This is a genomic window from Collinsella aerofaciens, from assembly GCF_039758815.1.
In the GTDB taxonomy this organism is placed as follows: domain Bacteria; phylum Actinomycetota; class Coriobacteriia; order Coriobacteriales; family Coriobacteriaceae; genus Collinsella; species Collinsella aerofaciens_BP.
Genome location: NZ_JBDMSK010000002.1, coordinates 114867 through 155709, shown reverse-complemented (window position 1 = coordinate 155709; position 40843 = coordinate 114867). Strand labels below are relative to the sequence as shown.

Genomic DNA, 40843 nt, shown 5'->3' with positions numbered 1-40843 from the left:
CCTCTTCCAGACTCGATTCTTTTCTGCGATTTATCAGACAGAATGATAGCAATCATTCATCCGATCCAAACAAGAAGAATTCACTTATATATGAGTGAGGAGCATCTGATCGCGAGCACAGTCAACTACTGTGCCGCGGTATGAGATACCCGAATTGCGACATACGAGCGCTATTCATGATATCGATTAATTGACTTAATTAGCGACACGTGGATATCCCGCGGGCCCGATGCGGTCCCGCAAGATACCACGGGCGCACGGCGGATGCCTTGGCACAGGGAGCCGATGAAGGACGCGGCAAGCTGCGATAATCCCCGGCGAGGAGCACACATCCTTCGACCCGGGGGTCTCCGAATGGGCGAACCCATGCACAGCAGTGTGCATATCCCCGGCCCGAACACATAGGGCCGGGGAGGACAACCCGGGGAACTGAAACATCTAAGTACCCGGAGGAGAGGAAATCAATCTCGAGACTCCCCGAGTAGCGGCGAGCGAAAGGGGACCGATGGCCAAACCGTCGAGCGGGCATACCCGGCAGGGGTTCCGCCGACGGGGTTGCAGGGCCGCGCATCCGGGGGCTGCCGCCCCCGGGCGCAGGTCCGGCTGGGGAGCGGAACGGCATGGGAGGGCCGGCCGCAGCGGGTGACAGCCCCGTACGCGAACCCAGACCGGACGGCGCGACGCGGTCCCTGAGTAGGGCCGGGCACGTGAAACCCGGTCCGAACCTGGGTGGACCACCATCCAAGCCTGAGTACTACCCTGTGACCGATAGCGCACCAGTACCGTGAGGGAAAGGTGAAAAGCACCCCGGGAGGGGAGTGAAACAGTACCTGAAACCGTGCGCCCACGAGCAGTCGGAGCAACTTTCAGTTGTGACGGCGTGCCTTTTGTAGAATGAGCCAGCGAGTCGCTGGCGCGGGGCGAGGTTAACCGAAAGGGAGCCGGAGCGAAAGCGAGCCTTAACAGGGCGACTTGAGTCCCGCGCCGCGGACGCGAAGCCGGGTGAGCTATCCGTGGGCAGGCTGAAGCGGGGGTAAGACCCCGTGGAGGGCCGAACGCACGTCGGTTGAAAACGGCGGCGATGACCTGCGGATAGGGGTGAAAGGCCAATCAAACCCGGAGATATCTCGTTCTCCCCGAAATAGCTTTAGGGCTAGCGTCGCGCGTTCACCGCCGGAGGTAGAGCACCGGATGGACGAGGGGGCTTCGCCGCCTACCGAATCCAACCGAACTCCGAATGCCGGCGGCCCAGAGCGCGGCAGTCAGAGCATGTGGGCTAAGCTGTGTGCTCGAGAGGGAAACAGCCCGGACCGCCCGCTAAGGTCCCCAAGTTCCAGCCGAGTGGCAAAGGATGTGCGTCCGCCCAGACAACCAGGATGTTGGCTTAGAAGCAGCCATCCATTCAAAGAGTGCGTAACAGCTCACTGGTCGAGTGGACATGCGCCGACAATACACGGGGCTAAGCTGGACACCGAAGCGGCGGGATTTTGATTTACAGAATCGGTAGGGGAGCTTCCCATGGGCGGAGAAGCCGGAGGGCGACCGACGGTGGAGCGCATGGGAGTGAGAATGCTGGCATGAGTAGCGAGAGACGAGAGAGTAACTCGTCCGCCGTGAACCCGAGGTTTCCTGGGCAAGGCTAATCCTCCCAGGGTCAGTCGGGGGCTAAGGCGAGGCCGGTAGGCGTAGCCGACGCGCAGCAGGCAGACATTCCTGCACCGCGCACGCGGCGCTACGACCGACGGGGCGACGGATGGGGGTGGCTCGGCGGGGTTCTGGACGTCCCCGTGATGGAGCGCGGCCCGCGGACCAGGGAAATCCGGTCCGCAGGAGGGCGAGGCTCCGGACGAAGCGACTGAGCGAAGCGAGTGAGCCCGAGGTCCCTAGAAAAACCCCTAGGCAGGCGCGTGCGCGCCCGTACCGCAAACCGACACAGGTGGGTGGGTAGAACATACCGAGGCGATCGGGTCAACCATGGTCAAGGAACTCGGCACAATGGCCCCGTAACTTCGGGAGAAGGGGTGCCCGCGCGTACGTGAACCGGCTTGCCCGGGGAGCGGAGGCGGGCCGCAGTGGAGAGGCCCAAGCGACTGTTTACCAAAAACACAGGACTCTGCAGAAGCCGCAAGGCGACGTATAGGGTCTGACGCCTGCCCGGTGCCGGAAGGTCACGCGGAGGAGTTAGCGCATCGCGCGAAGCCCCGAAGCCAAGCCCCGGTAAACGGCGGCCGTAACTATAACGGTCCTAAGGTAGCGAAATTCCTTGTCGGGTAAGTTCCGACCTGCACGAAAGGCGCAACGACTTGGGCGCTGTCTCGACCATGGACCCGGTGAAATTGCACTGGTCGTGAAGATGCGACTTACCCGCGGAAGGACGGAAAGACCCCGTGAACCTTCACTGCAGCTTGGCATTGGCCGCTGGTCCCGCGTGTAGAGGATAGGCAGGAGGCTGAGATCCGGAGGCGCCAGCCCCCGGGGAGCCGCCCTTGGAATACTGCCCTCGCGCGACCGGCGTCCTAACCCGAGGCCGTCAACCGGCTCGGGGACCGTGCCAGGCGGGCAGTTTGACTGGGGCGGTCGCCTCCTAAAGGGTAACGGAGGCGCGCGAAGGTCCGCTCGGGACGGTCGGCAACCGTCCTTTTGAATGCAAGAGTACAAGCGGGCTTGACTGCGAGGCCCACAAGCCGAGCAGGTGCGAAAGCAGGCTCTAGTGATCCGGCGGCCCCGAGTGGGTGGGCCGTCGCTCAACGGATAAAAGGTACTCCGGGGATAACAGGCTGATCTTGCCCAAGAGTCCACATCGACGGCAAGGTTTGGCACCTCGATGTCGGCTCATCGCATCCTGGGGCTGGAGCAGGTCCCAAGGGTACGGCTGTTCGCCGTTTAAAGCGGTACGCGAGCTGGGTTCAGAACGTCGTGAGACAGTTCGGTCCCTATCCTCCGTGGGCGCAGGAGAATCGATGGAGGCTGCCCCCAGTACGAGAGGACCGGGGTGGACGCACCTCCGGTGAACCGGTTGTCGACCAACGGCACGGCCGGGTAGCCGCGTGCGGCGCGGATAACCGCTGAAGGCATCTAAGCGGGAAGCCGTTCCAGGGATTAGTTCTCCTTCCGGTAAGGGCCCAGGTAGACTACCTGGTCGATAGACGGCAGGTGCAAGGACGGCGACGTCCTCAGCCGAGCCGCACTAATCGCCCGAGCTCTTCCGGAACCGCACCTCGCGGCCCGCGGGACTGAGCGCTCACGCGCGGTCCGGGCACGAGGATGCCCCCGAGTCAGACCTTTCCTATACGCCATGCGGCCCCCAGGGCACGTGTAGAGTGAGACACCGGACACCGTAACGGTGGGCGCCGCCCACCGGTCAGCGGCCAGAGCATGGGGGGCACGCCCGGTCCCGTTCCGAACCCGGAAGCTAAGCCCCATCGCGCCGAGAGTACTGCGGGGTCAGCCCGTGGGAGGCCAGGGCGCCGCTGACCGGTGGACGGCACCGAGCCGTACGCTTGAGCTTAGAAGGGGGAGGCCTCGCGGCCTCCCCCTTTTTTGCGTTATATACATGTTGTGCTTTGGGACCTAGCTTCCCCGTATGCGCTCTTACTGTTTGGCTGTTTTTTGAGTCCATCTAGTTTATTTGAGCGATAATTACTCGCATTGGCGTTAGGGAGGGCTTGATGTTTACCGTATTTGTCTTGGGCAATATTGCTTCGGGTAAGTCGACTGCCTGCCGCTATTTCGAATCTCGTGGCGCTATGCTTATCGATCTGGATGAGCTTGCAAAATCGCTGTATGTGCCGGGCTCTGATATCGTCAATGCTCTCGCGGATGAATTCGGTTGGGACATTTTGGATGAGGAAGGCGGCATTCGCCGCAGTATCCTCGCTTCTCGAGCTTTCGCTTCTCCTGATTCGGTCGCACGGCTCAATGGCATCGTGCATCCCGTTCTGATTGAACAGCTTTCTCTTAGGATTCTCGATCCGGTTTGTTGTACGGTTTCATCTCCCCGTTATCCCTTTGCGGTGGTCGAGGTTTCAGCTCCGACTGGTTTTGAGGATGCATTTTGCTTGGCTGATGAAATTCTGGTCATTAGCGCCCCTTTGTCAGTTCGTCGCGAGCGCGCTATTCAACGTGGCATGGAGCCATCTGATTTCGATGCCCGTTCTGCTTGCCAGCCCGATGAGTCTGCGCTGTGCAATCTCGCTACAACGGTGATTGATAATTCGGCAGCCGATAATTCGCTCTTTGAGCAGCTTGACTCATGGCTTGCATGCCACGGGTTTATAGATACTCCGGATAAGGAGGAGGCCGATGCCTAAGGCACGTTTCTTTACGTGGTATCGCGTGGCGCCACTTGCCGTTGTGTTCGTCTTCGGCCTTATTTCGCTCGTCTACTCGTGTGCTCCTGCCGCTTTCTTTAAGCCGCTGTATCCGATTGACTACGAGGCGTATGTAAAGCAATCCAGTATTTCGCATAATCTGGATCCGTATCTGGTGTGCGCTGTCATTAAGTCGGAATCGAATTGGGATTCCGAGGCCGAGTCGAATCAGGGTGCTCAGGGATTGATGCAGCTGATGCCCGAGACTGCCCAGGACATGATCGCCAAGGGCCTTGTCGACGGAGGGGAGTATTCGGTCGACAATCTTAACGATCCGGCTACGAATATCGAGTTTGGCTGCGCATACCTCTCGTATCTTCTCGCCTATTTCAACGGGTCGACGGATAGTGCCATCGCCGCCTATAACGCCGGTATGGGCAATGTCGACGGATGGGCGCAGCAGAACACGTCACTCCATAATGCGATTACCTTCCCTGAAACTCAGGCTTATCTGATTCGCGTCAATAATGCCTGGGTTCGATATAAGACTCTCTATCCCGATCGGTTCGTATAGGACTAAGCCCACCGCCTGCGTATACTGCAGATGTACGAGTTAGGAGTATCCATGGCGGAATTTGAAGTAGAACGCGTTGGTGGTGAACTTAAGCGCTTTGGCGTTGAGGGCGCTGATGTGCCGTTTAAGGTCGTGTCTCCATACGAGCCCGCTGGTTCCCAGCCTAAGGCCATTGAGTCACTTGTGCGGGGCGTGAGGGACGGAGACCGCTATCAGGTTTTGCTGGGCGTGACTGGTTCGGGCAAGACCTTCACGATGGCAAAGACTATTGAGGCCCTGGGAAAGCCGACGCTGGTCATGGCCCCCAATAAAACGCTCGCTGCTCAGCTTGCGAGCGAGCTCAAAGAGTTCTTTCCCAACAACGCTGTGGTCTACTTCGTCTCGTACTACGACTACTATCAGCCCGAGGCGTATGTGCCGCAAAGCGATACATATATCGAGAAAGACTCCTCGATTAACGAAGAGGTCGAGATGCTGCGCCATCAGGCGACCGCGTCACTGCTCTCTCGACGTGATGTGATCGTTGTCGCATCGGTCTCGTGTATCTATGGCATTGGCTCTCCTGAGGACTATGCGGGTCTGGCTCCAAACGTCGACAAGAAGGTGCCGCTCGAGCGCGATGACTTTATCCATGCACTTATCGACATTCAATATGATCGCAATGACTATGACCTGGCACGTGGCACGTTCCGCGTGCGCGGCGATGTTGTTGACGTGTATCCGCCTTATGCCGAGCATCCGTTGCGGTTTGAGTTCTTTGGCGACGAGGTCGAGCTGATTGCCGAGATCGATGAGGTCACCGGTGAGATGCTTCGTGAGTACGAGGCCATTCCCGTATGGCCGGCATCGCACTACGTGACCGAGAAGCCGAAGGTCAAGGCGGCTCTGAAATCGATCAGCGAAGAGTGCGAGAAGCGCGTGGCGGAGCTCAAGGCGACCGACAAGTTGCTCGAGGCGCAGCGTCTGCAGCAGCGTACCGATTATGATCTTGAGATGCTCGAGACGATGGGCTTTTGCAACGGCATCGAGAACTACTCGCGTCATCTGGACGGTCGCAAGCCGGGTGAGCCGCCGTTTACCCTAATCGATTACTTTCCCAAGGATATGCTCTGCATCATCGATGAGAGCCATGTGACGGTGCCGCAGATTCGCGGCATGCACGAAGGTGACCGCTCGCGTAAGGTGACGCTGGTGGAACACGGTTTTCGCCTGCCCTCGGCGCTCGATAACCGCCCGCTTCGTTTCGATGAGTTTGAGGCAAGGATCCCCCAGTTTATCTATGTTTCGGCCACGCCGGGCGACTACGAGCTGCGGGTGAGCCAAAACGACGTGGAGCAGATTATTCGTCCGACCGGCCTGCTCGACCCCAAGATTGACGTGCGTCCAGTTCGCGGTCAGATTGACGATCTTGAGGACGAGATTCGCGAGCGCGTTGCCCGCAAGGAGCGCGTGCTGGTGACCACGTTGACCAAACGCATGGCCGAGGACCTGACCGACCATCTACTTGATGCGGGCATTAAGGTCAATTACATGCACTCTGATACGGCGACAATGGACCGTGTCGAGATCCTGCGAACGCTGCGCGAGGGCAAGATCGATGTTCTCGTTGGCATCAACCTGCTTCGCGAGGGCTTGGATCTTCCCGAGGTCTCACTGGTGGCAATTCTCGATGCCGATAAGGAAGGCTTCTTGCGCAACCGCCGTTCGCTGATTCAGACGATTGGCCGTGCGGCCCGTAACGCCGATGGCGAAGTCATCATGTATGCAGACGTTGTGACCGATTCGATGAAAGAGGCCATCGAGGAGACGCAGCGCCGTCGCGAGATTCAGATGGCATATAACGAAGAACATGGCATTGTGCCCAAGACAGTGCGCAAGGCCATCAACGACATCTCAAGTTTTATTGCCGAGGCCGAAAAAACCGTGGGTTCCAAGGGGCGCTCGAAGGGCGACTCTCTTGGCCATGGCGCATTCTATACGCCCGATGAGTCGGGCGAGGGCGGCGTGCCGGAAACGGTGGCGCCCGAGCAGACACTTGCGGAGCAGTTGGAAGAACTGCCGCATGACGAGCTTGTGCGGATTGTCGAATCCATGGAAGAGGATATGCGTAACGCTTCTGCCGCCATGGACTTTGAGGAGGCGGCGCGCCTGCGCGATGCCGTCGTTCAGATTCGGGCGATGCTCGAGGGCGCGTCTGAGGACGAGACGATCGAGCGCTTACGCTCGCAGGCCCGCAAGGGTTCCACTTTCGCATCGGGCAGAAAACGCCAGGGCGCACGGTTTAAGAAATAGCGAACAGGCCCCGAGTTCCCTGTGGAGCTCGGGGCCTGTGTCTTTTGCGCACTGGAATTCGTGCGTTAGAGGTCTGCAATCAGGGCTTCGGCACAACGGATGCCGTCGGTGGCCGCGCTCATGATGCCGCCAGCATATCCAGCTCCCTCACCACAAGGGTAGAGACCCGGGGTCGACACGGCATGGCACGTTCGGTCTCGGGTGACAGTGACAGGTGAGCTCGAACGAGTCTCCACGCCGGTAAGAACGGCATCGGGGCGGTCGTAGCCTCGTAGCTTTTTTCCGAGTAGGGGAAGTCCCAGGCGGAGCGACTCGACGATATACTGCGGCAGGGCTTCGTCAATTGCCGTCCAGGTCACACCGAGCGGATAGGTGGGCTTTACCTTTCCGGGCGCCTTGCTGGCGCGTCCTGCGAGGAAATCTCCGACGAGTTGTGCCGGTGCGTTCCAGTTGGAACCGCCTAGGCGATAGGCGGCCGCCTCGCAGGCGCGCTGGAGCTCGATGCCGGCGAGCGGGTCATCGTTGGGAAGGTCCTCAGGCGTGACGTTAACGAGCAGGGCGGCGTTTGCGTTGCGTCCGTCGCGGGCATTGAGGCTGGCGCCGTTGACGCACAGGTGGCCCTGCTCGGAAGAGGCGGCGACAACCTGCCCGCCGGGGCACATGCAAAACGAGAACACGCTGCGGCCGTTGGGAAGATGGGCGACGAGCTTGTAGGGGGCTGCTCCGAGGGCAGGATGTCCCGCCAAGGCTCCATATTGGGCTCGGTCGATGTCGCGCTGCGGATGCTCGATGCGAACGCCCATGGCAAAGGTCTTTTGTGCGAGGGCCACGTTGTGGTCCTTAAGGAGCTCAAAAATATCGCGAGCAGAATGCCCGCAGGCGAGGATGAGGTGCTTTGTCTCGATTGGCTCGTAAGCGGCGTCTTGGGACGATTGGACATCAATACCGGTGATGGCGCCAGACGCGTCGATGTGAATGTCGACGAGCTTTGTTCGATAACGGACGATACCTCCGAGCTGCTCGATGCGCTGGGATATAGCGGTGACAACCGTGGGAAGGATGTCGGAGCCAATGTGCGGCTTGGCATCCCACAGAATATCGCGGGGAGCACCCGCCTCGACGAAGGTTTCGAGGATAAGGCGATGGGCGGGATTTTTTGTTCCCGTATTGAGCTTGCCGTCCGAGAAGGTCCCCGCGCCGCCCAGACCAAACTGGATATTACTCTCGGGGTCGAGGATGCGCTCCTTTAGAAAGAGGTCGATCGCATGCGAGCGGCGAAATGCCGGGTCGCCGCGCTCGATGAGCAAGGGCTTAAGACCTGCTTCGGCGAGCGTGAGCGCAGAGAAAAGGCCAGCGCATCCGGCGCCGACAACGACAGGGCGTTCTTGAGGTGCGTCGGAGACGGGGGAGGGGAATGAAGGCTCATCGTCTTCTATCGCGCGTACGCGCGAGCGGTCACGCTCGGCAACGCTGTCGACCGCTTCTCGCTCGAGGTGGGGACTAGTCAGCTCAACACGAAAACTCAGGATAAAATGGACGTCTCGTTTTTTGCGAGCGTCGATTGACTTGCGGTGGAGTTCGATGGACTTGATCTCGGAGTCCTTGCAACGTAGGATGCGCTTGGCGACTCGCTTGCCAACAATGAGGCAGGCATTTTCATCGCGGGCTTCATCGAGCGACGCGTTGACTTGGGTGATTTCGATCATCGAGGTCTCCTTAGAGGCAAGAAAGAGGCCGTCCGGTATCCCAGACGGCCCGAATGCGTTTTTGATTATAGACTGCGCGGCTACAAGCTGCTTGCAGCGCGAATGCCCGAGAGCCAGGCCCACGCAAGGTTAAAGCCTCCGCAATCGGCGTCGATGTCGAGCGCTTCGCCGCAGACGTAAAGCGGGGCGTCGACAACGCAGCGCGTGCGTAGACTGGGTGTTGAGATGCTCTCGACAGATACACCACCACGCGTGACCTGCGCCGAGCGCTCCTCGGCTGTACCCTCGACGAGCAACTTAAAGTGCTTGAGAATCGAGACCAGGTGGATGACATCGTTGGAGCCTGGATGGCACTGCTCAAACGCTGTGCAGACGACGCAGGAGAGTTGCGGGGCGAGCATGCCGTCGAGCCAACGGGGATCGCGGGGCGAAAAGCCGCCGAGCAGCTTAACGCGCTGGTTAAGCATATCGAGCAGCTCGTCTTTAGAGAGGTCGGGGAAAACGTCGAGCAGGATCGTATCGCCGCGCTGGATACGACGGGAGAGGTTGAAGACAGCGACGCCCGAGATGCCGAAGGTTCGAAACAGTACTTCACCGTCTTCGTGCCAGAGCTCACTATGGTTACGGGTGAGCGTCAAGCGGGCGCGGACGCGCAGACCATCCAACGTCTTGAGTGCTGCCCGATCGCCAACGACCGTTGCCGATACGGGGCAGAGGATGGGGCGCAGCGAAGTGAGGGGGAGGCTAAACGTATCGGCGATACCGGTGGGGTTGCCGCCCGTGGCGATAATTACGGCATGTGCCTGCAGGGCCTCGTTCTTGCGAGGGACATCGGCGAGCGCTTTCCGAAGCGAGCGGAGCTCCGATTTTCGGTCGTCGTGCTTTTTTGCCTTGAGCACCCGCGCTGGACGGTCTATTTGGAGTGCCCAGCCTTCGGAAGCTTTGTGCGCCGAGGCAACGTTGGCTCCGCAGATTAAGGTGATACCTAGGCGGTCGCAAACGTTGAGAAGCGCGTCGCGCACCGATTCGGCGCGAAGGGAGCGCGGGTACAGCCGGTCTTCCTCGGAGGTTGTCATGATGCCCAGCGAGGAGAAGAAACCCATAAGCTCTTGTTCGGGCCGGGGGCCCATAACGGATTCAACGAATGCGGGGTGGTTATACCGCTGTGGATCAATCGATTCGTTGGAGAGGTTGCAGCGGCCGTTGCCGGTCGCAAGGAGCTTAAGGCCGCAGGCGACATCGCGCTCAACGATGCAGACGCTTTTGCCAGCGCGTGCGGCCGTAATGGCGGCGGCGAGGCCTGAAGCCCCGCCGCCGATTACCAGGACGTCATAGAAGGCGCTCGCGTTCACTTAGGCCTCGTCGGTCTCGTGCGGGGTAATGGCCTCGACGGCAGAGACTGCCTTGGGCAACATGCCATCGGGCAGTGCGGTCTCGACCTCGCCCTTATCGCAGGCCTCGGCGAGTGCCGGATTAATGGGAAGCTGGCCCAAGATGTCGAGGTTATAGCGCTCTGCGACCTCGGGGAGCTTGCTCTTGCCAAAGACCTCGATCTTCTTGCCGCAGTCGGGACACTCAATATAGCTCATGTTCTCGACAATGCCCAGAATGGGGACGTTCATCTTCTCGGCCATGTTGACCGCCTTGGCGACGATCATCGAGACCAGATCCTGCGGGCTCGTGACGATGACGATGCCGTCGACGGGCAGCGACTGGAAGACGGTGAGCGCGACGTCGCCTGTTCCCGGAGGCATGTCGACCAGCAGGTAGTCGATGGGGCCCCACGAGGTCTCGCTCCAGAACTGCCTAATGGCGCCTGCGATGACCGGACCGCGCCAAAGGACGGGGTCGGTCTCGTTTTGGAGCAGCAGGTTGGAGCTCATGACCTTGACGCCGTGCTCGGAGATTTCGGGCAGCATAAGGTTGCCAAGGGCATGGACGTGGCGTCCGCTCATACCGAACATCTTGGGGATGGAGGGACCGGTGATGTCGGCATCGAGGACGCCGACCTTGTGGCCGTGACGGGCAAGCTCGGTGGCGATGGCACCGGTGACAAACGACTTGCCGACACCGCCCTTGCCGGAAAGCACGGCGATGACGCGTTTGACCTCGGACAGCGTGTTCTCCTCAAATTGCGACGGCGACGTTTGTCCGCCGGCGGCCTGTGCGTGCTCGCAACCCATGTATGACTCCTTTGTATATGTTGGGGCCGGGGCCCCGTGATGTGACACGAGCGTCATTGTACCCTCGTTTGCGAGCGGGAGTCATTTGCGATGCATTTGGGCCGAGCGTGCTTGCAATACGATGGGTCCAAGCGAATGGGCGGGCTTACTGAACTTTGCTGGCAAACTCGAGGTATTGCATGCGCTGCAGCTTGTCGATCGTCGAGGCGTATGGGCTGCCTTCAGATTCCAAGTCGTAGCGCAGCCCGTCGGCACCAAGGTAGCCGGCGACATTGATGGTGGGCACATCTGACCTTGTTGCAAGCAGGGCCTTTTGATAGTCGGTGAGCGGGGCGCCGATCTTATTAAGGGTAATGGCTGCAATCTCGTTTGCCCCGACGGTGTCGTAGACGTTGAGCTCGGTATTGCCGGCGATTTCATAGTTAGCCCAGACGAAATAGGTCGACTGATAGATACGGAAAGCGTGGCTTGCCGTATCTTCCTGAGGGTACAGCTCATCGTTGAGAGTCGTTGCGGCGCTCGGCTGATGGTCGCCAAAAAAGACAAGGACAACCGGTCTGCTGATATTGCGGAGCTCGTTGATAAAATACTCGAGGTCCCGGTCGGACGCGTTGATGCAGGTAAGATAGGTGTTGAGCGCGCTATTGGCGCCCTCGCTGGCTCCCTCGACCCAATAGTTTGTCAGCTCTTCGGCGGGAACGGTGCCATAGTCGTAGCCGCCGTGATTTTGCATCGTGACGTCAAAGATGAACTGCGGCGCTTCGTCGGTTCTAAGCAGGTCGAGTATCTTGTCGTAGGTGGCGTAGTCGCATACGCCGGCATGGTAACAGGGCGCACCTTCGAAATCGCCGATTGAAAGAAAGTCTCCAAAGCCCAGCTGCTGATAGATCTTATCTCGATGGTAGTTGACGGGGTTTTGCGGGTGCATAGCGGTAGCGGTATACCCAAGCTCCTTAAGGTCCTTTGCCAGGCTGTTGACACCATTCATCTGATATAGCTGATAGGGGATTTTGCCTAATCCGACAAAGGCCGTTGTCGCTCCGGTCAAAAATTCGAATTCGGAGTTCGCCGTTCCGCCACCGGCGACCGAAGCGAGCATGGTGCCGCGAACAAGTGTGTCGGGAAGCGAGTTGTAGAATGCGGGGCCGGTGTACCCGGCCGCCTGGAGCTGCTCAAAGCACGAAAGGTCGCTAAAACTCTCGTTCATGACGGCAACAATCGTCGGCTTGATTTCATTGAACTGGGCAACGGCCGCCGCGCGCTGCTCGCTCGAGCCATACGTGCTGTCGTAGGTGGCGGCGAGCTCCTGCTCGATGCTCTGCGCCTCATCGGGCGTATAGTCTTCGGGCCTCTCAATAGGCAACTCGTTGACCATTTCGGTGAACGAAGTGATAAAACCCTGAGACGCATACGTGGTGATGGGCTGCCAACGGTCAAATCCAAAATCCAGCGCCTGCTCCAAGTCGATGCTGGAAAAGCCCGAGAGCCCCACAACGGTCACTAGCAGAAAAGCGCAGAGGTTAGCGGCGATTGCGGGGAAGACATGGGTGGGCGTACGGAGCTTTCGCGGTCGGATAAGCGAAAGAAGCCCCAGGGAAATCTCCAGCAGGGCGAGAGAGGTTACGATTCCGGCGGTAAAGGTAAACTCGTATCCCTCGCTCACTTCCATTGCAGTGCCAAGGGCCAAGATATCGCTTGGCAGGATGGCTTCGCCTTTAAACGTTATGACGAAGTGCTCGGCAATGCCAAGGATGCAACAGACGACGGGCACGAGGGCCATGACGCCCCCATGACGCTGTCCCAGCAGATAAAGGGAGAGCAGAACCGTCGCGAGCAGCCCGACGGAAAACCCGAATGAGTTGGCGGGAATGTGATAGAACGTTTCGTTGCAGGCAATTTCGAGTGAAACGAACGAGAGCGCTGAAACAGCGGCGATGACAAGGATGTCACGGCAAATACAGGCAACCGTTCCCGTCTCAAGATCGGTTTGGTCAATAAGTCCCGAAACCAAGGGCTCGACAAGAAGTATGACGGCGGCAGCACCGAGCGCCGAATAAGAAAGGACCCATAGGGAACTGTCCTCATTTACGTGCAATTGATTCGTAATCCATGCAGCTACCACGCCGAGCGGGATGAGGAGCGTCGCGCACCAAAAGACGCGGGCAATGGGCGGCTTTTCATTGTGTTTGATTGAAAAATACACGCGCACGACGACGGTGGCCACGATAAGGACGGCGATGAATATGGGCAGATTGGCCATGTCGCTCGAAGTGATTTCAAGGGGGATATCTTCGGTCATGGACGTTCCTCTGTTACAGCAAATTAAGTTCAGTAGTAGATTACTGTAACCTTTCCACGGCATTTCGAGAAACAAAGCACCCGATACGCAAAGCTAAAGGTCTGCGAATCTTGTATTACGAACATCTGTGCGCGTCGAGTGCGCTAAACTCATCGAGAGTATGATTCGATGCAATAGGAGGCAAGGAGCTTCCATGTCTGATTCTTCTATCGTTATTCGCGGCGCGCGCGAGCATAACCTGCGCGATATTGATGTTTCCATTCCGCGTGACCAGCTCGTGGTCATAACCGGTCTTTCCGGATCGGGCAAGAGCTCACTGGCGTTCGATACCATCTATGCCGAGGGCCAGCGCCGTTACGTCGAGAGCCTTTCGAGCTATGCGCGTCAGTTTTTGGGCCAGATGGACAAGCCCGATCTGGACTCGATTGACGGCCTGTCGCCGGCTGTGTCGATCGATCAGAAGACGACGTCCAAAAACCCACGCTCGACGGTGGGAACCGTAACCGAGATTTACGACTATCTGCGTCTGTTGTTTGCTCGCGTGGGAACGCCGCACTGTCCTGAGTGCGGTCGTGTCATTGAGCGTCAGACGACCGATCAGGTCGCCGATAAGGTGCTGGCGGCGGGGGAGGGCCGTCGCGCGTTTGTGTTGGCGCCGGTGGTTCGTGGACGCAAGGGCGAATATACCAAGCTGTTTGAGGACCTGCGTGCGGAGGGCTTTAGCCGTGTGCGCGTCGACGGCGAGGTGCGCTCGCTTGACGACCCTATTGACCTGGACAAGAAGTTCAAACACGACATTGAGGTCGTGGTCGACCGTATCGTGATTCGAGAGAACTCCCTGGGTCGCATTGCCGAGTCCGTTGAGCAGGCGACGGCACTGGCACACGGTAACGTGAACGTGTACATGCTGCCCGACCGCGACGCTCCCGAGGGAACCGAGGGCGAGCTTCTGGAGTATTCGCTGGCACTGGCGTGCCCGGAGCACGGGCATTCCATCGACGACCTGCAGCCGCGCGATTTTTCGTTCAACGCGCCCTATGGTGCATGTCCCGAGTGCGATGGCCTGGGCTTTAAAAAGACAGTCGATGCCGAGGCGCTGATTGAAGACCCCTCAAAGTCGATTGCCGACGGAGTCTTTGGCAGCCTGTTCGGCAATTCCAACTATTATCCGCAGATTTTTGCTGCGGTCTGCAAACACTTTAAGGTGAGTGCCGATACGCCATGGGAGGACCTGCCCCCGCGGGTGCGTCGTGCGTTTTTGGATGGCATGGGCGACACGAAGATTTCGGTCGACTATCAAAAGCTCGATGGGCGTCGCAGCCAGTGGGACACTAAGTTCTCGGGTGTGCGCAACATCCTGTACGAGCGCTACAACGAGACGACGAACGAGAACACCAGGGCTCGCTTGGAGAAATACATTCGCGAAGAGCCATGCTCGAGCTGTCACGGTGCTCGCCTGCGTCCCGAGATGCTTGCCGTCACCGTGGGCGGCAAGTCCATTTACGATGTCTGCTGCCTGTCGTGTCGCGAGTCGCTCGATTTTTTTGAGGGCCTGGAGCTTACCGAGCGTCAGCAGTTTATCGGCGGGCGCATCGTCAAGGAAATCCTGGAGCGCCTGCGTTTTCTGGTCGATGTCGGACTCGACTATCTGACGCTCGATCGCGCCTCGGCGACGCTTTCCGGTGGTGAGGCCCAGCGCATTCGCCTCGCAACGCAGATCGGCGCCGGCCTCATGGGTGTTCTGTACATTCTGGACGAGCCGTCGATCGGCCTTCACCAACGCGATAACGAGCGCCTGATCAAGACGCTCGAGCGCTTGCGCGATATCGGTAATACCGTTATCGTCGTCGAACACGACGAAGATACGATTCGCGCTGCCGACTACGTGATCGATATGGGTCCCGGCGCGGGCGTTAACGGCGGACACGTGGTCGCCGCGGGAACGCCTGCCGATATCATGGCGTGCCCCGATTCCATGACGGGTGCTTATTTGACCGGCAAGCGGATGATTCGCGTGCCCGATGAGCGCCGCAAGCCCGGCCGCGGCTGTCTTAAGATCACGGGTGCCCGCGCTAACAACCTCAAAAACGTTACCGCCAAGATTGAGTTCGGTACGCTCACAGTCGTTACCGGTGTTTCGGGATCGGGCAAGAGCTCCCTGGTCACCGATACGATTGCGCCCGCGCTTACGAATGCCATCCATCGTTCGACGCGTCCCGTGGGGCCGTACAAGAAGATTGAGGGTATCGAGTGCATCGATAAGGTAATCGATATCGACCAGTCACCGATCGGTCGCACGCCGCGCTCGAACCCTGCGACCTATATTGGCCTGTGGGATGATCTGCGTGCGCTATTTGCAAGCACGCCTGAGTCGAAGGCGCGCGGCTACTCGCCGGGACGTTTCTCCTTTAACGTAAGCGGCGGTCGCTGCGAGGCGTGCAAGGGCGATGGCCAGATCAAGATCGAGATGCACTTCCTTCCCGATATCTATGTCCCCTGTGAGGTATGCGGCGGCAAGCGTTATAACCGCGAGACACTCGAGGTTACCTACCGCGGCAAGACGATCTCGGACGTGCTCGACATGAGTGTCACCGAAGCACTGGCTTTCTTTGGGAATATCCCGCAGATTAAGCGCAAACTGCAGACCCTATATGACGTGGGTCTGGGCTACGTGAGCTTGGGCCAGCCCGCTACGACGCTTTCGGGCGGCGAGGCGCAGCGCGTGAAGCTCGCCAAGGAGCTTCATCGTCGTCAGACAGGTAAGACGTTCTACATTTTGGACGAGCCTACAACCGGCCTTCATTTTGAGGATGTTCGCCAGCTGCTCGACGTTTTGCAGCGCCTGGTCGATGCGGGCAACACGGTTCTGGTGATCGAGCACAACCTTGATGTCATCAAGGTTGCTGACCGCCTGATCGATATGGGCCCCGAAGGCGGCAATGGCGGCGGAACCGTCGTGGTCTCAGGCACGCCGGAGCAAGTCGCGGCATGTTCGCAGAGCTACACGGGCAAGTTCTTGGCGCCGCTGCTCAAGCGTGACCGTGAGCGTCAGGCGCAGCTCGACGCACAGTAAAGAGACGTTGTAGTACCGAAGCGCCACCGATTCCTTCTGATTCGGTGGCGCTTCTGTGTGTCGAGATGGCATATGCGGCGGAATTGGCCCTATACTTAATCCTTGCGTCGCTCTGCGAGGGAAAGGATGTGCCATGGCAAAGGCTGTTAAGACGCCAAAAACCAATGCGATGCGCGAGCTGGAAAGCGCCGGCATCTCCTATGTTCTCCACACGTACGAAGACGATGGCGATGAATCGTCAGGTCTGGGCGTCGCGATTTCCGAGCAGCTTGGCGAGGAGCCCGGTCAGGGATTTAAGACCCTGGTCTGCACGACGCCGTCCAACGACCATGTCGTGTGCTGCATTCCCGTTGCCGATGAGCTCGACCTCAAGGCCGCCGCGCGCGCCGCAGGCGAAAAGACGCTGACCATGATGCATGTCAAAGATTTGCTTGCCGCGACGGGATATGTCCGCGGCGGCTGCAGCCCGGTCGGTATGAAGAAACGCTTCCGGACGCTGATCGATGAGACATGTGTCCTTTGGGATACCATTTTTATCTCGGGTGGCAAACGCGGCTACCAGCTTGAGCTTGCTCCCGATGACTTAGTTGCATTTTGCGGGGCGACGGTTGCCCCGATCACGAGAGAGGACTGAGCGATGCCTCAGGAAGAATCAAAGCGCGGAGCTCACTTTGCAAAAGGGTCGGCTCCTCAGGCGCCCGCGCCCGAGGCCGCTTCGTTCGATAACGAGATTCGAAACGCCTGGTCCGCTGCCGCTGACCCGGGCGAGACGGCCGTGTACTTGCGTGCCGCCGGTGCCGGCACGGCGCTTCCCCGTACGGTTCTTTCTTCGGCTCGTCCCGATGAGACGGCGGTCTTTTTGGCCGCCGCTCAATCGAGCGCCAGCGTGATGCCGACCGCCTCCGAGGCTCCTCGTGTGCCGCGTCCCGATGAGACGGCGGTGTTTTTGATGGCGGCCCAGGGAAAGAGCACACCGCAGAGCGCTCCTGTCGCTCGTTCCGCCAAGCCCGCGGCTCATGATGATGGCGAACCGCTTCTGTCGGATGACGAATGGTCGCCGCTTGGTTCGACAGATCCCGTCGAGGGCGTGGCCATCGACAGTGATGACGACTGGGACCCTCTGTCGTTTTCTGCCCGAACCGTCGCCGCCAAAGAAGTTGACACGGTGTTTGGCGACCATGCCATATTCGATGATGATGCCGTATCCGGTAACAACATGCCGAACAGCGATGACGCCGCACCTGCTGATGACGCCGTTTTGGTTGACGATCCCTTTGCGATGACCGGCTCCTTTGCCGTCGTGGACGATTTGCTGCCACAAGATGAGGTTCATGAGGACTCTCAGGACGACGTAGACGATATGGGTTCTTCGGACTACTCCACGGTTGGTCGTTCTGCTGGCCTCATGACCGTGCTGACCATCGTGTCGCGCGTCACCGGGTTTATCCGCACGTGGGCCATGGCGGCCGCCATCGGCATGTCGCTGCTCTCGTCCTCCTATCAGGTTGCCAACAACCTGCCCAACATGCTCTACGAGCTCGTGATGGGCGGCATGCTCGTTACGGCGTTTTTGCCGGTGTATATGGGCGTGAGGCGCGAGCAGGGCCGCGAGGCATCGAACGAGTATGTCGGCAACCTGCTCGGTATTCTGCTTCTGGTGCTTGGCGGCATCTCGCTGCTGGGCACCGTGTTTGCTCCCGGCTTTATTTGGACGCAGTCGTTCCTTTCGGGTAATGGCGACAGCATGGATACCGCTGCGTTCATGTTCCGCTTCTTTGCTATCCAAATTCTGTTTTATGGCTTGGGCTCGGTGTTCTCGGGTGTTCTCAACGCACACCGCGACTACTTCTGGTCGACGTTTGCCCCGGTTCTCAACAATGTCATCGTCATCGTCAGCTTTATGGGCTTTGCTCCCGTGTCTGCACAATTTGGCGAGCGGGTCGGCATTATCTTGATCGCAGCCGGTACGACCCTCGGCGTCTTTGTCCAGATGGCCTGCCAGATTCCCGCGCTCGGCAAGCATGGCGTGCATCCTCATATCCATATCGACTTTAAGGACCCCGCGCTGCGACAGACGATTGCGCTTGGTATCCCGACGCTGCTCGCCACGGTGTGCATGTTTGTCTCGACTTCCATTACCAATGCCGCCGCGCTGGTGGTGCAGCCCGAGACCGGCCCTTCCGTCATCGCATATGCGCGCCTGTGGTACACGCTGCCCTATGCGCTGATCGCCGCCTCGCTTTCGACGGCACTCTATACCGAACTCTCTCACGATGCACAGGAGAAGGATTACGACAGCGTCCGCACGGGCATTTCGCGCGGTGTCGCCCAGATGCTCTTCTTCCTGATTCCGTTTGCGATGTACCTGATCGTCTTCGCCCGTCCACTCAACATGATCTACTGCGCCGGCAAGTTCGATGAATCCGGCGTGGCGCTGGTGTCGGAGTTCCTTATCTATCTGGCACTTTCCCTGCCGCTCTACGGCGTGGTCGTGCTGATGCAGAAGAGCTTCTCGGCCCTACTCGATATGAAACCTTATAGCCGCTATTGCCTGTACTCCGCTATCGGTCAGGCCGGTTCGGTGCTGCTGTTTGGCGTGGTGCTGGGCTACGGTATGCCGGCAATTGCGCTTTCGTACGTCGTTGACTACGTGGTCTTGGTCGGATGCTCACTGTGGTGGCTGCGCCGTCGTCTGCATGGCCTTCAGGTCAAGTCTATCCTACATGGCGGTTTCTTCGGCCTGTTGTTCGGTGGCTTGGGCGCTGCCGCGGGCGCCGGCGTCATGTGGGCACTTGAGCATTTTGTCGGGGCGCTTGGCGGCTCGATCCTGATCACCCTGGGCTACGTTTGCGTTGCAGGCGTCGTCTCGCTCGCTGTGACTTTTGGCCTTGCCGTCGTCTTTAAGATGCCCGAGGTCTCGGCGCTGCTTCGTCGCAAGTAGGTACGCGTGGCCGGTCACGACAACATTCCAACACTTGCCGAACAGGTTTCGCGCGTTCCCACACAGCCCGGCTGCTACCTTTGGAAAGATGCCAAGGGCGACGTCATCTATGTGGGCAAGGCGAAAAACCTGCGTGCCCGTATGCGTCAATACGTGACGCTACAGGACGAGCGCCAGAAGATTCCGCTCATGATGCAGCTGGTGGCGAGTTTCGACTATATCGTGGTGGAGACCGAGCACGAGGCATTGGTGCTCGAGCGCAATCTGATTGGCCAGTACCATCCGTACTTTAACGTCGATCTCAAAGACGATAAAAGCTATCCCTTTATCGCCATTACCAAGAGCGACTTGTTTCCGGCTATTAAATACACGCGAGAGCGTCATAAACCGGGGACACGCTATTTTGGCCCCTATACCGATAGCCGTGCGGCGCGTGAGACCATCGATACGCTACGCAAGGTTATTCCTATTTGCTCGGCATCCTGTGCGGAATGGCGCCGCTGCCGCCGTATCGTCGAGTCCCATAAGGGCGAAGAAGACATCGTCAATATGATTTGTGCGCAAAACGGGCGGCCGTGCTTTGACTATCATGTCGGTCGTGGCCCGGGGGCGTGTGTCGGCGCGGTATCTCCTGCGGACTATGCCAAGAACGTCAAGCGTGTCGAACGTTTCTTATCGGGCCATCGCAAGGATGTCGTCGACGAGCTTGCGTCCGAGATGACGGAGGCAGCCGAGACGCTCGATTTTGAGCGTGCGGCGCGCGTCAAGCGTCGCCTGGAAGTCATTAGGGGTCTGGACGATCGCCAACAGGTCGTTTTTCCATCAAGCGTCGATATCGACGTCATCGGCTTCTATCGCGAAGAGACTATCTCTGCCGCCTGTGTCTTTGTCGTTCGCGAGGGCCGAACGGTTCGAACTTGTGAGTTCATCCTCGATAAAGGCCTGGATGTCGACGAGGAAGAGCTTCAATCGGGCTTTCTTAAGCGCTATTACGACGAGACGGCTGATATTCCAGCCGAGATCAATCTCTCTGTCGAGCTTGAGGATGCCGAAGCGTTGGGGGAGTGGCTTGCGGGCAAGCGCGAACGCTCTTGCCATCTCCATAGGCCGCAGCGCGGCGAAAAGCACCGCCTGCTCGATATGGCTTCCAAAAACGCCCGCCATGCCCTCATGCGCTACATGATGCGCACGGGGTATGCTGACGATCGCACCAATCAGGCGCTCCTGGAGCTCGAAAGCGCGCTGGCGCTGCCTGCGCCGCCGTTGCGCATCGAGTGCTTCGATATCTCGACGTTGCACGGCACCTTTACCGTCGCTTCGATGGTGGTATTTACCAACGGTCGTGCCGACAAGGGCCAGTATCGTCGCTTTAAAATTCAGGCCGAATTGGACGAGGCGAACGACTTCGTATCGATGTCCGAGGTTCTGGGGCGTCGCTATGCTCCCGAGCGCATGGCGGACGAGCGCTTTGGCTCGCGCCCCGATTTGCTCGTTGTCGATGGCGGCAAGCCGCAATTGACCGCTGCAATTAAGCAACTTGAGGCGCTCGGCCTCGATATACCAGTTTGTGGCTTGGCAAAGGCCGATGAGGAGGTTTTCGTGCCGTGGGACGAGACTCCCGTCGTGCTGCCGACCGGCTCCGCATCGCTTTATCTGATCAAGCAGGTTCGCGATGAATCCCACCGATTTGCGATTACGTTCCACCGCGAGTTGCGCGATAAGGCTATGACGGTTTCGGTGCTTGACGACGTTCCGGGCGTGGGACCCACCAGAAAACGTGCCATTATGCGCCATTTTGGCTCGATGAAGCGTTTGCGCGCAGCAAGCGAGCAGGAGATTGCAGAAGTTCGAGGCGTTCCGGCCGATGTCGCCAAAGCGGTCCACGAGGCACTTGTTGCATGGAATGCCGAGCGCGCCCAGGCATCGGCCAACCGATCCGAAAACTAAACGCGCCTCTAAACAACTGATATACATGATTGGCTGATTTTCAATCATGTATTTCGCGGCGATTACCTGCTGATTTCGGGTTTTATTAACGCTAAAACGTTTGACTAGCCATGGTGAATAACCCTGCTATCCTGCGGGTTGACGAAGACTGATATCTCACCTCGTCGATACATACTGTCTGTCGAATCATTTGTCAATGAATTCGGTGAACGGTAGTAAATACCGTTCAAGCGTATGTATGTATCGGTCGCCGAGCGCGGCACCTCAGTTGGGTTCGTCGGTAGGTAAGGTATATATCGTCCGCAAGTTGCGCGGGGGCAAGTCTAGGTGCTCCCGGGTAAGATTCTCTATTGATAGGAGAAGACATGGCCATCATCAACAAGGGTATGTCCAGGCGTTCGTTCCTCGGCCTCACCGGCAGCGTCGCTGCTGTCGCAGGGCTTGGTCTCACTGGCTGCGGTGGCAGCTCTAGCGACGAAGGTTCCGCTTCCGGTTCCACTGATTCCGCCAACCGTGGCGGCGGCGTGATCACCGCTGGTTCCGCTTACGCTCCGTCCAGCTTCGACCCCGCCAGCACCGGCTCCGCTGTGGGCCTGGGTGCTAACTGGCACGTCATCGAGGGCCTCTACGGCATCGATTACCACGACTACAGCACCTTCAACGAGCTCGCCACCGACGATCCCAAGTCCGTGGACGACACTACCTTCGAGGTCACCATCCGCAAGGGTGCCAAGTTCTCCGATGGTACCGAGGTCACCGCTGACGACGTCGTTGCCTCCTACACCGCTTGCGCCGCTTCTGCTACCTATGCTCCGTTCTTCCAGCCCTTCGAGTCCATCGAGGCCAAGGACGCCAGCACTGTAACGGTCAAGACCAAGGTTCCCAACTTCTCCCTGCTCAAGGATCGTCTGGCCATCATCCGTGTTACCCCGGCCACCCAGGCCGAGGAGGATCGCGCCAAGCAGCCGATCGGTTCCGGCCCCTGGATGTACGACTCTATCTCCGATACCGAGATCACCCTGGTTCCCAACCCCGAGTACAACGGTGAGTATGCTGCCGAGGATAAGAAGATCCAGTACAGCATCCTGACCGACCCCACCGCTCGCGTTACCGCTCAGCAGGAGGGCTCCACGCTCGTTATGGAGCTCGTCACCGCTGACGCCGTCGACCAGCTCGAGAGCGCTGGCTGCAAGATCGACAACGTCCAGGGCTTCGGCACCCGCTTCATCATGTTCAACGTCGCCAAGGAGCCTTGGAACAACGTCAAGGTCCGTCAGGCCGTCATGTACGCGCTCGACACCGAGAAGATGATCACCAACACCTTCGCCGGCCTTGCCACCGCTGCCAGCTGCTACCTGCCCAAGAGCTTCACCAACTATCATGAGGCTTCCACGGTGTACAAGACTGACGCCAAGAAGGCCAAGAAGCTCATCGAAGAGTCTGGCATCACCCCGGGCGCCATCACCCTGCGCACCACCGACAACGAGCAGATCAAGGGCATGGCCGCTCAGGTCAAGAACGACCTCGACGCCCTCGGCTTCGATGTGACCATCCAGACCGATACCTCGCCGGCCACCTACGCTGCCATCGACGGCGGCGAGGCCTACGATATCCTTCTCGCTCCTGGCGATCCGTCCTGCTTCGGCGCCGACCCCGACCTGCTGCTCAACTGGTGGTATGGCGACAACGTCTGGATGCAGACCCGTTGCCCGTGGAAGGATTCCGCTGAGTGGGCGAAGCTCCACGGTCTCATGGACGAGGCTCTTGCCGCCGAGGGCGACGAGCAGCAGAAGAAGTGGAACGAGTGCTTCGACATCATCGCCGACAACGCTGTTCTGTACCCCGTTGTCCACGTCAAGACCGTTTCCGCTTCCTGGGGCGATCCGTCCACCGCGCCCAACGGCGAGGCCCTCGATGGCTTCAAGGGCATCGGCACGACGAGCATGTCCTTCAGGGGCGTCGCGACCGTCAAGGCCTAAGACTCGCTTGAGTCATATGTGGGGCGTCGGTCGTAAGGCAACGTCCTCATAGTTGAAACAAAGACCCGGGCGGCCTCGATGTCGCTCGGGTCTTGTAATGAGTATCCATACTCATATACCAGTTGGTCCTACCGACAAAAGAAAGGGGAGAGAACGTGAACAACTTTCTACGTTTGATTGGAAGGCGTCTCGTGGCGCTGCCGATCATGGCATTGGGCGTCACCGTCCTGGTGTTCTTCCTTATGTCGTTCTCCAAGACCGACCCCGCCTATACGGCGTTGGGTGACGGTGCCTCGCCCGAGGCGGTTGCCGAGTACCATGAGAAGTATGGTCTGGACGACCCCTGGCCCGTGCGCTACGTGCGCTACATGGGCGATTTGATCCATGGTGACATGGGCACCTATGGTGCTGCTCGCAACTCCGTTGCCAAGCGCATCTCCACGGCCCTGCCCGTCACGATGCAGCTGACCTTTATCGGTCTTGCCATCGGCGCGGTCGTCTCGTTTTTACTCGGCGTCATCGCGGCACTGTATCGCGATAAATGGCCGGACCAAGTGATCCGCGTCTTTTCCATCGCCGGCCTGGCAACCCCGTCGTTCTGGCTTGCCGTCCTGTTGATTCTGCTGTTCTCTTCCTACCTTAAGGTGCTCCCGGCGTCCGGTGCTCTGCCTCACTTCACCACCAACCCGGCTGGCTATCTGGGACGTATGATCATGCCCGCTATCGCCCTGGCATTTCCGCTGACGGGTCAGATGACTCGTATCGTGCGTACCGCCATGGTCGAGGAGCTCGACAAGGACTACGTCCGCATGGCCCGTGGCGCCGGCGTTCCCGAGAAGGTCGTCGTCGGCATCAACGTTTTGCGCAACGCGCTGATCACCCCGGTCACCACCCTCGGTCTTAAGATCGGTTACCTTATGGGCGGCGCCGTCGTCATCGAGGTCATCTTCAACCTCCCCGGCATGGGTACTGCGATTCTGCAGGGCGTTCAGGGCAACGAGGCGAACCTGGTTCAGGGCGTCGTCATCGTCGTTGCTCTTGCCTTCATCATCATCAACATCGTGGTTGACATGCTCTACCTGCTCATCAACCCGCGCATCAGGACGGTGTAGATTATGGTAAAGATTCGAGAGAAGCAAACCGAGCAGCTCGAGAAAGCTGCCTCCAAGGGGCTCAAGCTCGGTGGCTGGAAGAAGATGACGCTGTCTTCTAAGATTGCCGCCGTCGTGCTGGTGCTGGTCGCCCTGACCGCGATTCTGGCGCCCCTTCTTGCCCCCTATAGCCCGGTCGAGATTTTCACTGCTCGTCAGGCTCCCGGCAATGGATTTATTTTCGGTACCGACGATAAGGGCCGCGACATCCTGTCGCGTATGCTTTACGGTGGCCGTTACTCGCTGATCATCGGCTTCGGTGCTACTGCCATGGCTCTGGTCTGCGGTTCGGTCGTGGGCGCCCTCGCGGCGGTTTCGCGCAAGTCCGTTTCCGAGGCGATCATGCGCATCCTGGATATCATCATGTCCATCCCGGGCATCGCCCTCGCTGCCGTCTTCGTCTCCATCCTGGGCAATTCCGTGCCGTCGATCATCTTCGCCATCGGCTTTATGTACACTCCGCAGATTGCCCGTATCGTGCGCGCCAACATCGTGTCCGAGTACGGCGAGGACTATGTCCGCGCGGTCATCGTTTCCGGCGCCAAGGCTCCGTGGATTTTGATCAAGCACGTCCTGCGCAACTGCATCGCCCCGATCATGGTCTTCACCGTTACCCTGGTCGCCGACGCCATCATCTTCGAGGCCTCGCTGACCTTCATCGGCGCTGGTATCCAGGAGCCCACCGCTACCTGGGGCAACATCCTCGCCGACGCTCGCGGTGGCGTGCTCGCTGGCCGTTGGTGGCAAGCGCTGTTCCCGGGCCTGGCCATTATGATCACCTGCCTGGCGCTCAACATCCTCTCCGAGGGCATTACCGACGCCATGGCCGCAGCTCCCTCTGCCGCCCTGGATCCGACCGATTCCTCCAAGCGCCGCGAGGCCGACCTGCTGGTCTCCGACCCCGTTCGTGCCTACAAGGAGCAGGCTCAGTCCCTGTCCGCCCGTCTTGGCGCCCTGCGCGATGTCGAGCTCAAGCGTAACGACCGCCATGTGCCCGATGAGTCCGTTGAGCCGATCCTTTCGGTCCGCGATTTCTGCATCCAGTTTGAGCACCACGGTGATATCAACGTCGTCGACCACGTCAACTTTGACGTCCGTCCTGGCCAGACCATGGGCCTGGTAGGCGAGTCCGGCTGCGGTAAGTCCATCACCACGCTGGCCATCATGGGCCTGACCGACGATGACGAGCATCTTTCCGGCGAGGTTCTCTGGGAGGGTCGCGACCTGCTCAAGATGAGCAAGAAAGAGTGGTTTGGCCTGCGCGGTACCGATATCGCCATGGTCTATCAGGACGCCCTGTCCTCGCTCAACCCCTCCATGCTCATTTCCGCCCAGATGAAGCAGCTCACCAAGCGCGGCGGCACCCGTAGCGCCGAGGAGCTCCTGGAGCTCGTGGGCCTCGATCCCAAGCGTACGCTCGAGAGCTATCCGCATGAGCTTTCCGGTGGTCAGCGTCAGCGCGTTCTGATTGCTATGGCCCTTACCCGTGACCCCAAGCTGGTCATCTGCGACGAGCCCACGACCGCTCTGGACGTTACCGTCCAGAAGCAGGTCATCAAGCTGCTTAACGACCTTCAGGCCAAGCTCGGCTTTGCCATGATCTTCGTTTCGCACGACCTTGCACTGGTCGCTGAGGTCGCCCATAACATCACGGTTATGTACGCTGGCCAGGTTATCGAGCAGGCGCCCACCAAGGAGCTGCTCACCAATCCGATCCACGAGTACACTCGCGGTCTTCTGGGTTCCGTCCTGTCCATCGAGAGCGGTTCGGGCCGCCTGCACCAGGTGCCCGGCGCCGTTCCGAGCCCGCGCGATTTCCCCAAGGGCGATCGCTTCGCACCTCGCTCGAGCCATCCGCGCATTGGCCTGGACACCCGTCCGGTCTTCAAGCGCGTGCCCGGCACCGAGCACTTCTATTCCGAGCTCCCCGATGAGGTGCTCAAGGCAAATGGTTTGACCCCTCACGCGGAGGTGATGTAGATGAGCGAGACCGCAGTCAACGGCGTCGAGCCGATCATCTTCCTTGATGACGTCCACGTCACCTTTAGGACCCGTACCGGCTCGATTCTGCACCCCAACCTGGTTCACGCCGTCCAGGGTGTAACGATTAAGCTCATGCCCGGACAGACCATCGGCATCGTCGGCGAGTCCGGTTGCGGAAAGTCCACCACCGCCAACGTCATGTGCGGCCTGCAGGCCCCCACGAGCGGCAAGGTCTACTTTAAGGGCAAGGACGTTACCAAGCGTACCGCCGAGGACCGTCGCCACATGGGTCGCGTCATCTCGGTCGTGTTCCAGAACCCGGCCACGGCGCTCAACCCCCGCATGGTCGTTCGTGAGCAACTGCTCGACCCCATGCGCGTCCACAACCTGGGTACCGAGGCCGAGCAGGAGAAGCGCGTCAAGGAGCTCTTGGAGCTCACCGGTCTGCCCAGCTCTGCCGCCGAGGTTCTTCCCGGCCAGCTTTCGGGCGGCCAGCGCCAGCGCGTCGCAATTGCCCGTGCCCTGTCGCTGAACCCCGATGCCATCATCGCCGACGAGCCCACCTCGGCTCTGGACGTTTCGGTCCGCGCGCAGATTCTGAACCTGTTGACCGACCTTAAAAAGGAGCTCGGCCTGGCCATGGTGTTCATCAGCCATGACATCCAGACGGTCCGCTATATCTCTGACGACATCATCGTTATGAATGGCGGCAAGATCGTCGAGCAGGGCGAGGCCAAGCAGGTCTTCCAGCACCCTCAGGACCCCTACACCAAGATGCTGCTCGGTGCTGCGCCGTCGCTGCTGCATCCCAAGCTCGGCGAGTAGCCTCGCTTTCCCTCCCGTGCGCCCGGTTCCCTTGCCGGGCGCACCTCCGTTGCGATTTCGAAAGGTTGGGTTCACGAGCCATGCCAAGTGCTCAGGAGCTACAACAGCAATTTGGTGGGTATCGGGGCGCCATGCCCCGTCCATCAGATTTCGATCTCTTTTGGAAGGACCGCATGGCCGAGGCCGACGCCGTCGGACTTGACTATGCGATCGAGACGGCATCGGTCACCGATGCCGTGACCTGCCAGCTTTTCGACCTCTGGTATACCGGCATGTGTGGCGCTCGCCTGCATGCCAAGTACCTTAAACCCGTCTCGGACGAGCCCGTGCCATTGGTACTTCAGTTCCATGGGTATCCGGGTGCAAGCCGCAGCTGGTTTGAGCAGGCGTCGTTTGCGGGCATGGGCATGGCACTCATCGCCCTCGACTGCCCCGGCCAAGGAGGTCCCTCCGAGGACATTGGTGGATTTGAGGGCACAACGGTCGCGGGCCATATCGTCGCCGGTATCGACGGCGATCCGGCCAACCTCTACTATGTCCGCTTGCACCAAGATATTCGCATCCTGTGCCGCATCGTTCGCGAGCTCGAGGGCATCGATCTTGCCCGTGTGTTTGTGAACGGCGCGTCGCAGGGCGGCGGTTTGGGCATTGCGACCTGTGCACTTAACAGCGAGCTTATCAATCGCGCCGCCATCCTCTATCCCTTTCTGTCGGATTTCCGCCTGGTCTGGGATTTGGATGCCGACGACATTGCCTACGAGGGCCTGCGCTATTGGTCTCGCTGGTTTGACGAGGACTCGACTCGTATCGACGAAGCCTATGCCAAGCTGGCGTACTTCGATTCCAAGAACTTTGCCCCTATGGTCAAATGCCCCGTGCTGTTTGGCACCGGCACAGCCGATACCGTCTGTCCGCCAGCGACGCAGTTTGCGGTCTATAACAACCTGACCTGTGAAAAGCGTCATGAGTTCTTTGAAGGCTTTGGCCACGAGGAGATTCAGGATTTTGACGATCTGATCATTCCGTTTTTCTGCAAGGGAGGGGAGGCTCATGTCTAAGTGCGAGAGCAATGTCAATGAGCTGATTGTCTCCGACCTTGTGGGGATTCCCGGAACGGTCTCGTCAAGGCTCGCTGATTTCCGGGATTGGCGCGGTGATGCTTCTGCGGATGTTTCCGAATTAGAGATAGCCGCTTCGGACCTTGAGGTTTGCGGGCCGAGTATTACGGCGATCGATTTCGCCAATCCGTATGCCCGCTACTCCGAGGTTTCCTTTGAGCTTAGTGGCGATGTGGTCCACGCGCGTTTGATCGAGCCTGCCGGTCGCGCCCGAGCATCCGAGCTTGTGCCGCTATGTCTGATGTTTCACGACATCGACCGACCCGTGCGGGGATGGCATCACATGACGAGGTTTGCGGCCATGGGATATGCCGTGCTTGCGCTGGACGATGAGGCGATTGGATCCAGCGAGCTGCAGCAGGGGATTGCCTCTCCTGCTTTTGTCAAGCGCGTCCGTTGGGGTTGCGCGATGGCGAAGGTGGCGCGCAATCTTGATGGCGTGGACCCCGACCGCATCTTTGCATGGGGCGAGGGCCTTGGCGGCGGAGTCGCGCTGGCGGTTTCTGCTCTGGACGAGCGGGGCCTCGCCTGCACGGCGGTTGCCAATCCAATTCCCAGTGGCCTCGAGGCGTTGTCGTCTCGGGTGCGCGGATCGGTGCTCATGGGCACATCGCTCATGGATGTCGTGAGCGATCCCAAGGGCCAGTTTGCCGTATTCAACGGTCTTGAGTGTGACCGGAGGCATGTCATCTATGCCAAATACGCTCATGAGCGCATCAATGCGTTCGAAAACGAAGTCATCGACTTTTTTAACCAAACGTTCTACCCGTGTTCTTTGGCCTAGACGGCCTGGACACTGCCAACAAGAGTGGGTGGCATAGGGCCGCCCGCCAGACAACTAAGGAGATTCTTGTGGCAACTCAGAAATTCACCGGCGTTATCCCTCCCGTCGTTGTTCCCGATACCGAAGATCACCAGCTCGATGTTGTCTCCTTTGAGCGCAGCATCAACCGCATGATCGATGCCGGCGTCGATGGCCTGTTCTTCCTGGGATCCTCGGGCGAGGTCGTCTTCTCCACCGACGAGCGCCGTCGCCAGATTATCGCCGAGGCCGTGCGCATCGTCGATCACCGCGTGCCTGTTCTGGTCGGCATCATCGATACCGAGACCGAGCGCATGATCGAGCACGGTAAGGTCGCTCAGGAGCTGGGCGCCGATGCGCTTGTCGCCACCTGCCCGTTCTATGCCCTGCAGGGCATGACCGAGGTCGAGGAGCACTTCCGCATCCTGCACGAGGAGCTCGACCTGCCCATCTTTGCCTATGACATTCCCGTCTGCGTTCACACCAAGCTCCCCTGGAAGCTCCTTGCCAAGCTCGGCGCCGAGGGCGTCCTTGCTGGCGTCAAGGATTCCTCGGGTGATGACATCTCGTTCCGCTACCTCGTTCAGGAGAACGAGAAGAACGGCCATCCGATGAGTATCCTCACCGGTCACGAGGTTGTCGTCGACGGCGCTTACCTCGGTGGCGCCGACGGTTCTGTCCCGGGCCTTGCCAACGTTGAGCCCGAGGGCTACGTGCGCCAGTGGAAGGCCGCTCAGGCCGGTGACTGGGCTACCGTCAAGGCCGAGCAGGATCGCCTCAACGAGATCTCCCACATCTGGGATGTCACCTCGGGCGTCCAGGGCTATGCCGGTGGCGTCGGCGCCTTCAAGACCGCTATGAACCTCATGGGCATCTTCGACAGCCCGACCATGCCGCGCCCGGTGAAGGCCATGACCGGCGAGAACGTCGAGGCGATTAGGAAGGTCCTTCAGGACAACGGTCTCCTGTAAAGCTTCCCAGGCACCCGACCTCGCCGTTCAACCGTGTGGCCATGACCCATTAGGTCAATGGCCACACGGTTTCTCGGCGATCTCGGACACCTGGAAAACCTTTACTGCGCTGTGACGGCTAGCCTGACGGCGCATTTCCTGTAGTTGTTTTTATCTCCGAAGGAGAGCGACATGGAGAACAAGTACGTCTGCTCTGTCGACATCGGCGGAACTAAAATTGCGACTGCCATCATGGAGTACCCGGCTGACGGTAGTGTGCCCCATCCCGTTTTTGAGGCCGAGGTTCCCACAGAGGCCCAAGAGGGCGGCGAGGCCGTTTTCCAGCGTATCGAGGCGTCTATCAAGGCCGCTCTTGAGGCGAATCCCGATGTCGAGGTTCTCGGTGTCGGTATCGGTGCCGCAGGCGTCGTCGATCCCAAGACGGGCGCCATTGCGTATGCCAATGAGATCATGCCCGGCTGGTCCGGCGTTCAGTTGGGGCCGCGTCTGCGCGAGGACCTTGGTCTTCCCGTTGCCGTTGTGGGCGACGTGCAGGCTCATGCTCTGGGCGAGGCCCACTGGGGTGTCGGCAAGGGCAAGTTCTCCGTCTTGTGTCTTGGCATCGGTACGGGTATCGGCGGCGCATATGTCGAGAACGGCCGCGTGATGCAGGGCTTCCATGGTGCTGCTGGCCATATGGGCCACATCGAGTGCTCGGCTGCCGCCGGCATTCCCTGCGCCTGCGGGCGTTCCGGCCATCTGGAGTCGGTTGCTTCGGGCACTTCCATTGGTCGTATGTACGATGAGCGCTTTGGCCGCGTCGACCCCAGCCGTCCTTCGGTCGGTCGCGATGTGAACGACCTGTGCCGTGCAGGCGACGCAAAGGCGACCGAGGTCATCCATGATGCCGGCTTTGCGCTGGGTGCCAGCTTGGGCTCGCTCGCTAACATCCTGGACCCTGAGGTCATCGTGCTTTCGGGCGGCGTGATTCACCAAGGTCCCGATTGGCGTTCGCAGACGTGGAAGGATTCGGTGCACGAGGGCTATGCCAGCCAGGCGCTCGATCCGCTTCAGGACACGCCGATTCTCATCGGGTCTCTGGAGGGCGACGCGCCGCTCATCGGTGCCGCCGAACACCTTCTTGCTTCGTTGAAGTAAACATAACTACCAAGTGTGCCTTCTGAGGTGCCGCAGATTGACGTGAAAGAGGAGCGAAGCGTACTTCGGTACGTGAGCGACGGTTTGAACGTCAAGGTGCGGCGTCTCAGAAGGCTGTTTTGAGAAAGGTTGAGTCGAACATGACCGTTGATCCTTTGATCCAGTCCCTGAAGGGCAAGCTCGTCGTGAGCGTTCAGGCGTATATGGGCGAGCCGCTTCGTACGCCCGAGACCATGGCTCAAATGTCTCGCGCTTGCGAGCTTGGCGGCGCCGCCGCCATTCGCTGTCAGGGCCTTGCCGACATTGCCGCTATTAAGGGTCGCTGTGAGGTTCCCGTCATCGGCCTGTGGAAGGATGGACACGAGGGCGTTTACATCACGCCGACGCTGCGTCACGCTCGCGCCTGCGTTGCTGCCGGTGCCGATATCGTGGCGATCGACGCCACCGATCGTCCGCGTCCCGATGGCAAGACCGTCGAGGATACCTTCCGCCCGCTGCACGAGGAGGGCGTGCTCCTGATGGCGGATTGTGCCACCATCGAGGACATTCGCCGTGCGGTTGATATGGGCTTTGACCTGGTATCCACCACGCTTTCTCACGGCGTCGCCGCCATCGACTGCACCATGGCCGATGGCCCCGACCTGCCACTCCTGCGTCAGGCGACCGAGGAATTCCCCGGTCTTCCCATCATCTGCGAGGGCCGCGTGCACACGCCCGAGGAGGCTCGCGCTGCGATCGATGCTGGCGCCTGGGCCGTTGTCGTCGGCACCGCCATCACGCACCCCACGAGTATTACGAGTTGGTTCAAGGCTGCGCTTGAGGCGTAAGACAGGCCTCGTATCCGCTCGGGGCGGTATACTCAATATAGGCAATTGACCGCGCGGGATCCGGGTTGCTGGGTCCCGCGCTTGTTTTTGGGAGGCAGCACATGCAAAAGGGAGATGCCATGGATGCGGCGGAGCGCTCGGAGCGCATCCCCGATATCGTCATCATCACCGGAATGTCCGGATCGGGCCGCACACAGGCCATGCACGTGTTCGAGGACATGGGCTATTTTTGCATTGATAACCTACCTCCGCGTCTCATCGCCCAGCTTGCCGAGCTCGTCGGCATCAATACGGGCGTGGGCAGGCATCTCGCCGTCACCTGCGATTTGCGTAGCCAGGGACTGTTTGACGAGTTGCTCGATGCGGTCGCCGCGCTCGAAGAGCGCGAGATGAGCTGCGACATCGTGTTCCTGGAGGCTTCTGACGAGGTGCTGATTCGTCGCTACAGCGAAAATCGCCGCCGTCATCCCATTGCCAAGCCGGGGGAGACTACGGCCGATGCCATTCAGCGCGAGCGCCTTCAGCTGCAGGGCGTGCGCGATCGAGCCGATATGATTATCGACACGAGCCGCCTGCGCACCTCTGCCCTGCGCAACAAATTGCGCATGGCGTTCTCCGAGTTGTCCGACCAGCAGCTCATGGACGTTCACGTGTTCTCGTTTGGCTTTAAGCACGGTATGCCCGTCGAGGCGGACATTATGATCGACGTTCGCTTCCTGCCCAATCCGTTTTACGATCCCGAGATGCGTACCATGACCGGTCTCGATAAGAAAGTCTCTGACTTTGTTCTGGACCATCCCAAGACCCAGGAGTTCTGGAAGGCCTGGACGCAGCTGCTCGATACGGTGATGCCGGGCTATATCGCGGAGGGTAAGCCGCAGCTTTCTATTGCCATCGGCTGCACGGGCGGACAGCACCGTAGCGTCGCCATTGCCGAGGCCACGGCCCGTTACCTGGAAGGCGCCCAGTATCACGTGAGCATCTCCCACCGCGACCTGTCGCGCGCCAACACGAAGGCATAGGCCTGCATGTCGTTTACCGCTGAGGTGCGCGACGAGCTTGCGCGCTGCGAACCCGAATGTGAATACTGCGATTTGTCGACGCTTGCCGCCCTGACGCGTGTGAGCGGTACACTTTCGCTGGCCGGCTCCGGGCGGTATCGTTTGACGGTCGCGACCGAGACGGGCGCCGTCGCGCGCACGATGATTACACTGACGCATCGCATCCTTAAGCTCAAAACGGAATTCACCGTTCGTAAATCGGTCTTGCATAAGGTTCGAAACTACCTCATCACCTTGCCTGATCAGCCAGACCTGGATAAGGCTCTGGTGCTGCTGGGTATCCTCGACCGTAGGGGAGGACTTGTCGCCGGCGTGCCCCGACATATCGTTGCCCGTCCCTGCTGTAGACTTGCCTATATCCGCGGCGCGCTCATCGCGGGCGGCTTCGTGGCCGATCCACGCGGCGATTTTCATTTGGAGATCGCGGTGCAGGGAGAGCAATATGCCAAGGGGCTTTGCGATCTGTTGGAGCAGATTGGGGTCCATGCTCGTGTTAATGCACGGCGGGGGTCATATGCCGTGTACATTAAGAGCGCCGAGGAGATCGAGCAGCTCCTAAAGCTGGTCGGTGCCAAGCGCAGCGTTGCCGAGATCGAGGAAGCGCGCGCGGTCAAATTGGTTAAGAACGACGTAAACCGTCGCGTGAACGCCGAGCTCGCCAACCAGACCAGAAGCGCCGGTGCTGCCCAACATCAGCTTGCGCTTATCGATGAGCTCGAACAGCGGGGTTTGCGCGACACGCTTCCGGATGCCTTGGCGGTCTTTTGCGACCTGCGCGAGCGCTATCCCGATCTTTCGCTGCGTGATTTAGGGGAGATGGCTGACCCTCCCTTGTCGAAGTCTGCCCTCTACCATCGTGTTTTGAGGCTTGAAAAGCTCATTGAAGCAAACAAGTAGTTTAAAGTATCGACTTATATACGGATTTAGCTGCTACTTTATTCTTTAAAGCGTTTTAACGCAAATTTGCTTTTCAATTTCGAGCATTCTCGTGAAATTCAAGTCAAAAAAAAGGTATATTAGGCGAGTGGTTAGTTTGTGGGCCTCAACGGCAGGCGCTGTAGCTTGCGGGGGCCTTACGAAAGGAGACACAATGGCAGTAAAGGTTGCTATTAACGGCTTCGGTCGCATCGGTCGTCTGGCCTTCCGTCAGATGTTCGGTCATGAGGGCTCCGAGATCGTCGCTATCAACGACCTCACCTCTCCCGATATGCTCGCTTACCTGCTGAAGTACGACTCCACGCAGGGCAACTACGCTCGCGATCACGAGGTCGTTGCTGGCGAGGATTCCATCACCGTTGACGGCAAGGAGATTAAGATCTACAAGGAGGCCGACGCCAACAACCTGCCTTGGGGCGACCTCGACGTCGACGTCGTTCTCGAGTGCACCGGCTTCTACACCAGCAAGGCTAAGGCTCAGGCCCACATTAACGCTGGCGCCAAGAAGGTCGTCATCTCCGCTCCGGCCGGCAGCGATCTGCCCACCATCGTGTACAACGTCAACCATGAGACGCTGACCGCTGAGGACAACATCATCTCCGCTGCTTCCTGCACCACCAACTGCCTCGCCCCGATGGCCAAGGGTCTGAACGACTTCGCTCCCATCGTGTCCGGCATCATGACCACCATTCACGCCTGGACTGGCGACCAGATGCCGCTCGACGGCCCGCAGCGCAAGGGCAACAAGCGTCGTAGCCGCGCCTGCGCCGTCAACATCGTCCCCAACACCACCGGTGCTGCCAAGGCTATCGGCCTGGTTCTCCCCGAGCTCAACGGTAAGCTCATCGGTGCCGCCCAGCGCGTCCCGACGCCGACCGGCTCCATCACCAACCTCTACGCTGTCGTTGACAAGAAGGTCACCGTCGACGAGGTCAACGCTGCTATGAAGGCCTACGCTGCCACCATCTCCGAGACCTTCGGTTACAACGAGGACGACATCGTCTCCACCGACATCATCGGCGAGACCCACGGCTCCATCTTCGACGCCACTCAGACCATGTGCTCTGACCTCGGCAACGGCCAGACCCTCGTTCAGGTCACCTCTTGGTACGACAACGAGAACTCCTACACCTCTCAGATGGTCCGCACCATCAAGTACTTCGAGAAGTTCGTTGCTTAATTTAGCTTTTAACGAATAGCTCGTTGAGCGTCTAAAGAAGGGCGCGGCCTTATAGGGCTTACACCCTAGGGTCGCGCCCTTTTTATAAGAAATCGTCTGCCGTAATGGGAGGCAGACACGTACGAAAGGTAGAAGCAAACATGGCCTTTACCAAGAAGACCGTCCGCGACATCGATGTCGACGGCAAGCGCGTTCTCGTCCGCGTTGACTTTAACGTGCCTATCAAGGATGGCGTCGTTGGCGACACCACCCGTATCAAGGCTGCCCTGCCCACCATCAACTATCTCGTTGAGCACAATGCTCGCGTCATCCTCATGAGCCACCTCGGCCGTCCCGATGGCACCGGCTTCCAGCCCGAGCTGTCCCTCGAGCCCGTCGCCAAGAAGCTCGCTGAGCTCTCTGGTCTCGACGTTGCCTTTGTCGCCGACACCTACGGCGAGAAGGCTGCTGAGGCTGTCGCTGCCGTCGAGCCGGGCAAGGTCCTCGTTCTCGAGAACGTCCGTTTTGACAAGCGTGAGAAGAAGAACGATCCCGAGATCGCCAAGAAGCTCGCTTCCTATGGTGATGTCTTCGTTCTCGATGCCTTCGGTACCGCTCATCGCGCCCAGGGTTCCGTCGTGGGCCCCGCCGCTTACCTGCCCGCAGTCGCTGGCTTCCTGCTCGAGAAGGAGGTCGACACGCTGACCGGCATCTTCGCCGAGCCCGAGCGTCCCTTCGTCGCTATCGTCGGCGGTTCCAAGGTTTCCTCCAAGATCGGTGTTCTCGATCACCTCATCGACTCTGCTGATACCCTGATCATCGGTGGCGGCATGGCCTACACCTTCTTCCTGGCTCAGGGCCTGTCCGTTGGTCAGTCCCTCAAGGAAGAGGACTGGGTCGAGCGCGCTGGCGAGATGCTCAAGAAGGCCGAGGAGAAGGGCGTCAAGATCCTGCTCCCCATCGACAACCGTGTTGCCGATCACTTTGGCGAGGACGCTGTCCCCGAGGTTGTCGCTTCCGACGCTATCCCCGACGATCGTGAGGGTATGGACATCGGCCCCAAGACCGAGGAACTCTACGCCGAGGCCGTCAAGGGCGCCAAGACCGTGTTCTGGAATGGCCCCATGGGCGTCTTCGAGTTCGATAACTTCGCTCACGGCACCCAGGCTATCGCCGAGGCTGTCGCCGAGGCCGACTGCACCTCGATCATCGGTGGTGGCGACTCTGTCGCAGCTGTCAACAAGTTCAACCTGGCCGACAAGATGAGCTGGATCTCCACCGGTGGCGGCGCTTCCATGGAGCTCGTCGAGGGTAAGGCCCTGCCCGGAGTGGAGGCGCTTCTCGATGCCTAATCGCACCCTTCTTATCGCTGGTAACTGGAAGATGAACAACGACGTCGCCGTGGCTGCCAAGCTCGCCGACGAGCTGGCTCAGGCTCTGCCCGAGGTTCCGGCTGGCGTCGAGGTGCTCGTCTGCCCTCCGACCATCGACATCACCACGGTTCATGACCGCATTCAGGCTGCCCCCATCGCCCTCGGTGCACAGAACGTGTACTGGGAGGCCAAGGGTGCCTTCACCGGTGAGTCCTCTTGCGACATGCTCAAGTCCGCTGGCTGCACCTACTGCATCATCGGTCACTCCGAGCGTCGCGACTACTTCCACGAGACCGACGAGGACCAGAACAAGAAGGCCAAGGCTCTCGTTGCCGCCGGCCTTGTTCCCGTCTTCTGCTGCGGCGAGTCCCTCGAGGTCCGCGAGGCCGGCACCTATGTCGAGCACGTCGTGAACCAGGTCAAGGCTGGCCTTGCTGGTCTTGAGATCACCTGCCCCAAGCAGGTCGTCGTCGCCTATGAGCCCATCTGGGCCATCGGCACCGGCAAGACCGCTACCGCCGAGGACGCTCAGGAGGTCTGCGGCGCTATCCGTGAGACCCTCAAGGAGATGTTCGGCGAGGAGCTCGCCAACGGCATCCGCGTTCTCTACGGTGGTTCCGCCAAGCCCGGTAACATCGCCGAGCTCGTCGCCAAGCCCGACGTTGACGGCGCCCTCGTGGGCGGCGCTTCGCTCAAGGCTGCCGACTTCGCCTCTATGGTCGTCAAGGCAGGCGAGTAGGACATATGGCACAACGTCATCTTCCTGCGCTCCTGATTATCATGGACGGCTGCGGCCTGGCTCCGGCTGATGGCGAGAACGCCGTCGCCGCTGCCAAGACGCCCTTCCTTGATGGCCTGTACGAGAAGTATCCTCACACCACGCTCGGTGCTTCGGGCGAGGACGTGGGCCTTCCCGACGGCCAGATGGGCAACTCCGAGGTGGGTCACCTCAACATCGGTGCCGGTCGCATCGTGTTCCAGGAGCTTTCGCGCATCAACAATGCCATCAAGGACGGCTCCATCGCCAAGAACGAGGTTTTCGTCAAGGCCATGGACGATGTCAAGGCTGACGGCAAGACTCTCCACCTCATGGGCCTTATGAGCCCTGGCGGCGTTCACTCCCACATGAACCACGTCGAGGCTCTGGTCAAGATGGCTGCCGAGCATGGTGTCAAGACCGTTCGCGTCCACGCCTTCATGGATGGCCGCGACGTTGACCCGCAGTCCGGTGCCGGTTACATGAGTGAGTTCTGCGCCTTCCTGGCCAAGATTTCCGAGGAGACCGGTTGCGACGCTCGCGTTGCCACCGTCTCGGGCCGTTATTGGGCGATGGACCGCGACAACCGTTGGGAGCGCATCCAGCGCGCCTACGACGTCATGGTCAACGCGTCCGATGCTGATACCGACCCCGTTGCCGGTATCAAGGCCTACTACGAGAAGGACCCGCGCGGCGACGAGTTCGTCGAGCCCTTCGCTGCCCACAACGAGGGCATCCACGAGGGCGACGCGGCTATTTTCTTCAACTTCCGTCCCGACCGCGCACGTCAGATGACCCGCGTGTTCACGGACAAGGAGTTCGACGGCTTTGAGCGCGAGCAGATCAAGCTCTCGCACTTTGTGACGATGACCGAGTACGATCCGACGTTTGACGTCGAGGTCGCCTTCCCCAAGACGTTCCCCGAGAACGTCCTGGCCGACGTTATCGCCGCCAATGGCCTGAAGCAGCTGCACACCGCCGAGACCGAGAAGTACGCCCACGTGACGTTCTTCCTCAACGGTGGCATCGAGGAGCCCAAGGAGGGCGAGGAGCGTGTGCTCGTCGCTTCCCCCAAGGTCGCTACCTACGATTTGCAGCCCGAGATGAGCGCTCCCGAGGTTACCGAGAAGCTTGTCGCCGCCATCAACGAGGATTGCGCTGATTTCTACATCGTGAACTTCGCGAACTGCGACATGGTTGGTCACACCGGTGTCTTCGACGCTGCCGTTAAGGCCGTTGAGGCTGTTGACGATGCCCTGTCCAAGGTTGTCCCGGCGATTCTCGCCAAGGGCGGCTTTGCACTGATTACCGCCGATCACGGCAACGCCGATCACATGTTTGACGTTGCTTCCGACGGTTCCAAGCATCCGTTTACGGCGCACACCACCAACCGCGTGCCGTTCATCATCGTTGATGAGAAGGCACAGCTCACCGGTATCGAGGACGGTCGTCTTTCCGATATCGCCCCGACTATGCTCACCATGGCTGGTCTGGAGCCTTCCGCCGAGATGACGGGCCGCGTGCTCGCCACCGAGGCCTAAGAGAAAACAAATACCGTTTTCTAGCAAGGGGGTTGTCCACAATCGGACAATCCCCTTTTTGGTATTTCTGCCATTTCCGCCCCGTCCCCGAGTGGCAGGTAGGGGAGAACGGGGGATTGTGGTACAGTACTGGAGTTTGAATTGTTCTATTAAGGAGCTTATCTATGGGTCCGTTCCAGATTCTTCTGTTTGTCGTTTGGGCTGTTTCTGCCGTGGCGCTGACGATTCTCGTCCTGATGCATTCCGGTAAGGGTACCGGCGTTTCGGATATGATTGCCAGCTCGCTGTATAACTCCAGCTCAGCCACAGGCGTTATGGAGCAGAACCTTGACCGCCTGACCGTCATCATGGCTGTCGTGTTTGCTGCGTGCGTCGTGCTGTGCATGTTCTTCTTCCCGCAGGGCATCGTGGGCTACTAAGCATCGGCGTATATACGTTTGCAATGGGTCTCGCATGTGCGGGACCCTTTTTGTTTACATATTTGTAACAGAGTCAAAATATCCCCACATACTTCGCCAAACTAAAGAAATTCTCGACCGTTAACCGGAATTAGCCTCAAATCGTGCATAAAATGCGCTACTGTATTGCAATACGTTGGTCCGCTTTGTATAACCAGCCAAAACGGCGGACCGCGTTTGAATGGTTCGATTGGGCTGTCTTGACGTTGCCCGACCGAACTTACTTTGTCCTATCTCATAAGGAGGATGGCATGGCTGATTCTATGTTCCACCAGCCCGTTATGGGTCGTCGCGCCTTTGTCGGCGGTACCCTTGCTGCGAGCTCCATGGCTTTTCTTGCCGCATGCGGCAAGAAGGGCGGCGACGCTTCCGGTTCTGAGTCCGGTTCGACGCTGAACTTCTACATCAACAACCCGGTCTGCATCGACCCCTATAACGTCCAGGAGGACCAGGGCACTCAGGTCGAGTACCAGCTCTTTGATGCTCTGACCTCTTATGACGCCGAGAAGGGCGAGATCGTTCCGCTGGCTTGCGAGTCCTTTGAGGCCAACGACGACGCCACCGAGTTCACCTTCAAGATCAAGAAGGCCAAGTTCCACAACGGTGACGACGTTACCTCCAAGTCCTTCAAGCTCGGTTGGGAGCGTCTGGTCAACACCAAGTCGGCCATCGCTACCGAGTACGGCCCTTCCGAGGTCTCCTATCACCTTTCTATGGTCGAGGGCTATGACGACCTGCTTGCCGGTAACGCTACCGAGCTCAGCGGTGTTACTTGCCCCGACGATGAGACCCTCGTCGTCAAGCTGTCTTCCGCTTACGCCGACTTCCCCTTCGTCGCCTCTCACCCGGCTCTGGCCCCGGTTCCCGAGTGCGCCGAGTCCGATGTCAAGAGCTTCTATCTTGCACCGGTCGGTAACGGCCCGTTCATGATGGACGGCAAGTGGGAGGATGGTCAGGAGATCAACCTCAAGAAGTTCGACGATTACTATGGCGACAAGGCCAAGATCGATGGCATCCACTTCCAGGTCATCAAGGACATGGAGACTGCTTACAAGGAGTTCCAGGCCGGTAACCTCGATGTCTGCGACGTTCCCGTTGCTCAGATCGATGCCGCCAAGAAGGATCGCGGCGTGTCCAAGGACGGCTACACCATGGGTGACGGCGAGCGCATGCTGCTCGGCGCCGAGCCTTCCACGTACTATCTGACCTGCAACACCACGGCCGAGCCGTTCAACAACGCCGACCTGCGTAGGGGCATCTCCCTGGCCATCAACCGTGAGGCCATCTGCAAGACCATCTTCAAGGGTACCCGTACCCCTGCCGACGGCATTGTTCCTCCGGGCATCGATGGCTACAAGGAGGGCGCATGGGAGTTCTGCGCCTACGATGTCGACAAGGCTAACGAGTACCTCGACAAGGTTGCTCCCGCTGGCGCTAACG

At 59.4% G+C, this 40843-nt stretch carries 28 protein-coding genes, 2 rRNA genes and 1 other annotated feature (2 of these 31 only partly in view); of the genes, 26 read left to right on the top strand and 4 right to left on the bottom strand.

The genetic code is table 11. The features are described 5' to 3' along the window. Positions 1-5 (top strand) — a sequence feature (mutual gap in cmsearch alignment for this rRNA model is longer than 100) (it extends 1511 nt beyond the left edge of the window). A 232-nt stretch (positions 6-237) separates the two neighbouring features. From ABHT90_RS02265 to uvrB, 5 genes are all read left to right on the top strand, one after another. Further along, a 23S ribosomal RNA gene (locus ABHT90_RS02265) occupies positions 238-3211 on the top strand. Between the two features lie 149 nt (positions 3212-3360). Continuing rightward, positions 3361-3476 (top strand): 5S ribosomal RNA (gene rrf / locus ABHT90_RS02260). 192 nt (positions 3477-3668) lie between these two features. Continuing rightward, positions 3669-4310, top strand: a complete 642-nt coding sequence (gene coaE / locus ABHT90_RS02255; protein ID WP_346981431.1) for a dephospho-CoA kinase — start codon at positions 3669-3671, stop codon at positions 4308-4310. After that, positions 4303-4884, top strand: coding sequence for a lytic transglycosylase domain-containing protein (locus tag ABHT90_RS02250; protein WP_346981430.1), 582 nt, complete (start codon positions 4303-4305; stop codon positions 4882-4884). The genes coaE and ABHT90_RS02250 overlap by 8 nt, the downstream gene beginning before the upstream one ends. Before the next feature lie 51 nt (positions 4885-4935). Continuing rightward, positions 4936-7176: an excinuclease ABC subunit UvrB gene (gene uvrB, locus ABHT90_RS02245; protein WP_346981429.1), complete on the top strand. Its 2241-nt coding sequence runs from the start codon at positions 4936-4938 to the stop codon at positions 7174-7176. 65 nt (positions 7177-7241) lie between these two features. On the opposite strand, the gene ABHT90_RS02240 is transcribed toward uvrB, so the two are convergent. The 4 genes from ABHT90_RS02240 to ABHT90_RS02225 form a co-directional block, all read right to left on the bottom strand. After that, positions 7242-8882 carry an NAD(P)/FAD-dependent oxidoreductase gene (locus ABHT90_RS02240; RefSeq protein ID WP_346981428.1) on the bottom strand — a complete coding sequence of 547 codons (1641 nt, stop codon included), beginning with the start codon at positions 8880-8882 and terminating at the stop codon, positions 7242-7244. Between the two features lie 80 nt (positions 8883-8962). Then, the gene (locus ABHT90_RS02235) at positions 8963-10234 is read right to left on the bottom strand and encodes an NAD(P)/FAD-dependent oxidoreductase (protein ID WP_346981427.1); all 1272 of its coding nucleotides are present in this window, start codon (positions 10232-10234) and stop codon (positions 8963-8965) included. Continuing rightward, positions 10235-11065 (bottom strand): Mrp/NBP35 family ATP-binding protein, encoded by an 831-nt coding sequence (locus tag ABHT90_RS02230; RefSeq protein WP_022094864.1) that lies wholly within the window; start codon positions 11063-11065, stop codon positions 10235-10237. A gap of 145 nt (positions 11066-11210) precedes the next feature. Continuing rightward, positions 11211-13364: an LTA synthase family protein gene (locus ABHT90_RS02225; RefSeq protein WP_346981426.1), complete on the bottom strand. Its 2154-nt coding sequence runs from the start codon at positions 13362-13364 to the stop codon at positions 11211-11213. A 193-nt stretch (positions 13365-13557) separates the two neighbouring features. Between ABHT90_RS02225 and uvrA the strand changes: the two genes are divergently transcribed. From uvrA to ABHT90_RS02120, 21 genes are all read left to right on the top strand, one after another. Then, on the top strand, positions 13558-16437 hold the full coding sequence (gene uvrA, locus ABHT90_RS02220; RefSeq protein ID WP_346981425.1) for an excinuclease ABC subunit UvrA: 2880 nt from the start codon (positions 13558-13560) through the stop codon (positions 16435-16437). Between the two features lie 133 nt (positions 16438-16570). Further along, positions 16571-17071 carry a Cys-tRNA(Pro) deacylase gene (gene ybaK / locus ABHT90_RS02215; RefSeq protein ID WP_343007547.1) on the top strand — a complete coding sequence of 167 codons (501 nt, stop codon included), beginning with the start codon at positions 16571-16573 and terminating at the stop codon, positions 17069-17071. A 3-nt stretch (positions 17072-17074) separates the two neighbouring features. Beyond that, entirely contained in the window at positions 17075-19378 is a 2304-nt protein-coding gene (murJ, locus tag ABHT90_RS02210) for a murein biosynthesis integral membrane protein MurJ (RefSeq protein WP_346981424.1), read from the top strand. Between the two features lie 6 nt (positions 19379-19384). Beyond that, positions 19385-21325 (top strand): excinuclease ABC subunit UvrC, encoded by a 1941-nt coding sequence (uvrC, locus tag ABHT90_RS02205; protein ID WP_346981423.1) that lies wholly within the window; start codon positions 19385-19387, stop codon positions 21323-21325. 365 nt (positions 21326-21690) lie between these two features. After that, entirely contained in the window at positions 21691-23304 is a 1614-nt protein-coding gene (locus ABHT90_RS02200; protein WP_346981422.1) for an ABC transporter substrate-binding protein, read from the top strand. Between the two features lie 155 nt (positions 23305-23459). Further along, positions 23460-24416, top strand: a complete 957-nt coding sequence (locus ABHT90_RS02195; protein ID WP_022094871.1) for an ABC transporter permease — start codon at positions 23460-23462, stop codon at positions 24414-24416. 3 nt (positions 24417-24419) lie between these two features. Beyond that, positions 24420-26435 (top strand): dipeptide/oligopeptide/nickel ABC transporter permease/ATP-binding protein, encoded by a 2016-nt coding sequence (locus tag ABHT90_RS02190; RefSeq protein WP_022094872.1) that lies wholly within the window; start codon positions 24420-24422, stop codon positions 26433-26435. Continuing rightward, positions 26436-27263, top strand: coding sequence for an ABC transporter ATP-binding protein (locus ABHT90_RS02185; RefSeq protein WP_006236159.1), 828 nt, complete (start codon positions 26436-26438; stop codon positions 27261-27263). Between the two features lie 80 nt (positions 27264-27343). After that, positions 27344-28321 carry an acetylxylan esterase gene (locus ABHT90_RS02180; protein ID WP_117647499.1) on the top strand — a complete coding sequence of 326 codons (978 nt, stop codon included), beginning with the start codon at positions 27344-27346 and terminating at the stop codon, positions 28319-28321. Continuing rightward, positions 28314-29165: an acetylxylan esterase gene (locus ABHT90_RS02175; protein ID WP_346981421.1), complete on the top strand. Its 852-nt coding sequence runs from the start codon at positions 28314-28316 to the stop codon at positions 29163-29165. Before ABHT90_RS02180 ends, ABHT90_RS02175 begins: the two co-directional genes overlap by 8 nt. Before the next feature lie 68 nt (positions 29166-29233). After that, entirely contained in the window at positions 29234-30154 is a 921-nt protein-coding gene (locus tag ABHT90_RS02170) for a dihydrodipicolinate synthase family protein (protein WP_117647503.1), read from the top strand. Positions 30155-30325: 171 nt separating this feature from the next. Next, positions 30326-31291, top strand: a complete 966-nt coding sequence (locus tag ABHT90_RS02165) for an ROK family protein (RefSeq protein WP_022094876.1) — start codon at positions 30326-30328, stop codon at positions 31289-31291. 140 nt (positions 31292-31431) lie between these two features. Then, positions 31432-32118, top strand: coding sequence for an N-acetylmannosamine-6-phosphate 2-epimerase (locus ABHT90_RS02160; RefSeq protein WP_022094877.1), 687 nt, complete (start codon positions 31432-31434; stop codon positions 32116-32118). 101 nt (positions 32119-32219) lie between these two features. Beyond that, positions 32220-33140, top strand: coding sequence for an RNase adapter RapZ (gene rapZ / locus ABHT90_RS02155; protein ID WP_022094878.1), 921 nt, complete (start codon positions 32220-32222; stop codon positions 33138-33140). Between the two features lie 6 nt (positions 33141-33146). Then, entirely contained in the window at positions 33147-34076 is a 930-nt protein-coding gene (gene whiA, locus ABHT90_RS02150) for a DNA-binding protein WhiA (RefSeq protein WP_346981420.1), read from the top strand. A gap of 193 nt (positions 34077-34269) precedes the next feature. Then, on the top strand, positions 34270-35295 hold the full coding sequence (gene gap, locus ABHT90_RS02145; protein WP_022094880.1) for a type I glyceraldehyde-3-phosphate dehydrogenase: 1026 nt from the start codon (positions 34270-34272) through the stop codon (positions 35293-35295). A 140-nt stretch (positions 35296-35435) separates the two neighbouring features. After that, positions 35436-36626, top strand: coding sequence for a phosphoglycerate kinase (locus ABHT90_RS02140; RefSeq protein ID WP_022094881.1), 1191 nt, complete (start codon positions 35436-35438; stop codon positions 36624-36626). Next, positions 36619-37386: a triose-phosphate isomerase gene (gene tpiA / locus ABHT90_RS02135; RefSeq protein ID WP_346981419.1), complete on the top strand. Its 768-nt coding sequence runs from the start codon at positions 36619-36621 to the stop codon at positions 37384-37386. Before ABHT90_RS02140 ends, tpiA begins: the two co-directional genes overlap by 8 nt. Before the next feature lie 5 nt (positions 37387-37391). Continuing rightward, positions 37392-38945 carry a 2,3-bisphosphoglycerate-independent phosphoglycerate mutase gene (gene gpmI, locus ABHT90_RS02130; protein ID WP_346981418.1) on the top strand — a complete coding sequence of 518 codons (1554 nt, stop codon included), beginning with the start codon at positions 37392-37394 and terminating at the stop codon, positions 38943-38945. 164 nt (positions 38946-39109) lie between these two features. Continuing rightward, entirely contained in the window at positions 39110-39364 is a 255-nt protein-coding gene (secG, locus tag ABHT90_RS02125) for a preprotein translocase subunit SecG (RefSeq protein ID WP_343001464.1), read from the top strand. A 290-nt stretch (positions 39365-39654) separates the two neighbouring features. Next, positions 39655-40843 carry the 5' portion of a peptide ABC transporter substrate-binding protein gene (locus tag ABHT90_RS02120; RefSeq protein WP_117770485.1) on the top strand. It continues 488 nt past the right edge of the window, so the window shows 1189 of its 1677 coding nt (coding positions 1-1189); its start codon is at positions 39655-39657; its stop codon lies beyond the right edge, outside the window.

Bases quoted from the DNA above. Each gene is read 5' to 3' on its own strand.
- coaE (WP_346981431.1), top strand. From the start codon at position 3,669: ATGTTTACCGTATTTGTCTTGGGCAATATTGCTTCGGGTAAGTCGACT.
- ABHT90_RS02250 (WP_346981430.1), top strand. From the start codon at position 4,303: ATGCCTAAGGCACGTTTCTTTACGTGGTATCGCGTGGCGCCACTTGCC.
- uvrB (WP_346981429.1), top strand. From the start codon at position 4,936: ATGGCGGAATTTGAAGTAGAACGCGTTGGTGGTGAACTTAAGCGCTTT.
- ABHT90_RS02240 (WP_346981428.1), bottom strand. From the start codon at position 8,882: ATGATCGAAATCACCCAAGTCAACGCGTCGCTCGATGAAGCCCGCGAT.
- ABHT90_RS02230 (WP_022094864.1), bottom strand. From the start codon at position 11,065: ATGGGTTGCGAGCACGCACAGGCCGCCGGCGGACAAACGTCGCCGTCG.
- ABHT90_RS02225 (WP_346981426.1), bottom strand. From the start codon at position 13,364: ATGACCGAAGATATCCCCCTTGAAATCACTTCGAGCGACATGGCCAAT.
- uvrA (WP_346981425.1), top strand. From the start codon at position 13,558: ATGTCTGATTCTTCTATCGTTATTCGCGGCGCGCGCGAGCATAACCTG.
- ybaK (WP_343007547.1), top strand. From the start codon at position 16,571: ATGGCAAAGGCTGTTAAGACGCCAAAAACCAATGCGATGCGCGAGCTG.
- murJ (WP_346981424.1), top strand. From the start codon at position 17,075: ATGCCTCAGGAAGAATCAAAGCGCGGAGCTCACTTTGCAAAAGGGTCG.
- ABHT90_RS02200 (WP_346981422.1), top strand. From the start codon at position 21,691: ATGGCCATCATCAACAAGGGTATGTCCAGGCGTTCGTTCCTCGGCCTC.
- ABHT90_RS02190 (WP_022094872.1), top strand. From the start codon at position 24,420: ATGGTAAAGATTCGAGAGAAGCAAACCGAGCAGCTCGAGAAAGCTGCC.
- ABHT90_RS02185 (WP_006236159.1), top strand. From the start codon at position 26,436: ATGAGCGAGACCGCAGTCAACGGCGTCGAGCCGATCATCTTCCTTGAT.
- ABHT90_RS02180 (WP_117647499.1), top strand. From the start codon at position 27,344: ATGCCAAGTGCTCAGGAGCTACAACAGCAATTTGGTGGGTATCGGGGC.
- ABHT90_RS02175 (WP_346981421.1), top strand. From the start codon at position 28,314: ATGTCTAAGTGCGAGAGCAATGTCAATGAGCTGATTGTCTCCGACCTT.
- ABHT90_RS02165 (WP_022094876.1), top strand. From the start codon at position 30,326: ATGGAGAACAAGTACGTCTGCTCTGTCGACATCGGCGGAACTAAAATT.
- ABHT90_RS02160 (WP_022094877.1), top strand. From the start codon at position 31,432: ATGACCGTTGATCCTTTGATCCAGTCCCTGAAGGGCAAGCTCGTCGTG.
- rapZ (WP_022094878.1), top strand. From the start codon at position 32,220: ATGCAAAAGGGAGATGCCATGGATGCGGCGGAGCGCTCGGAGCGCATC.
- whiA (WP_346981420.1), top strand. From the start codon at position 33,147: ATGTCGTTTACCGCTGAGGTGCGCGACGAGCTTGCGCGCTGCGAACCC.
- gap (WP_022094880.1), top strand. From the start codon at position 34,270: ATGGCAGTAAAGGTTGCTATTAACGGCTTCGGTCGCATCGGTCGTCTG.
- ABHT90_RS02140 (WP_022094881.1), top strand. From the start codon at position 35,436: ATGGCCTTTACCAAGAAGACCGTCCGCGACATCGATGTCGACGGCAAG.
- tpiA (WP_346981419.1), top strand. From the start codon at position 36,619: ATGCCTAATCGCACCCTTCTTATCGCTGGTAACTGGAAGATGAACAAC.
- gpmI (WP_346981418.1), top strand. From the start codon at position 37,392: ATGGCACAACGTCATCTTCCTGCGCTCCTGATTATCATGGACGGCTGC.
- secG (WP_343001464.1), top strand. From the start codon at position 39,110: ATGGGTCCGTTCCAGATTCTTCTGTTTGTCGTTTGGGCTGTTTCTGCC.